This window comes from Escherichia sp. E13S3 (assembly GCF_004212325.1).
In the GTDB taxonomy this organism is placed as follows: Bacteria; Pseudomonadota; Gammaproteobacteria; order Enterobacterales; family Enterobacteriaceae; genus Escherichia.
In genome coordinates this window covers 174,234-231,904 of record NZ_RHJR01000002.1, presented here as the reverse complement: position 1 = coordinate 231,904, position 57,671 = coordinate 174,234, and the positions used below count along the sequence as shown (strand labels likewise).

The 57,671-nt window shown below is 49.8% G+C and carries 49 protein-coding genes and 1 pseudogene (1 of these 50 only partly in view); 23 read left to right on the top strand and 27 right to left on the bottom strand.

Annotation, left to right across the window (positions count from 1 at the left end; genetic code table 11):
* The 7 genes from D9597_RS02230 to D9597_RS02200 all read left to right on the top strand — a co-directional run.
* A protein-coding gene (locus tag D9597_RS02230; RefSeq protein WP_130221520.1) for an MFS transporter crosses the window boundary here: on the top strand, positions 1 to 823 show its 3' portion. 455 nt of this gene lie to the left of the window's left edge; only the last 823 of its 1,278 coding nucleotides appear in the window; its start codon lies off the left edge, out of view; its stop codon occupies positions 821 to 823.
* A 26-nt stretch (positions 824 to 849) separates the two neighbouring features.
* Positions 850 to 2,328, top strand: coding sequence for an FGGY-family carbohydrate kinase (locus D9597_RS02225; RefSeq protein ID WP_130221519.1), 1,479 nt, complete (start codon positions 850 to 852; stop codon positions 2,326 to 2,328).
* Between the two features lie 164 nt (positions 2,329 to 2,492).
* Complete coding sequence (locus D9597_RS02220) at positions 2,493 to 3,410, top strand: aminoimidazole riboside kinase (protein ID WP_130221518.1); 918 nt, start codon at positions 2,493 to 2,495, stop codon at positions 3,408 to 3,410.
* A gap of 170 nt (positions 3,411 to 3,580) precedes the next feature.
* On the top strand, positions 3,581 to 5,098 hold the full coding sequence (locus D9597_RS02215; RefSeq protein WP_130221517.1) for a carbohydrate porin: 1,518 nt from the start codon (positions 3,581 to 3,583) through the stop codon (positions 5,096 to 5,098).
* 60 nt (positions 5,099 to 5,158) lie between these two features.
* Positions 5,159 to 6,529 (top strand): sucrose-specific PTS transporter subunit IIBC, encoded by a 1,371-nt coding sequence (locus D9597_RS02210; RefSeq protein ID WP_130214525.1) that lies wholly within the window; start codon positions 5,159 to 5,161, stop codon positions 6,527 to 6,529.
* Positions 6,529 to 7,938: a sucrose-6-phosphate hydrolase gene (locus D9597_RS02205; RefSeq protein WP_130221516.1), complete on the top strand. Its 1,410-nt coding sequence runs from the start codon at positions 6,529 to 6,531 to the stop codon at positions 7,936 to 7,938. Before D9597_RS02210 ends, D9597_RS02205 begins: the two co-directional genes overlap by 1 nt.
* A gap of 25 nt (positions 7,939 to 7,963) precedes the next feature.
* A complete protein-coding gene (locus tag D9597_RS02200; protein ID WP_001232702.1) occupies positions 7,964 to 8,971 on the top strand; it encodes a LacI family DNA-binding transcriptional regulator in 1,008 nt (335 codons plus the stop codon).
* A gap of 85 nt (positions 8,972 to 9,056) precedes the next feature.
* On the opposite strand, the gene queE is transcribed toward D9597_RS02200, so the two are convergent.
* On the bottom strand, positions 9,057 to 9,728 hold the full coding sequence (gene queE / locus D9597_RS02195) for a 7-carboxy-7-deazaguanine synthase QueE (protein ID WP_065227519.1): 672 nt from the start codon (positions 9,726 to 9,728) through the stop codon (positions 9,057 to 9,059).
* A gap of 173 nt (positions 9,729 to 9,901) precedes the next feature.
* On the opposite strand from queE, the gene D9597_RS02190 reads away from it, so the two are divergent.
* The 4 genes and pseudogenes from D9597_RS02190 (at position 9,902) to D9597_RS02180 (ending at position 12,342) form a co-directional block, all read left to right on the top strand.
* Positions 9,902 to 10,504 (top strand): LemA family protein, encoded by a 603-nt coding sequence (locus D9597_RS02190; RefSeq protein ID WP_130221515.1) that lies wholly within the window; start codon positions 9,902 to 9,904, stop codon positions 10,502 to 10,504.
* A gap of 13 nt (positions 10,505 to 10,517) precedes the next feature.
* Positions 10,518 to 11,188 (top strand): annotated as a pseudogene (locus tag D9597_RS02185) (YgcG family protein); the annotation flags it as partial.
* 67 nt (positions 11,189 to 11,255) lie between these two features.
* The gene (locus D9597_RS23250) at positions 11,256 to 11,549 is read left to right on the top strand and encodes a hypothetical protein (protein WP_240780423.1); all 294 of its coding nucleotides are present in this window, start codon (positions 11,256 to 11,258) and stop codon (positions 11,547 to 11,549) included.
* Positions 11,431 to 12,342, top strand: a complete 912-nt coding sequence (locus D9597_RS02180) for a YgcG family protein (RefSeq protein WP_240780421.1) — start codon at positions 11,431 to 11,433, stop codon at positions 12,340 to 12,342. Before D9597_RS23250 ends, D9597_RS02180 begins: the two co-directional genes overlap by 119 nt.
* 59 nt (positions 12,343 to 12,401) lie before the next feature.
* Here D9597_RS02180 and eno read toward each other — a convergent pair whose 3' ends face one another.
* From eno to rlmD, 5 genes are all read right to left on the bottom strand, one after another.
* Complete coding sequence (eno, locus tag D9597_RS02175) at positions 12,402 to 13,700, bottom strand: phosphopyruvate hydratase (protein WP_064528183.1); 1,299 nt, start codon at positions 13,698 to 13,700, stop codon at positions 12,402 to 12,404.
* 87 nt (positions 13,701 to 13,787) lie between these two features.
* Complete coding sequence (pyrG, locus tag D9597_RS02170) at positions 13,788 to 15,425, bottom strand: CTP synthase (glutamine hydrolyzing) (protein WP_130207680.1); 1,638 nt, start codon at positions 15,423 to 15,425, stop codon at positions 13,788 to 13,790.
* A gap of 227 nt (positions 15,426 to 15,652) precedes the next feature.
* Positions 15,653 to 16,444 carry a nucleoside triphosphate pyrophosphohydrolase gene (mazG, locus tag D9597_RS02165; RefSeq protein ID WP_112912024.1) on the bottom strand — a complete coding sequence of 264 codons (792 nt, stop codon included), beginning with the start codon at positions 16,442 to 16,444 and terminating at the stop codon, positions 15,653 to 15,655.
* 95 nt (positions 16,445 to 16,539) lie between these two features.
* Positions 16,540 to 18,774, bottom strand: coding sequence for a GTP diphosphokinase (gene relA, locus D9597_RS02160; protein WP_130221513.1), 2,235 nt, complete (start codon positions 18,772 to 18,774; stop codon positions 16,540 to 16,542).
* A gap of 47 nt (positions 18,775 to 18,821) precedes the next feature.
* The gene (gene rlmD / locus D9597_RS02155; protein WP_130221512.1) at positions 18,822 to 20,123 is read right to left on the bottom strand and encodes a 23S rRNA (uracil(1939)-C(5))-methyltransferase RlmD; all 1,302 of its coding nucleotides are present in this window, start codon (positions 20,121 to 20,123) and stop codon (positions 18,822 to 18,824) included.
* A gap of 56 nt (positions 20,124 to 20,179) precedes the next feature.
* On the opposite strand from rlmD, the gene barA reads away from it, so the two are divergent.
* Complete coding sequence (barA, locus tag D9597_RS02150) at positions 20,180 to 22,936, top strand: two-component sensor histidine kinase BarA (protein ID WP_130207684.1); 2,757 nt, start codon at positions 20,180 to 20,182, stop codon at positions 22,934 to 22,936.
* 231 nt (positions 22,937 to 23,167) lie between these two features.
* Here barA and gudD read toward each other — a convergent pair whose 3' ends face one another.
* From gudD to syd, 7 genes are all read right to left on the bottom strand, one after another.
* Complete coding sequence (gudD, locus tag D9597_RS02145; protein ID WP_130214541.1) at positions 23,168 to 24,508, bottom strand: glucarate dehydratase; 1,341 nt, start codon at positions 24,506 to 24,508, stop codon at positions 23,168 to 23,170.
* Positions 24,509 to 24,528: 20 nt separating this feature from the next.
* The gene (locus tag D9597_RS02140; RefSeq protein WP_130221511.1) at positions 24,529 to 25,869 is read right to left on the bottom strand and encodes an enolase C-terminal domain-like protein; all 1,341 of its coding nucleotides are present in this window, start codon (positions 25,867 to 25,869) and stop codon (positions 24,529 to 24,531) included.
* A gap of 1 nt (position 25,870) precedes the next feature.
* Positions 25,871 to 27,223: a galactarate/glucarate/glycerate transporter GudP gene (gene gudP, locus D9597_RS02135; RefSeq protein WP_042096643.1), complete on the bottom strand. Its 1,353-nt coding sequence runs from the start codon at positions 27,221 to 27,223 to the stop codon at positions 25,871 to 25,873.
* A gap of 434 nt (positions 27,224 to 27,657) precedes the next feature.
* Positions 27,658 to 28,107 (bottom strand): flavodoxin, encoded by a 450-nt coding sequence (locus D9597_RS02130; RefSeq protein ID WP_130221510.1) that lies wholly within the window; start codon positions 28,105 to 28,107, stop codon positions 27,658 to 27,660.
* Between the two features lie 17 nt (positions 28,108 to 28,124).
* Positions 28,125 to 28,907, bottom strand: a complete 783-nt coding sequence (gene truC / locus D9597_RS02125) for a tRNA pseudouridine(65) synthase TruC (RefSeq protein ID WP_130221509.1) — start codon at positions 28,905 to 28,907, stop codon at positions 28,125 to 28,127.
* Complete coding sequence (locus D9597_RS02120; RefSeq protein ID WP_130207692.1) at positions 28,907 to 29,236, bottom strand: YqcC family protein; 330 nt, start codon at positions 29,234 to 29,236, stop codon at positions 28,907 to 28,909. Before D9597_RS02120 ends, truC begins: the two co-directional genes overlap by 1 nt.
* Before the next feature lie 621 nt (positions 29,237 to 29,857).
* Entirely contained in the window at positions 29,858 to 30,403 is a 546-nt protein-coding gene (gene syd / locus D9597_RS02115; RefSeq protein ID WP_130221508.1) for a SecY-interacting protein, read from the bottom strand.
* Positions 30,404 to 30,470: 67 nt separating this feature from the next.
* Between syd and queF the strand changes: the two genes are divergently transcribed.
* The 5 genes from queF (at position 30,471) to xni (ending at position 37,107) form a co-directional block, all read left to right on the top strand.
* Positions 30,471 to 31,319: an NADPH-dependent 7-cyano-7-deazaguanine reductase QueF gene (gene queF, locus D9597_RS02110; protein WP_130221507.1), complete on the top strand. Its 849-nt coding sequence runs from the start codon at positions 30,471 to 30,473 to the stop codon at positions 31,317 to 31,319.
* Positions 31,320 to 31,430: 111 nt separating this feature from the next.
* Positions 31,431 to 32,795, top strand: coding sequence for a nucleotide 5'-monophosphate nucleosidase PpnN (gene ppnN, locus D9597_RS02105; protein WP_130214553.1), 1,365 nt, complete (start codon positions 31,431 to 31,433; stop codon positions 32,793 to 32,795).
* A gap of 557 nt (positions 32,796 to 33,352) precedes the next feature.
* Positions 33,353 to 34,642, top strand: coding sequence for an HAAAP family serine/threonine permease SdaC (sdaC, locus tag D9597_RS02100; RefSeq protein ID WP_064528228.1), 1,290 nt, complete (start codon positions 33,353 to 33,355; stop codon positions 34,640 to 34,642).
* Positions 34,643 to 34,699: 57 nt separating this feature from the next.
* Entirely contained in the window at positions 34,700 to 36,067 is a 1,368-nt protein-coding gene (gene sdaB / locus D9597_RS02095) for an L-serine ammonia-lyase II (protein WP_130207700.1), read from the top strand.
* Positions 36,068 to 36,351: 284 nt separating this feature from the next.
* Positions 36,352 to 37,107, top strand: a complete 756-nt coding sequence (gene xni, locus D9597_RS02090) for a flap endonuclease Xni (RefSeq protein WP_130221506.1) — start codon at positions 36,352 to 36,354, stop codon at positions 37,105 to 37,107.
* Positions 37,108 to 37,211: 104 nt separating this feature from the next.
* Here xni and fucO read toward each other — a convergent pair whose 3' ends face one another.
* The 7 genes from fucO to D9597_RS02055 form a co-directional block, all read right to left on the bottom strand.
* Positions 37,212 to 38,360, bottom strand: a complete 1,149-nt coding sequence (gene fucO, locus D9597_RS02085; protein WP_000013588.1) for a lactaldehyde reductase — start codon at positions 38,358 to 38,360, stop codon at positions 37,212 to 37,214.
* Between the two features lie 27 nt (positions 38,361 to 38,387).
* Entirely contained in the window at positions 38,388 to 39,035 is a 648-nt protein-coding gene (gene fucA, locus D9597_RS02080; RefSeq protein WP_130221505.1) for an L-fuculose-phosphate aldolase, read from the bottom strand.
* A 133-nt stretch (positions 39,036 to 39,168) separates the two neighbouring features.
* On the bottom strand, positions 39,169 to 40,167 hold the full coding sequence (locus D9597_RS02075) for a LacI family DNA-binding transcriptional regulator (RefSeq protein WP_130221504.1): 999 nt from the start codon (positions 40,165 to 40,167) through the stop codon (positions 39,169 to 39,171).
* Between the two features lie 64 nt (positions 40,168 to 40,231).
* Complete coding sequence (locus tag D9597_RS02070) at positions 40,232 to 41,812, bottom strand: FGGY-family carbohydrate kinase (RefSeq protein ID WP_130221585.1); 1,581 nt, start codon at positions 41,810 to 41,812, stop codon at positions 40,232 to 40,234.
* A gap of 53 nt (positions 41,813 to 41,865) precedes the next feature.
* Positions 41,866 to 42,816, bottom strand: coding sequence for an ABC transporter substrate-binding protein (locus D9597_RS02065; RefSeq protein ID WP_130221503.1), 951 nt, complete (start codon positions 42,814 to 42,816; stop codon positions 41,866 to 41,868).
* 73 nt (positions 42,817 to 42,889) lie between these two features.
* A complete protein-coding gene (locus D9597_RS02060; protein WP_001352556.1) occupies positions 42,890 to 43,873 on the bottom strand; it encodes an ABC transporter permease in 984 nt (327 codons plus the stop codon).
* 3 nt (positions 43,874 to 43,876) lie between these two features.
* Positions 43,877 to 45,376, bottom strand: coding sequence for a sugar ABC transporter ATP-binding protein (locus D9597_RS02055; protein WP_130221502.1), 1,500 nt, complete (start codon positions 45,374 to 45,376; stop codon positions 43,877 to 43,879).
* 468 nt (positions 45,377 to 45,844) lie between these two features.
* Between D9597_RS02055 and fucI the strand changes: the two genes are divergently transcribed.
* The 4 genes from fucI (at position 45,845) to fucR (ending at position 50,371) form a co-directional block, all read left to right on the top strand.
* Positions 45,845 to 47,620, top strand: a complete 1,776-nt coding sequence (gene fucI / locus D9597_RS02050; RefSeq protein WP_130221501.1) for an L-fucose isomerase — start codon at positions 45,845 to 45,847, stop codon at positions 47,618 to 47,620.
* Positions 47,621 to 47,727: 107 nt separating this feature from the next.
* Positions 47,728 to 49,146: an L-fuculokinase gene (gene fucK, locus D9597_RS02045; RefSeq protein WP_130221500.1), complete on the top strand. Its 1,419-nt coding sequence runs from the start codon at positions 47,728 to 47,730 to the stop codon at positions 49,144 to 49,146.
* A 1-nt stretch (position 49,147) separates the two neighbouring features.
* Complete coding sequence (gene fucU, locus D9597_RS02040) at positions 49,148 to 49,570, top strand: L-fucose mutarotase (protein ID WP_130221499.1); 423 nt, start codon at positions 49,148 to 49,150, stop codon at positions 49,568 to 49,570.
* 57 nt (positions 49,571 to 49,627) lie between these two features.
* Positions 49,628 to 50,371 (top strand): L-fucose operon activator, encoded by a 744-nt coding sequence (gene fucR, locus D9597_RS02035; protein ID WP_130221498.1) that lies wholly within the window; start codon positions 49,628 to 49,630, stop codon positions 50,369 to 50,371.
* A 31-nt stretch (positions 50,372 to 50,402) separates the two neighbouring features.
* Here fucR and rlmM read toward each other — a convergent pair whose 3' ends face one another.
* The 4 genes from rlmM to D9597_RS02015 all read right to left on the bottom strand — a co-directional run bounded on the left by rlmM (position 50,403) and on the right by D9597_RS02015 (position 53,405).
* Positions 50,403 to 51,503 carry a 23S rRNA (cytidine(2498)-2'-O)-methyltransferase RlmM gene (gene rlmM / locus D9597_RS02030; RefSeq protein WP_130214557.1) on the bottom strand — a complete coding sequence of 367 codons (1,101 nt, stop codon included), beginning with the start codon at positions 51,501 to 51,503 and terminating at the stop codon, positions 50,403 to 50,405.
* Complete coding sequence (locus tag D9597_RS02025; RefSeq protein WP_000203905.1) at positions 51,496 to 51,891, bottom strand: DUF423 domain-containing protein; 396 nt, start codon at positions 51,889 to 51,891, stop codon at positions 51,496 to 51,498. The genes rlmM and D9597_RS02025 overlap by 8 nt, the downstream gene beginning before the upstream one ends.
* A gap of 18 nt (positions 51,892 to 51,909) precedes the next feature.
* Complete coding sequence (gene gcvA, locus D9597_RS02020) at positions 51,910 to 52,827, bottom strand: glycine cleavage system transcriptional regulator GcvA (RefSeq protein ID WP_130207706.1); 918 nt, start codon at positions 52,825 to 52,827, stop codon at positions 51,910 to 51,912.
* Between the two features lie 350 nt (positions 52,828 to 53,177).
* Positions 53,178 to 53,405: a YgdI/YgdR family lipoprotein gene (locus D9597_RS02015; protein ID WP_130207708.1), complete on the bottom strand. Its 228-nt coding sequence runs from the start codon at positions 53,403 to 53,405 to the stop codon at positions 53,178 to 53,180.
* Between the two features lie 191 nt (positions 53,406 to 53,596).
* Here D9597_RS02015 and csdA point away from each other — a divergent pair, with 191 nt between their 5' ends.
* Both csdA and csdE read left to right on the top strand, forming a co-directional pair.
* Positions 53,597 to 54,802 (top strand): cysteine desulfurase CsdA, encoded by a 1,206-nt coding sequence (gene csdA / locus D9597_RS02010; RefSeq protein ID WP_130214559.1) that lies wholly within the window; start codon positions 53,597 to 53,599, stop codon positions 54,800 to 54,802.
* Entirely contained in the window at positions 54,802 to 55,245 is a 444-nt protein-coding gene (csdE, locus tag D9597_RS02005; protein ID WP_130221497.1) for a cysteine desulfurase sulfur acceptor subunit CsdE, read from the top strand. The genes csdA and csdE overlap by 1 nt, the downstream gene beginning before the upstream one ends.
* Before the next feature lie 56 nt (positions 55,246 to 55,301).
* Here the strand turns inward: csdE and tcdA are convergent, their stop codons facing one another.
* The 3 genes from tcdA to D9597_RS23170 form a co-directional block, all read right to left on the bottom strand.
* A complete protein-coding gene (gene tcdA, locus D9597_RS02000; RefSeq protein ID WP_000117724.1) occupies positions 55,302 to 56,108 on the bottom strand; it encodes a tRNA cyclic N6-threonylcarbamoyladenosine(37) synthase TcdA in 807 nt (268 codons plus the stop codon).
* Positions 56,109 to 56,346: 238 nt separating this feature from the next.
* Entirely contained in the window at positions 56,347 to 57,444 is a 1,098-nt protein-coding gene (gene mltA / locus D9597_RS01995) for a murein transglycosylase A (RefSeq protein ID WP_130214565.1), read from the bottom strand.
* Between the two features lie 11 nt (positions 57,445 to 57,455).
* Positions 57,456 to 57,671: hypothetical protein (locus tag D9597_RS23170; RefSeq protein WP_205712902.1), on the bottom strand; the 216-nt coding region annotated here is incomplete at its 5' end.

The following is a 57,671-nucleotide window of genomic DNA, read 5'->3' as shown; positions in this document are numbered from 1 at the left end:
GGTGTTTACCATGTGGGTCTTTTCTCGCTTTGCACCGGATGACAGCGCCAGCCTGAAAACGGTCATTATCATCTACAGTGTGGTTTACATCTTGTTGGGGGTTCTGTGCTGGTTTTTTGTTAGCGATAACAACAACCTGCGCAGTGCCAATAACGAAGAAAAACAATCATTCCAGCTTAGCGACATCCTGGCTGTTTTGCGCATCAGCACCACCTGGTATTGCAGCATGGTGATTTTTGGCGTCTTCACCATCTACGCCATTCTGAGTTACTCCACCAACTATCTGACCGAAATGTATGGCATGTCGCTGGTGGCGGCAAGCTACATGGGGATTGTGATCAACAAAATATTCCGCGCGCTGTGTGGTCCACTTGGCGGCATTATCACCACCTACAGTAAAGTGAAATCCCCTACCCGCGTGATTCAAATCCTTTCCATCATCGGCCTGCTGGCACTGACTGCCCTGCTTGTTACCAACTCTAACCCGCAATCGGTCGCGATGGGGATTGGCCTGATTTTACTGCTGGGATTCACCTGCTACGCCTCACGTGGACTGTACTGGGCCTGCCCCGGCGAAGCGAGAACACCGTCTTACATTATGGGTACCACGGTAGGTATTTGTTCGGTGATTGGATTCCTGCCGGATGTCTTCGTTTACCCGATTATCGGCCACTGGCAGGACACCCTGCCCGCAGCAGAAGCCTACCGCAATATGTGGCTGATGGGCATGGCGGCGCTTGCCATGGTGATTGTCTTTACCTTTTTGCTGTTCCAAAAAATTCGTACTGCTGATAGCGCCCCCGCAATGGCTAGCAGCAAGTAAGCCAGGAAAATTACAGGAGAAAAATCATGTCGAAAAAATACATCATAGGGATTGATGGCGGAAGTCAGAGCACAAAAGTGGTGATGTACGATCTGGAAGGTAACGTGGTGTGCGAAGGCAAAGGCTTATTGCAGCCGATGCACACGCCGGATGCCGATACCGCAGAACATCCTGACGACGATTTATGGGCATCATTATGTTTTGCCGGTCACGATTTAATGAGCCAGTTTGCCGGGAATAAAGAAGATATTGTTGGCATCGGCCTGGGCTCCATCCGTTGCTGTCGTGCGTTGTTGAAAGCCGATGGCACGCCTGCTGCGCCGTTGATTAGCTGGCAAGATGCACGCGTTACACGCCCTTACGAACATACGAATCCTGACGTGGCGTATGTCACCTCTTTTTCGGGTTATCTGACGCATCGCTTAACGGGCGAATTTAAAGATAATATCGCCAACTATTTTGGTCAGTGGCCAGTGGATTATAAGAGCTGGGCATGGAGTGAAGATGCCGCAGTCATGGAGAAGTTTAATATCCCCCGTCATATGCTGTTTGATGTGCAAATGCCTGGCACTGTTCTTGGGCATATCACACCACAAGCCGCGCTGGCGACACATTTCCCGGCAGGACTGCCTGTTGTTTGTACCACCAGTGATAAACCGGTAGAAGCTCTGGGAGCCGGGTTACTGGATGATGAAACTGCGGTAATTTCTCTTGGCACTTACATCGCATTGATGATGAACGGCAAAGCACTGCCGAAAGCTCCGGTAGCGTACTGGCCGATTATGTCTTCTATTCCGGAAACATTGCTGTATGAAGGTTACGGTATCCGAAAAGGCATGTGGACAGTGAGCTGGCTGCGCGACATGTTAGGCGAGTCGTTAATTCAGGATGCCAAAGCACAAGATCTTTCACCGGAAGATTTGCTCAACAAAAAAGCTTCTTGTGTGCCACCTGGCTGTAATGGTCTGATGACAGTGCTGGACTGGCTGACCAATCCGTGGGAACCCTACAAGCGTGGGATTATGATCGGCTTTGATTCCAGCATGGATTACGCATGGATATATCGCTCGATACTGGAAAGCGTGGCGCTAACGCTGAAGAACAATTACGACAATATGTGTAATGAAATGAATCACTTTGCGAAGCATGTGATCATTACTGGCGGTGGTTCGAACAGCGATCTGTTTATGCAGATTTTTGCCGATGTATTCAATCTTCCGGCGCGCCGTAATGCCATTAACGGTTGTGCAAGCCTGGGGGCGGCGATCAACACGGCTGTAGGGCTTGGTCTGTATCCAGATTACGCAACGGCTGTCGAAAAAATGGTTCGCGTGAAAGATATCTTTATGCCTGTTGAGGGCAATGCCAAACGCTACGACGCGATGAATAAAGGCATTTTCAAAGATTTAACCAAACACACTGATGTGATTCTGAAAAAATCGTATGAAGTGATGCATGGTGAGCTGGGAAATGCGGATTCTATCCAGAGCTGGTCGAATGCGTAAGTGAGATAAACAGTGCCGGGTAAATGATTAATCCCGGCATATTCACGTTCCCACCACAAAATACCGGGTAACCATTGATGAATATTGTTCTCTCCTGAGCAGCGTTTATGCTTTAATTGCTAAACCGATTTAATTGATTTAGCAATTAGTGTAATGGAGCCTTTATGAGCGCAAGAGTATGGGTACTCGGTGATGCGGTTGTTGATTTATTACCCGAAAGCCAGGGGAGGCTACTACAGTGTCCTGGTGGGGCGCCGGCTAATGTTGCAGTCGGTATCGCAAGGCTGGGGGGAAAAAGTGCCTTTATTGGCAAAGTTGGCGATGATCCTTTCGGTCGTTTTATGTATCAGACTCTGAGTGCAGAAAATGTTGATACACGTTATATGTCACTTGATCCCCAACATCGCACCTCAATTGTGGCTGTAGGACTTGATGAGCAAGGAGAAAGAAACTTTACCTTTATGGTACGTCCAAGTGCCGATCTTTTTTTACAACCTGATGACCTTCCTGCATTCGGACCGGGTGAATGGCTCCATCTTTGTTCCATCGCGCTTAGTGCAGAACCTTCCCGAAGTACCGCATTTCTGGCTATGGAGAAAATACGCCAGGCTGGCGGAAACATCAGTTTTGATCCCAATATTCGCAGCGATCTCTGGCAGAGTGAAGCGCTATTAAGAAAATACCTTGATCGCGCACTTTCGCTGGCGAATATCGCTAAATTGTCCGAAGAAGAGTTGCTATTCATCAGTGGCAAAAGCCAGGTTCAGCAAGGCGCGCATTCATTAGTGCAGCGTTATTCGTTGACTTTATTGCTTATTACACAAGGAAAAAATGGCGTACTTGTGTATTTTCAGGGGCAGTTTATCCACTATCCAGCCAGGCCTGTTTCTGTCGTCGATACGACCGGGGCAGGAGATGCTTTTGTCGCAGGATTACTTGCTGGCCTGGCCGACTCCGGAATCCCAACAAATACCAGATTGCTTGAACGGATCATCGCACAAGCTCAGACTTGTGGTGCTCTGGCAACCACGGCTAAGGGCGCCATGACAGCCTTACCCCGACAACACGATCTCCCTTCATAATAGTGATCCTGCTGCTGTATCTGTAACCCGATTTGTCGTGCTTGTCACATTTACTAAACCGGTTTAGCGAAAATGATTGCTCTGGCTAAAAAGTCAGCTTTATCATCAAAACCTAAACCGGTTTAGCATTTTAGCAAAATTTATAATTCTCTGATGGGACGCGACAAATTATGTATAAAAAAACAACCTTGGCAGTGTTAATTGCTTTGCTGACCGGTGCAACAACGGTACATGCACAAACGGATATTAGCAGTATCGAATCTCGACTGGCTGCGTTGGAACAACGTTTAAAAAATGCGGAATCCCGCGCCCAGGCGGCAGAAACAAGGGCAAAAACGGCTGAATTGCAGGTGCAGAAACTGGCTGAAACACAACAACAAAATCAGGTAACAACTCAGGAAGTAGCACAGAGAACAGTCCAACTCGAACAGAAATCCGCAGAGAACAGTGGCTTTGAGTTTCATGGCTATGCCCGTTCCGGGTTACTGATGAATGATGCCGCTTCCAGCAGCAAAAGTGGGCCGTATCTGACTCCCGCAGGTGAAACCGGTGGAGCTGTTGGCCGTCTGGGAAATGAAGCCGATACCTACGTCGAATTAAATGTAGAACATAAACAAACACTGGATAACGGTGCGACCACGCGCTTTAAAGCGATGCTGGCTGACGGACAAAGAGATTACAACGACTGGACTGGCGGTTCCAGTAACCTGAATATCCGACAGGCTTTTGCCGAACTGGGCACATTGCCAAGTTTTACCGGAGCATTCAAAGACAGTACTGTCTGGGCTGGTAAACGCTTTGATCGCGACAATTTTGATATTCACTGGTTAGATTCCGATGTCGTATTTTTGGCGGGAACGGGCGGTGGTATCTATGACGTAAAATGGAACGATACATTCCGCAGTAACTTTTCTCTCTACGGACGCAATTTCGGCGATCTCGATGATATCGACAATAACGTTCAGAACTACATCCTCACCATGAATCATTATGCTGGCCCCTTCCAGTTGATGGTTAGCGGATTACGGGCAAAAGATAATGATGATCGAAAAGATGCCAATGGTGATCTCATTCAGACTGATGCTGCAAATACTGGCGTACATGCGTTGGTTGGTCTGCACAATGACACTTTCTATGGCCTGCGTGAAGGGACGGCAAAAACAGCACTGCTATATGGTCATGGCCTGGGTGCGGAAGTCAAAGGTATTGGCTCCGATGGCGCCCTGCTGTCTGAGGCGAATACCTGGCGCTTCGCATCTTATGGCACAACACCTCTGGGAAGCGGTTGGTATGTTGCACCGGCCATTCTCGCGCAAAGCAGTAAAGATCGTTACGTCAAAGGCGATAGCTATGAATGGGTTACCTTCAATACACGCCTGATCAAAGAAGTAACACAGAATTTTGCTCTGGCCTTTGAGGGTAGCTATCAATATATGGATCTGAAGCCGAAGGGGTATCAGAACCATAACGCCGTGAACGGCAGCTTCTATAAACTCACCTTTGCACCAACTCTAAAAGCTAACGATATCAATAATTTCTTTAGCCGTCCGGAGCTTCGCCTGTTTGCCACCTGGATGGACTGGAGCAGCAAACTTGATGATTTTGCCAGCAATGACGCTTTCGGCAGCAGTGGGTTCAACACTGGCGGAGAGTGGAATTTTGGTGTCCAAATGGAAACCTGGTTTTAATACCAGACAGCCTCACGAATGTGAGGCTTTTACTGAAATAACAATGAATTAGAGGGTTATATGGATTTCGATAAAATCGCCCAATCGTTGCTTCCTTTATTAGGTGGTAAGGAGAACATCGCCAGTGCAGCACATTGTGCTACTCGCCTACGACTGGTACTGGTTGACGACACACTTGCCGATCAAGATGCCATTGGCCAGATTGATGGAGTGAAAGGTTGTTTTCGTAATTCAGGGCAAATGCAGATCATCTTTGGCACCGGCGTGGTTAATAAAGTCTATGCTGCCTTTATTCAGGCCGCGGGCATTAGCGAATCCAGTAAATCAGATACCGCGCGTATTGCCGCTCAAAAACTCAATCCTTTTCAGCGAATTGCACGCTTACTGTCGAATATTTTTGTACCCATCATTCCTGCCATTGTTGCTTCTGGTTTATTAATGGGACTTCTGGGAATGGTAAAAACGTATGGCTGGGTGAATGCCGATAATGCGATTTATATCATGCTGGATATGTGCAGTTCAGCCGCATTTATTATTCTTCCCATCCTGATAGGCTTTACTGCTGCTCGTGAATTTGGTGGTAATCCTTATCTTGGCGCGACCTTAGGAGGTATCCTGACTCACCCAGCACTCACGAATGCCTGGGGCGTTGCTGCGGGATTTCAGACAATGGACTTCTTCGGTTTTGAAATCGCTATGATTGGTTACCAGGGAACGGTTTTCCCCGTGCTTTTAGCCGTGTGGTTTATGAGCATAGTGGAAAAACAGTTACGCAGGTTTATCCCTGATGCCCTGGATCTCATTCTGACGCCATTTCTGACAGTCGTCATTTCTGGCTTTATCGCTCTTTTAATCATTGGTCCAGCAGGACGAGCGTTAGGCGATGGTATCTCTTTCGTTCTCAGCACGCTGATTGCACACGCTGGCTGGTTAGCAGGGTTGTTATTCGGTGGGCTATATTCAGCCATTGTAATTACTGGCATCCATCATAGTTTTCACGCAATTGAAGCCGGGCTTTTAGGAAATCCTGCAATTGGTGTCAATTTCCTGCTGCCTATTTGGGCAATGGCAAACGTTGCGCAAGGCGGTGCATGTCTGGCGGTATGGTTTAAAACCAAAGATACAAAAATTAAAGCAATCACCCTGCCCTCGGCCTTTTCCGCAATGTTAGGTATAACTGAAGCCGCTATTTTTGGTATCAATCTTCGTTTTGTTAAACCTTTTATTGCTGCCTTAATTGGTGGCGCTGCCGGCGGTGCCTGGGTTGTCTCTGTTCACGTTTATATGACTGCCGTTGGTCTGACAGCAATACCCGGCATGGCAATAGTTCAGCCAACATCGTTGGTTAATTATATTATTGGAATGGCGATTGCTTTCGCTGTCGCTTTTAGTCTCTCTTTATTACTCAAATACAAAACGGACGAGGAATAATGTCGATGCCTTCACAAATGCCCGCGATTTTACAGGCAGTTATGAAAGGTCAGCCCAAAGTACAGGCAGATGCCCACTATCCTTGTTGGCATCTCGCTCCAGTCACCGGACTAATGAACGATCCAAATGGCTTTTGCTGGTCAGGAGGCCGCTATCATCTGTTTTATCAGTGGAATCCACTGGCTTGTGATCATAAGTACAAATGTTGGGGGCACTGGAGTTCGACGGATTTATTGCACTGGCAGCATGAACCATTAGCGCTAATGCCTGATAAAGAGTACGACCGTAATGGTTGTTACTCAGGAAGCGCGGTTAATAATCAGGGAGTTCTCACACTTTGCTATACCGGTAATGTTAAGTTTGATGATGGTAGCAGAACAGCATGGCAATGTCTGGCCACCGAAAATAACCAGGGTGGGTTTGATAAATTAGGCCCGGTAATACCGTTACCTGATGGTTACACCGGGCATGTTCGTGATCCAAAAGTCTGGAAGCACAACAGCCGATGGTACATGGTGCTTGGCGCACAAGATAAAGAGAAACGGGGGAAAGTGCTGCTGTATTCCTCTGTCGATCTGAATACCTGGTCTTTTCATGGAGAAATTGCTGGTAACGGTCTGAATGAAATAGATAATGCAGGATACATGTGGGAATGTCCTGATCTTTTCGCTCTTGATGGTGAATACATTCTCCTCTGCTGCCCCCAGGGAATAGCGCGCGAACATGAGCGCTATCTGAATACTTATCCCTGCGCCTGGCTACATGGACAGTTTGATCACGAGACAGGCAAATTTACGCATGGCGCTTTCTCAGAGCTGGATGCGGGGTTTGAATTCTATGCGCCACAGACGATGGAAGCCCCGGACGGGCGACGATTGCTGGTTGGTTGGATGGGGGTTCCTGATGGTGAAGAGATGTTGCAACCAACCAGAAAACATCATTGGCAGCATCAAATGACCTGTTTGCGCGAACTCTCATTCCAGAAGGGAAAATTGTTGCAGATGCCAATCAGGGAACTCACGCAACTGCGTGAAGCTGAACACTTCTGGCAAGGAAAAGCGGATCATGCACCGCATGTCGAAATTGAACGCCTGGAAATGGACATCATTCCATCAGGTGAGCTGTATATGAATTTTGGCAACGCTCTGGCACTTCATCTAAATGCCGATGGTATTCAACTACAGAGGAAAAGCCTTGCAGGGCAAGAGAAACTAACTCGTTACTGGCGAGGAAGCGTAACGTCACTGAAGATTCTCTGTGACAGTTCCAGCGTAGAAATATTCATCAATAATGGCGAAGGTGTAATGAGCAATCGTTATTTTCCCCATCATCCAGCTTCGCTGATATTACAGGGTGAGTCTGACGTCACGTTACACTACTGGTCGCTACGCGCCTGCATGGTAGAATGAGGGTTTTGAATTACGGATCCTCGTCGTGAGAAAAACCAAACGCGTTACTATTAAAGACATTGCTGAACTGGCGGGAGTGTCTAAAGCAACCGCCAGTCTGGTTCTCAATGGTCGTGGCAAAGAGTTACGTGTTGCGCAGGAAACGCGTGAGCGTGTGCTGAGTATTGCCCAACAGCAGCATTATCAGCCCAGTATTCATGCCCGCTCATTACGGGACAACCGCAGTCATACCATTGGTCTTGTCGTTCCTGAAATCACTAACTACGGATTTGCAGTATTTTCCCATGAACTGGAAACATTGTGTCGGGAAGCGGGCGTCCAGCTCCTCATATCCTGTACTGATGAAAATCCTTCACAGGAAACAATGGTGGTGAACAATATGATTGCCCGCCAGGTTGATGGGTTAATCGTCGCATCCAGTATGCTGCATGATAATGACTATCAAAAACTTAGCGAGCAATTACCTGTTGTGTTGTTCGATCGCCACATGAACGGCAGCACATTGCCATTGGTAATTACTGACTCTGTTTCTCCCACCGCCGCCCTGGTGGCAGATATTGCACGGAGTCACCCGGATGAATTCTATTTTCTGGGCGGACAACCCCGTTTGTCACCGACACGCGATCGACTGGAAGGATTTACACAAGGCTTGCAGCAAGCCGGAGTAACGCTACAACCTGAATGGATTATTCACGGTAATTATCATCCGAGCTCAGGATATGAAATGTTTGCCGCACTATGCGCTCGTTTAGGACGTCCCCCTAAAGCATTATTCACCGCCGCTTGTGGGTTACTGGAGGGCGTTCTGCGCTATATGAGCCAATATAATTTACTCGACAGTAAAATCCACCTGGCAAGTTTTGATGATCATTACTTGTATGATTCACTTTCGGTAAGAATCGACACGATACAACAGGATAATCGCCAACTTGCTTTTCACTGCTTTGAGCTTATTTCGCAACTGATTGAAGGTGAAACACCATCCCCGTTACAGCGTTATCTTCCTGCCAGTTTACAAAAACGCTATCGATAATCCCGTCACTATCTTGCATCGCCCCTGTAAAACGGGGCGATTGTTTTTCAACCTGAACGTTAAATATTAATGATGCATAATCAAATCAGGCAATATTTAAATATTTATGTGTTTGCATCGACAAACGCCAGTTACGCGCAATGCAAGTTTCAATGCACAAACGTGTGGCATCATCCTTTTGGCTAATCGGCTGCAGTGCAATGACTCGCGGTTTATCATCGGTCAGCGTCGCAAGCAATTCATCCAGTGCTTCGATATCACGTACGCGTCCAACTGGGTGTTTGATTTCGTTGGCTCGCTCCAGTGCCTGTGACAACACTTCATAGCCGCCGCGCATATTCAGCTTTGGCGACACGGTGACCCAAGTATTCGGCGTACAACGCACTTCATGAGTACCGCTGGTTTCTATCTGGCAACTGAAACCGTTCTTTTCGAGCAGGTCAGTTAGTGGCATCAAGTCATGAATACAAGGTTCACCACCCGTAATCACCACGTGACGCGCGGTATATCCCTGACGACCGATGACTGCGAGCAAGTCTTCACTGCTTGCTGCTCCCCACTTATCACTCTCTTTCGTTTTACCCAGAATGCTGAAAAGGGAAACTTCCCGATCCTCAAGCTTTTCCCATGTGTGTTTGGTGTCGCACCAGGCACAGCCGACCGGGCATCCCTGTAAACGAATAAAAATAGCGGGGACGCCGGTAAAGTAACCCTCACCTTGCAGGGTCTGGAACATCTCGTTAATCGGGTACTGCATAGCATTCTCTGTAAAGTGGATAATTGTTAATTATTGCAGATCTCGCCGCAATATTCATGCTTTATTAACATTCTGTTACAGGCAGGTTTGACGCAAAAAGTGGTTCAGATCATTAAGAAATAAAATGAAGCGGCGTATTATGTTTTAAAGGATTAAATAAAAGGAATTTAAACATGTTTAGAATATTCATCGTATTTATATTTATTTTCAATTTATCAGGTTGCGGTTATAACGATATTCAAACCTATGATGAGCAGGTTAATGCCTCCTGGTCAGAAGTACTGAATCAGTATCAACGTCGCGCCGATCTTATTCCTAATCTTGTCGCAAGTATTAAAGGTTATTCCAGCCATGAAAAAGAGGTACTGGAGGCCGTTACGTTAGCCCGTAGTCAAGCTAATCGTGCCAGCAGCGATCTTCAGCAAGCTTCGGGAGATGAGCAAAAATTACAAGCCTGGCAACAAGCTCAGGCGCAGGTGACTCGCGCTCTCGGGCAGTTAACGATTATTAGTGAACGTTATCCAGAATTAAAGGCTCAGGAACTCTATCAAAATTTAATGGTACAACTCGAAGGAAGCGAAAATCGAATTGCTGTCGCGCGAGGAAGATATATTAAAGCCATTGAACAATATAATGTCACTATCCGCAAATTTCCCGCAGTGTTAACCGCAAAGGTCATGGATTACACACCAAAGAAAAATTATTTGCCGGATGATGTCGCCGCAGTAAGCAAAGCCCCAACAATAGATTTTAGCCAGAATGCGAGTGCTCATTAGGCGAGTTAATTATATGAAAAATTTTATCTTACTTCTTGTTCTGGTCTGTTCATCTGCGTTTGCAGTACAAGTTCCAGTACCTGAATTACCTAAATATATAAATGATTTAACAGGGACATTAACCAGAGGGGAAGTAAGTACGCTGACCAGCCAGATTAAAGCCCTGACGCAAAAAGAACAGACGCAGCTTGTGGTATTGGTGGTTGAAACCACAGGCGAAGAAACCATCGAGCAATATGCAACACGTGTGTTCGAAAGTTGGCAGCCCGGCCATAAAGGTCGTGATGACGGTATTTTACTGTTAGTTGCCTGGCAAGATCATACAGTTCATATTGAAATCGGTTACGGGCTTGAGGGTATTCTTACTGATGCACAGTCCGGGCAAATTATTCGCAACAGTATTATTCCGCGTTTAAAAAAGGCGACCTTGCTGGCGGCTTGCAACAGGGTATCAGTGATATTGAAACCCGACTATCAGGAAATGATTTAGTCAATAACACATCGCCCGATCACCCTTTGCCCTTTAGCGGTTGGTGGGCTTTGTTAGTCTGGGCGATAGTACTGACGTTTATTTCTGCCAGAGGATATGTCAAAACGCTGGGAGTAATTTGCTTTGCTGCCATAATATTGGCCTTTGTACTTCCCATCGCTGGATATAGCGGGAGCTGGGGAGTTCTTGCCACATTATTATGTTTCGCCACACCGTTCCTGGTCGTAGCTATCGCTTTCACACCTTTCGGCAGAAAGGTGCGTGATTCAATGCGTAGTGCCAACCGACCGTCACGTTACGAAAGAAGCAACTCGGCCTCCAGGCATTCTTCATCATCGTCGTCATCTTCCTCTTCATCGTCTTTCGACAATGACAATTTCAGCGGTGGCGGCGGTTCATCTGGTGGCGGTGGCGCTTCCGGGCGTTGGTGATCGTAATGCGCTTAATCTTTATTTTACTCGCTTTGTGGTGCCTTCCGGTGCTTGCCCAGCAAATTGCTGTGCCGGAGCTGCGCCAACAGGTGACCGATATTACTGGTACGTTAAGCTCGTCTGAACAACAATCACTGACACAGCAGCTGCAGGATATTACACAAAAAACACGAGCCCAGGTCGCCGTATTAATTGTGCCATCCACCGGGGACGATACCATTGAACAATATGCAACTCGCGTTTTTGATAGCTGGAAACTGGGGGATGAGCGGCGTGACGATGGTATTCTGATCCTGGTCGTCTGGGAAGATCGTAAAGTTCGCATTGAAGTGGGCTACGGGCTGGAAGGGGTGGTTACCGACCTGCAAGCGGCGAAGATTATCCGTGATATATTAATCCCTGCTTTTAAAAGTGATGACCTTATGGGTGGGTTAACACTGGCAAGCGAAAATATTGGCGCGCTTCTGTTGAATGGTGAATTACCGGAAAACAGGGGGAATTACTACAGTATCAATCCCCCTATTCCATTATCGCTTGCTGTAATTATATTACTGGCGGTGCTTTCATATTTTATTGTTTTTACCGATCCGTCAAATCTCCCCTGGATAGCACTCACTGGCGCAATTTACGGGATGGTATTCCTTTATGTTGCAGAGCCAGGACCATGGACGAATTTAATCGTTGCCTGCGGTATGTTAACGCCTTTCGCGATCGTAGCGCTGCTTATCTTTTGGCTTATAGTTAGTAAAAAACTACGCGCCAAATATAAGAAACTCGGTAAAGAAAGGGCTTCAAGAAAAGGTTCTTCTTCATCCTCTTCCGGTGGAGGCTCAAGTGGTGGTGGGTTTAGCGGCGGTGGCGGGTTTAGCGGTGGCGGTGGTTCATCTGGAGGCGGTGGTTCCTCAGGCCGCTGGTAACTCAACCATAAAAAACGCCAGCCCGAAGGCTGGCATTTTTAAATCAGATAAAGTCAGACTTATGCCTGGCCTTTGATCTCTTTACGACCGTTGTACGGTGCTTTTTCGCCCAGAGCTTCTTCGATACGAATCAGCTGGTTGTATTTAGCAACACGGTCAGAACGGCTCATAGAACCAGTTTTGATCTGGCCTGCAGCAGTACCAACAGCCAGGTCAGCGATGGTAGCGTCTTCAGTTTCGCCAGAACGGTGAGAGATAACTGCAGTGTAGCCAGCGTCTTTCGCCATCTTGATTGCAGCCAGAGTTTCGGTCAGAGAACCGATCTGGTTGAATTTGATCAGGATGGAGTTAGCGATACCTTTTTCGATACCTTCTTTCAGGATCTTGGTGTTGGTTACGAACAGGTCGTCACCAACCAGCTGGATTTTGTCGCCCAGTACTTTGGTCTGGTATGCGAAACCGTCCCAGTCAGATTCGTCCAGACCGTCTTCGATAGAAACGATCGGGTACTGTTTGGTCAGTTCTTCCAGGAAGTGAGTGAATTCTTCAGAGGTGAAAGCTTTGTTGCCTTCGCCAGCCAGAACGTATTTACCGTCTTTGTAGAATTCAGAAGCTGCACAGTCCATCGCCAGAGTGATGTCTTTGCCCAGTTCATAGCCAGCAGCTTTAACAGCTTCAGCGATAACAGCCAGAGCTTCAGCGTTGGAACCCAGGTTCGGCGCATAGCCACCTTCGTCACCAACTGCAGTGTTCATGCCTTTCGCTTTCAGAACTTTTGCCAGGTGATGGAAAACTTCAGAACCCATGCGGATGGCTTCTTTCACAGTTTTCGCGCCAACCGGCTGAATCATGAATTCCTGGATATCAACGTTGTTGTCAGCGTGCTCACCACCGTTGATGATGTTCATCATCGGAACCGGCATAGAGTATTTGCCCGGAGTGCCGTTCAGTTCAGCGATGTGCTCATACAGAGGCATCCCTTTAGCGGCAGCAGCAGCTTTGGCGTTTGCCAGAGATACAGCCAGGATTGCGTTCGCGCCGAAGTTAGATTTGTTTTCGGTGCCGTCCAGGTCGATCATGATCTTGTCAATGCCAGCCTGATCTTTGGCATCTTTGCCAATCAGCGCCTGAGCGATCGGGCCATTAACCGCAGCAACAGCTTTGGTTACGCCTTTGCCCAGGAAACGGGATTTGTCGCCATCGCGCAGTTCCAGTGCTTCACGGGAACCAGTAGAAGCACCTGATGGAGCAGCTGCCATACCGACGAAACCACCCTCCAGATGTACTTCGGCTTCAACAGTCGGGTTACCACGGGAGTCGATGATTTCACGACCGATGATTTTTACGATTTTGGACATTAGGTTTTCCTCAAGTCACTAGTTAAACTGAAACTCCAGACAAACAACGCGTACCCAGGGTACGCGTTGCCGTTCTAACTTTTTTACTTACTTCGCCTGACGTTTCTGGAACTCGCTGGCGGCTTTTACAAAGCCAGCAAACAGCGGGTGTCCATCACGTGGAGTAGAAGTAAACTCCGGATGGAACTGACAAGCCACGAACCACGGGTGATTCGGAACTTCGATGATCTCGACCAACTGATCATCCCCGGAACGGCCCGCAACGCGCAGACCTGCATCTTCAATCTGTTTCAGCAGCATGTTGTTGACTTCGTAGCGGTGACGATGACGCTCAACAATTGTCGGCGCATTGTACAGCTGGCGAACCAGGCTATTGTCAACCAGCTGGCACTGTTGTGCGCCGAGACGCATGGTGCCGCCGAGATCGCTCTTCTCGCTACGAACTTCAACGTTGCCGTTTTCATCGCGCCACTCGGTAATCAGCGCCACAACCGGGTACTTACAGTCTGGCACAAATTCCGTAGAGTTGGCGTTCTCCATGTTGGCAACATGGCGAGCGTAATCAATTAACGCCACCTGCATACCCAGGCAAATGCCCAGATAAGGAATATTGTTCTCACGCGCAAAGCGCGCGGTAGTAATCATGCCTTCTACGCCACGATAGCCGAAACCGCCAGGTACGAGGATCGCGTCCAGACCTTTAAGGATTTCAACACCGCGCGTTTCAACATCTTGTGAATCGATCAGTTTGATGTTGACGCTGACACGATTCTTCAGCCCACCGTGTTTCAGTGCTTCGATCACGGATTTGTAAGCGTCCGGCAGTTCAATGTACTTGCCGACCATACCGATAGTGACTTCACTCACCGGATTCGCTTCTTCGAAGATAACCTGTTCCCATTCGGACAGATTCGCTTCCGGGCAGTTTAAGCTGAATCGTTTACAAATATAATCGTCCAGCCCCTGAGATTTCAACAGGCCCGGAATTTTATAGATGGAATCGACGTCTTTCAGAGAAATAACCGCTTTTTCCGGAACATTACAGAACAATGCAATCTTCGCACGTTCGTTAGCCGGAACGGCGCGATCTGAACGACAAATCAGGATGTCAGGCTGGATACCGATGGAGAGCAGCTCTTTTACAGAGTGCTGGGTCGGTTTGGTTTTGACTTCACCAGACGCTGCCATGTACGGCACCAGCGTCAGGTGCATAAACAGAGTGTGCTCACGGCCAATTTCAACAGCCAACTGGCGAATCGCTTCGAGGAACGGCAGGGATTCGATGTCACCTACGGTACCGCCGATTTCGACCAGAACCACGTCGTGGCCTTCACCACCTGCAAGAACGCGTTCTTTGATAGCGTTAGTGATGTGTGGAATAACCTGTACGGTTGCGCCAAGGTAGTCACCGCGGCGTTCTTTACGCAGAACGTCTGAGTAGATACGACCCGTGGTGAAGTTGTTGCGGCGGCTCATTTTGGTACGAATGAAACGCTCGTAGTGACCCAGGTCCAGGTCGGTTTCAGCGCCGTCTTCAGTAACGAACACTTCCCCGTGTTGGATTGGGCTCATAGTACCTGGATCGACGTTAATGTACGGATCCAGTTTCATGATGGTCACATTGAGGCCACGGGCTTCAAGAATGGCTGCGAGGGAGGCTGCGGCAATGCCTTTACCCAGAGAGGATACGACCCCGCCGGTCACAAAAATATAGTTCGTTGTCATGCTGAACCTGAGAAGTTAGGTTGAAAAGACGATGGAATAACCAGGACGGGAAAGCAGTATACCCGAACATGACCTGTGCCACAAACTTTCATTATCCCTCCTCTTCGCCAGCGCACTATTGAAATCAGGAGTGAGAAAATAGCCCCTTTGGGGTAAATGTTTTTGACGCAAATCAAGCGCTTGTCATTTAAAAAATGACACAAATGGCGCTTGACCGCGTAATTCCCTTAGAGATCAATTTCCTGCCGTTTTACCTGTTGCCAGACTTCTTCCATTGTTTCGAGGTCAACACCTGTCATTTCCAGTCCACGCGCGGCAACAATACGCTCCACTTCGCGAAAACGACGCTCGAATTTTTCATTCGCTTTTTGCAATGCGATTTCTGCTTTCGTCCCTAAATGGCGAGCCAGATTAACCGTTGCAAACAGCAGGTCGCCCATTTCCTCCTCCAGTTTAGCCTGGTCGACAACAGCCTGCCGCGCCTCGTACATCACCTCGTCGATCTCTTCGTAGACTTTATCGACCACCGGGCCAAGCGTCGTCCAGTCAAAACCAACGTTGGCGCAACGTTTCTGGATTTTTTGCGCACGCATTAAAGCCGGTAAACTACGAGGAATATCATCCAGCGCCGAATGCTGTGCTTTCTGCGCGCGCTCTTCAGTTTTGATTTGCTCCCAACGGGCGAGCACTTCACTACTGTTTTCGGCAGAACTGTCAGCAAAAACATGCGGATGGCGACGCTCTAATTTATCGCTGATCGCAGCACAAATATCATTAAAGTCAAAGCGCCCTTCTTCCTGGGCCATTTGCGCGTAAAACACCACCTGGAACAACAGATCGCCGAGCTCACCGCGCAGATCGTCAAAGTCTTCGCGGGCAATGGCGTCCAGCACTTCGTAGGTTTCTTCAAGTGTGTAAGGTGCTATAGAAGCAAATGTCTGCTCTTTATCCCACGGGCAGCCGTTTTCCGGATCGCGCAGGCGCTGCATGATAGTGAGCAAACGGTCGATTTGATTCATTAGAATGTCCTGAAAATTGCGGGTCTGTCAGGTGTAATACCTTCGAGTAAAAGATATCGCTGGATACGGCTGACGCCATATCCAGCTATGTAAGACTAACTCCCGTGCAGTCGACGCGCGTCGATAACATCCGGCACCTGGTTGAGTTTACCCAGCACGCGGCCCAGCACCTGCAGGTTATAAATCTCAATGGTCATGTCGATGGTTGCCAGTTGCTGTTTGGTGTCGCTACGGCTGGCAACGCCAAGCACGTTCACTTTCTCATTGGCGAGAATGGTCGTGATATCACGTAACAACCCACTACGATCATTAGCCAGCACGCGGACCACCAGCGAATATCCGGCGGAGTAGCTCTCGCCCCATACAGCATCAACAATGCGTTCTGGCGCATGGGAGCGCAGTTCCGCCAGTTGTTCGCAATCGGCGCGATGTACTGAAATACCGCGCCCCTGGGTTATGAAGCCGACAATCTCATCTCCAGGAATCGGCTGGCAGCAGCGTGCGATGTGGTGCATCAGGTTACCGACACCCTCAACCACCACGCGACCGTTATCTTTACTGCGGTTTTGCGGCGTGTAGCTTTTTTGCTGAAGTTGCTTCAGCGCGGCGGCGTCCTGCTCTTCGGCACTCGGCTTATTAAATTGCGATTGCAGGAAGTTCACCATCTGATTGAGACGGATATCCCCGCCACCAATCGCCGCCAGCAACTCGTCGACATCATTGAAGTTGTAACGCGGCAGCAGGTGTTTTTCTGCTTCTTTCAGGCTGATCCCAAGATGTTCCAGCTCGTCATCAAGGATTTGTCGTCCAGCCAGAATGTTTTTGTCACGATCCTGTTTACGGAACCAGGCATGAATTTTCGAACGCCCACGGCTGGTTGTGACGTAACCGAGGTTTGGGTTTAACCAGTCACGGCTGGGATTGGGCTGTTTCTGGGTGATAATTTCAATCTGGTCACCCATCTGTAACTGGTAGGTGAATGGCACAATCCGCCCGCCAATTTTTGCCCCGATGCAGCGGTGTCCGACATCGCTGTGGATGTGATAAGCGAAGTCCAGTGGCGTTGATCCCGCAGGTAAATCAACGACATCACCTTTCGGCGTAAAGACGTATACCCGGTCGTCAAACACCTGACTGCGTACTTCGTCGAGCATTTCACCGGAGTCGGCCATCTCTTCCTGCCACGCAATCAGTTTACGCAGCCAGGCAATCCGGTCTTCATGTCCCGAACGTGCGCCGCCAGCTGCCGCGCCTTCTTTGTATTTCCAGTGCGCAGCAACGCCCAGTTCTGCATCTTCATGCATCTGTTTAGTGCGGATTTGGATCTCAACGGTTTTGCCACCCGGCCCCAGTACCACAGTATGAATAGACTGATAGCCGTTTGGTTTCGGATTTGCGACGTAATCATCAAATTCATCCGGCAAGTGGCGATAGTGAGTGTGCACTATCCCCAGCGCGGCGTAGCAGTCTTGTAAACGCTCGGCAACAATACGTACTGCACGGACATCAAACAGCTCATCGAAGGCGAGGTTCTTTTTCTGCATTTTGCGCCAGATGCTGTAGATGTGTTTCGGACGACCATACACTTCAGCTTTAACGCCTTCAGCTTTCATCTCAGCGCGCAGATGACCGACAAACTCTTCGATATAGTGTTCGCGGTCGAGACGGCGTTCATGCAGCAGTTTTGCGATGCGCTTGTATTCGGTCGGGTGGAGATAACGGAAGCAGTAATCTTCCAGTTCCCATTTCAGTTGCCCGATCCCGAGACGGTTCGCCAGCGGCGCGTAGATATTGGTGCACTCTTTTGCTGCAAGTACGCGTTCATCTTCTGGCGCGTCTTTCACTTCGCGCAGATGGGCAATTCGCTCCGCCAGTTTGATGACCACGCAACGGAAGTCATCGACCATCGCCAATAACATCCGGCGAACGTTATCGACCTGTTCGGAGGAAACCGAATCAGTGTGCGTCGCTTTCAGCTGGCGGATTGCCGCCATATCGCGCACACCGTGAATAAGATTAACGACCGACTTACCGACGCTCTCGCGCAGTACGTCTTCGCTGACTACGTTGGCATCGGCCAGAGGGAACAGTAGCGCCGCCCGCAGCGTGTCAATGTCCATACTTAATGTCGAGAGGATCTCCACCATCTCGACACCACGCCACAACAGCAAACTGGCATCCGGATGCCCCTGCGTCTGCTGCAGACAATACGCCCAGGTTTCGGCTAAGCACTCACACGACTTCTGGCTGGCAATCCCCAGACTTGCGATCCATTTGTCCGGATCAAATTCACCAGCCTTATTGATATGTGCACTTCTTACCGCAACCATTGTCCTCTCCTTTAGGGACCTGACCTGCCGAAATCTGCAAATCGTAACTATTTAACGCGCGAAAAAAGCACCATCGATTCCAGATGCCCCGTGTGTGGGAACATATCCAGCATCGCCAGTCGCGCAATGGTATATCCTGCTTTTAATAACGCCTCGCTATCCCGAGCCAGCGTCGCAGGGTTACAGGATACATAAACTATACGAATGGGTTCCAGTTTTATAATTTGCTGCATGACGCCAGCAGCACCTGCTCGCGCCGGGTCCAGCAACACTTTGTCAAAGCCGTTTTTAGCCCACGGCTGCTTTGTGACATCATCTTCAAGATTTTCATGATAAAACGTCACATTTTGTAAACCATTAAGTCGCGCATTTTCCTGACCTTTCTCCACCAGCGCAGCAACACCTTCTACCCCTACCACGCTAGCCGCTCGTGTCGCTAATGGCAGTGTGAAATTGCCCATACCGCAGAACAGATCAAGCACGCTGTCTTCAGCCTGCACATCCAACCACTCCAGCGCGCGCGCCACCATTTTCTGGTTCACACCCGCGTTGACCTGAATAAAATCACGCGGGCTAAAAGTTAAACGTAACCCGTTTGAGTCATACCAGGGCATCTCGCCAGAGACGGTTTCGAGTATCTCACTATCGGGGGCGAGAAACAGATCCAGGCCTTCAGAATGCGAAAAGCGTTCCAGTTTTTCACGATCAGCCGAACTTAGCGGTGCGGTATGGCGTAAAATCATCAGCGTGCCGCTGGTTGCCTGCACCAGTTCAACGTGCCCAAGATGACGCATGGCTTGTAAGCTGCCCAGGCATGCCCTGACTTTGGGCAGCAATGCTTCAAGTTGGGGCGCTAAAATGGGGCATTGCTTAACATCGACTATGTCACTGGAACCCGCTTTGCGAAATCCCATCTGTAATTGTTGTGTTTTCGGCTGATAGTTCAGGCTTAAGCGCGCGCGGCGACGGTATCCCCAGGGAACATCGGCGATCACTTCAGAGACGTCATGCTTCATTAACCGGGCGAGCGCCGCACTTTTGCTTCGCTGCTGTAGTTCGATGCTGGCGTGTTGTTGCTGACAGCCGCCGCATACGCCAAAATGAGGGCAGCGTGGCGTTTCGCGTTCCGGGCTGTCGCTTAGCCTGCGCACGACTTTAGCGCGGGAATACTGTTTTTTATCTTCAGTAACAGTAACTTCCGCATCTTCCTGCGGCAATAGCCCGGGGATAAATAACGCTTTTCCGTTATGTCGTGCCACGCCCTGACCAAAAGAGTCGAGGTCGTTGACTGAAACGGTTATGATCTGACGCGTCGTCACGCGTCGTTTTGCAGAGTAGAATTGCGCCATTGGCGAGACTTTCTCAATTTAACAGTGTGACCTTAATTGTCCCATAACGGAACTCCATGACCAACTACAGCCTGCGCGCACGCATGATGATTCTGATCCTGGCGCCGACCGTCCTTATTGGTTTATTGCTCAGTATCTTTTTCGTCGTGCATCGCTATAACGACTTGCAGCGTCAACTGGAAGATGCCGGTGCCAGCATTATTGAGCCGCTTGCAGTTTCTACTGAATATGGCATGAGCCTGCAAAATCGCGAATCTATCGGTCAGTTGATAAGCGTTTTGCATCGTCGCCATTCTGATATTGTTCGCGCCATTTCAGTTTACGATGAAAATAACCGACTCTTTGTCACCTCCAATTTTCATCTCGACCCTTCAGCAATGCAGCTCGGTAGTAACGTGCCATTTCCGCGCCAGCTCACTGTCACACGTGATGGCGATATTATGATTTTGCGTACGCCGATTATCTCCGAGAGTTATTCTCCCGACGAATCGCCCATTAGCGATGCCAAAAATAGTCAGAATATGCTGGGGTATATTGCCCTTGAGCTGGACCTTAAATCGGTGCGCTTACAGCAATATAAAGAGATTTTTATTTCCAGCGTGATGATGCTGTTTTGTATTGGTATTGCGCTTATTTTTGGCTGGCGACTCATGCGCGATGTAACCGGCCCGATTCGCAACATGGTGAATACTGTCGACCGCATCCGCCGAGGACAACTCGACAGCCGGGTGGAAGGATTTATGCTCGGCGAGTTGGATATGCTGAAAAACGGCATTAACTCGATGGCAATGTCTCTGGCGGCTTATCACGAAGAGATGCAGCACAATATCGACCAGGCGACGTCTGATCTGCGTGAAACGCTGGAGCAGATGGAAATTCAGAACGTTGAGTTGGACCTGGCGAAAAAGCGCGCCCAGGAAGCGGCGCGTATTAAGTCTGAGTTTCTGGCGAATATGTCACATGAGCTGCGTACACCGCTGAATGGAGTTATTGGCTTTACCCGCCTGACGCTGAAAACAGAATTAACGCCAACGCAGCGCGATCACCTGAACACGATTGAACGCTCGGCAAATAATTTGCTGGCAATTATTAATGATGTTCTCGACTTCTCGAAACTGGAAGCGGGCAAGCTGATCCTGGAAAGTATTCCGTTCCCGCTGCGCAGCACGCTGGATGAAGTGGTTACTCTTCTGGCGCATTCTTCTCACGATAAAGGGCTGGAATTGACGCTCAATATTAAGAGCGACGTGCCAGATAACGTGATAGGCGATCCACTGCGTTTACAGCAAATTATCACTAACCTGGTGGGGAATGCGATTAAATTCACCGAGAATGGCAACATCGATATTCTGGTGGAAAAACGAGCGCTGAGTAATACCAAAGTTCAGATTGAAGTGCAGATCCGCGATACCGGTATTGGTATTCCTGAACGCGATCAATCGCGCCTGTTCCAGGCCTTCAGGCAGGCAGATGCCAGTATTTCACGCCGTCATGGCGGCACCGGGCTGGGGCTGGTAATTACGCAAAAACTGGTTAATGAGATGGGCGGAGATATCTCGTTCCATAGCCAGCCGAATCGTGGCTCAACCTTCTGGTTCCATATTAATCTCGATCTGAACCCGAATATTATTATTGAAGGACCATCCACCCAGTGCCTCACCGGCAAACGCCTGGCTTATGTCGAACCGAACTCGGCAGCCGCGCAGTGCACGCTGGATATTTTAAGCGAAACACCGCTTGAGGTGGTCTACAGCCCAAGCTTCTCGGCCCTCCCTCCCGCGCATTACGACATGATGTTGTTAGGGATTGCGGTGACTTTCCGCGAACCGCTAACGATGCAACATGAGCGGTTAGCGAAAGCGGTGTCGATGACCGATTTTCTGATGCTCGCCCTTCCGTGCCATGCACAGGTCAATGCCGAAAAGCTCAAGCAAGATGGTATCGGCGCGTGTCTGCTGAAACCCCTGACGCCTACACGTCTGTTGCCTGTACTGACCGAGTTTTGTCATCAAACACAAAATACGCTGTTGCCTGTCACCGACGAAAGTAAGCTGGTAATGACGGTTATGGCTGTTGATGATAACCCAGCAAACCTGAAACTTATCGGCGCATTGCTGGAAGACATGGTTCAGCATGTGGAGTTGTGCGATAGCGGACATCAGGCGGTTGAACGAGCAAAACAGATGCCGTTCGATTTAATCTTAATGGATATTCAAATGCCGGATATGGACGGCATTCGTGCATGCGAACTTATCCACCAGCTTCCGCACCAGCAACAAACGCCAGTCATCGCGGTGACTGCACATGCGATGGCTGGGCAAAAAGAGAAATTACTTGGCGCGGGGATGAGCGATTATCTGGCGAAACCGATTGAAGAAGAGCGATTGCATAATTTGCTGCTGCGCTACAAACCCGGCAGCGGCATTTCTTCCCGCGTTGTGACGCCAGAAGTGAACGAAATTGTGGTGAACCAGAATGCGACTCTGGACTGGCAACTGGCGCTACGCCAGGCCGCTGGCAAAACCGATCTGGCGCGCGATATGCTGCAAATGTTGCTCGATTTCCTGCCTGAAGTTCGCAACAAAGTTGAGGAACAACTGGTTGGGGAAAATCCGGAAGGCCTGGTTGATTTGATTCATAAACTGCATGGCAGTTGCGGCTATAGCGGTGTGCCGCGTATGAAGAATCTCTGTCAACTTATTGAACAACAGCTACGAAGCGGTACTAAAGAAGAAGATTTGGAGCCGGAGCTACTGGAATTGTTGGACGAGATGGATAATGTGGCACGCGAAGCCAGTAAAATTCTTGGGTAATGGACGTCTTGTCGAGTAGCAATCGGCTTTTTATGAAGCTGGTTTCAGATTGGTGACAAAGTGCCTGTGTTTATGCCGGATGCGGCGTGAACGCCTTATCCGGCCTACAAAACCAATTAAATTCAATGAATTAAAAAATGATGTGGACCTGATACGTAGCGCAACAGGCAATTTTGCGTTTGGCATCAGTCTCAAACCGGCTCCAGATAGAGCCGGTTTTGGTTTTCTGTCTTAACGCACCATGCACGGACGCTTGTTATCGAACGTCCAGCCAGGAATCAGGTACTGCATCCCCATCGCATCATCACGCGCGCCAAGCCCGTATTTCTGATACAGCTCATGGGCTTTCATCACTTGATCCATATCGATTTCTACACCCAGCCCCGGTTTTTCTGGCACTTGTACCAGACCGCCTTTGATCTCAAAAGGCTCTTTGGTCAGGCGCTGATTACCTTCCTGCCAGATCCAGTGCGTATCAATAGCAGTAATTTTACCCGGTGCAGCAGCGGCAACATGGGTAAACATCGCCAGGGAAATATCGAAGTGGTTGTTAGAGTGTGAACCCCAGGTCAGGCCAAATTCATGGCACATTTGCGCCACACGTACCGAACCCTGCATCGTCCAGAAATGCGGATCCGCCAGCGGGATATCAACGGATTGTAACGAGAGCGTATGGCCCATCTGCCGCCAGTCGGTGGCTATCATATTGGTTGCAGTCGGCAGGCCAGTTGCGCGACGGAACTCTGCCATCACTTCACGCCCGGAGAAACCTTGCTCCGCACCACACGGATCTTCTGCATAAGCCAGCGAACCTTTCAGGTATTTACCAATTTTAATCGCTTCGTTCAGCGACCAGGCACCGTTAGGATCGAGCGTAATACGCGCCTGCGGGAAGCGTTGCGCCAGTGCCACAATAGATTCGGCTTCTTCTTCCCCGGCCAGTACACCGCCCTTCAGTTTGAAATCGTTGAAGCCATATTTTTCATACGCCGCTTCCGCCAGGCGCACCACCGCATCCGGCGTCATCGCTTCTTCGTGACGAAGACGATACCAGTCGCATTTGTCATCCGGCTGGCTTTGATACGGTAACGGTGTGGCTTTGCGATTGCCGACAAAGAACAGATAACCGAGCATTTCGACTTCGCTACGCTGTTGACCATCGCCCAGCAGGGATGCCACGTTAACCCCAAGGTGTTGCCCAAGCAGATCCAGCATTGCCGCTTCGATCCCGGTTACCACGTGGATAGTGGTACGCAGATCAAAAGTCTGTAAACCACGCCCGCCAGAATCACGATCGGCAAAAGTATTACGCACCAGCGTCAGAACGTTTTTGTATTCACCCAGCGTTTTACCTACCACCAGCGGAATCGCATCTTCCAGCGTTTTACGGATTTTCTCGCCGCCGGGAATTTCCCCTACGCCGGTGTGACCAGAATTATCTTTGATGATCACAATATTACGCGTGAAGAACGGTGCGTGTGCGCCACTCAGATTCATCAGCATACTGTCATGACCCGCCACCGGGATGACCTGCATTTCAGTAACAACAGGCGTCGTAAATTGAGAATTCATATTTATGTCCTTTTTCAGAATCAATGACGGCCGAAAACGGGACGTTTACGGTCAAAGGTCCAGCCGGGGATCAGGCACTGCATCGGGCCTGCGTCGTTACGCGCACCGCCAGGCAGACGTTTATAGGCCTCATGTGCCTTTTGTACCTGTTCCCAGTCCAGTTCCACGCCCAGGCCGGGCGCATCAGGAACGGCAATTTTTCCGTTTTTAATCTCCAGCGGATTTTTGGTCAGGCGACAATCGCCCTCCTGCCAAATCCAGTGGGTATCGATAGCGGTGGGATTACCTGGTGCCGCCGCGCCCACATGGGTAAACATCGCCAGAGAGATATCGAAGTGGTTGTTGGAATGACAGCCCCAGGTCAGCCCCCAGTCGTCGCAAAGCTGCGCCACGCGGACTGCACCGGAAAGCGTCCAGAAGTGCGGATCGGCAAGTGGAATATCTACTGCATTGAGCATCACCGCATGACCCATTTCACGCCAGTTGGTGGCGATCATATTGGTCGCGACGGGCAAGCCGGTCGCCCGCCGAAACTCCGCCATCACTTCGCGACCGGAGAAACCCTGTTCTGCGCCGCATGGATCTTCGGCATAGGTAAGAACATCATTCAGCCCTTTGCATAGAGAAATGGCTTCATCAAGTAGCCAGGCACCGTTGGGATCAACGGTAATCCGCGCATCAGGGAAGCGTTTCTTCAATGCACGAACGGTGTCGATTTCTTGCTCGCCAGGTAATACGCCACCTTTGAGTTTGAAATCTTTAAAGCCATAGCGATCCTGTGAGGCTTCCGCCAGACGCACAACGGCTTCGCTGTTCATCGCTTTCTGGTGGCGCAACTGATACCACTCATGGTTGCCTGGCGTACTGTCCAGATAAGGAAGATCGGTTTTAGTCCGATCGCCGATATAAAACAGATAACCGAGGACGGTAATAGCATCGCGTTGCTTGCCTGGGCCAAGCAGTTCACAGACCGGAACATTCAGCGCCTTACCTAACAGGTCAAGCAAAGCGGCTTCCAGCGCCGCCACGGCGTTAACGCGCAATTCAAAGGTCCAGGCACCTTTGCCGAAGGTATCAAAATCGGCGGCCTGATTACCTTTATGCACCTGCTGGACCACTTTATTCAGTCGCGCGACTTCCTGGTCCAGCACCATCGGAATAGCATCGACAAGCGTTTGATAAATCACCTCTCCGCCCGGCGCTTCACCAATGCCGGTATGCCCGGCATTATCGGTGAGTACCACAATATTGCGGGTGAAATATGCGTTATGTGCACCACCAATATTGAGCAACATGCTGTCATGTCCGGCGACCGGAATGACTTTCATATCAGTAATGACTGGACTGGATTGTGTCGTCATCTTATTGCCCCGCGACAGGTTTCAGCTCGATACGCTTAATATCGCCCACCAGCACCAGGTAGCTCAGCACCGCGATTAAGGCATGAACCCCAACATAAATCAGCGCCCCATTAAAGGAGCCAGTCGTGCCAACGATATAACCAATTGCGATTGGCGTGACGATACCGGAAATGTTACCGAACATATTGAACAGGCCGCCGGAAAGACCGCTAATCTCTTTCGGCGCAGTATCTGCCATTACCGCCCAACCCAGCGCCCCGATGCCTTTACCGAAGAAGGCCAACGCCATGAAACCGATGATCATCCACTCAACATCGACGTAGTTACAGAACACCATCACCATCGACAGCAACATGCCCATCACGATCGGTGTTTTACGCGCAATGTTCAGCGAGCCCGTGCGGCGCATTAGCCAGTCGGAAATAATCCCCCCCAGCACGCCGCCGATAAAACCACAAACAGCAGGAACGGAAGCCACAAAGCCCGCTTTCAGAATCGACATCCCGCGCGCCTGCACCAGATAAACCGGGAACCAGGTAATAAAGAAGTAAGTCAGGGCGTTGATACAATACTGACCGATATAAACACCGATCATCATCCGCGAACCGAGCAGCTGTTTGATCTGCCCCCACTTCACGCTGAACGGCACTTTAACTTTGGTGTTTTGCTGATCCATATTGATCAGCGCGCCGCCAGCGGCGATGTACTCCAGCTCTTTCTGATTTACACCCGGATGCTGGTTTGGCTCGTGGATGACTTTCAGCCAGATAAAGCTGATGACAATGCCCAGACCGCCCATAAAGAAGAAGACGTGTGACCAGCCCACTTCATGAGTCAGCCAGCCCATAATCGGCGCGAAGATCACCGTTGCGAAGTATTGGGCGGAGTTAAAAATCGACACCGCCGTTCCCCTTTCCTGCGCCGGGAACCAGGCTGCCACGATTCGGCTGTTGCCGGGAAAAGAAGGTGCTTCGGCAAGCCCTACCAGGAAGCGCAGCGTAAACAGGGCAACGATAATGCCGAATCCACTAAAGATATCGACGAAACCTTGCAGCAAGGTAAACATCGACCAGATAAAGATTGACCAGAAGTAGACGCGTTTTGAACCAAAGCGATCCAGCAACCAGCCGCCAGGGATCTGCCCAATAACATAAGCCCATGAGAAAGCAGAGAACACATAGCCCATACCCACTGGGTCAAGGCCGATATCTTTGGCCATTTCCGAACCGGCGATCGAGAGCGTAGCGCGATCGCCGTAGTTGAAAGATGTGACGATAAACAGCATCACCACTATCCAGTAACGAGCATTCGTGCGTTTTTCCACACTGCTCGCAGCCTGACTTAAAGAACTCATTGTTGCACTCCTGAAAATTCGCGTTAGCCACGCTCACTCTGGACTGCGACATCGCCAGGAAATCAGAGGTGACGTAGGGTGTTTTTGCCGTTTTTATAGGTCGTTCGCCGAATGCGGCGCGTGTTTATATCTGGCAATAGCAGTATAAAAAGCGCGCCATAGCGGCTCACCGTGCAACAACACAACATTAATGCGTTCAATGAGGCTCGATTTTGGCATTAGCCCTGGACGGTGGAATCCACTTCACGGAAATGAAAACAAGAACAAGAAAGGAAGGGTTAAATCGGAGAAATAAAGAAGAGTATGAAATAGATCGCTTGACTCCAGGCAAACGCCAGTAAAAATCCGCGCTAAGAAGCAGTTTTTACAGGCATTTGCCTGAAAAGATTCGATTCAGCACCGCTAAAACGGTATTTTGCCGATCGCTGAACAAATCAGGGCAACAGCGTCCCCCACTGTTCAACCCACGGATTGGATTCCGTTTCTGGTTCCGGGGTTTCACTGGCATCAATCAGCAGCATTTCCCCTATTCGCTGCGCGCTCTGTTCCTGTAACAAGGCATCGAACTGTTTGCCGCCGTTGCAGAAATTCACATAACTGCTGTCGCCGAGCGCAATCACGCCGTAACGCAGGTTCGGCTGGAAACCAAGGTTATCCTTTATGCCCAGAAAGAGTGGCACAATGCTATCAGGAAGGTCGCCCTGCCCGGTGGTGGACGTAACTACCAGAACATACTTGTCCTGATAAGGTAGCCAGTCGCTTAATTCTGGGTCTTCAAACACCGTTGCTTTGTGGCCCTGCGCGGTCAGAATCGCTTCCGCTTCTTCGGCGACTAACAGCGCATTACCGTACATAGTGCCCACAAAAATACCAATTTCCGCCATACCGTTTTCTCCCTGGATTAGGAAATTATCTCATCATCCTGACCCGATGGCGCGCTGAACTCAACCCTTTCATTTTCAGGAAGCAGACCGCGCCAGCCAAATTGTGATAATGCCTGCATCCAGGTGTCGTCCAGACCAGCGTGGATAGTCAGCGGCTCGCCAGTAAAAGGATGCGTCAATGACAACTGACTGGCGTGCAACATTAACCGCTGGAGGCCAAAATGTTCAGCCGCGCTGCGATTCTGGCGCAAATCGCCATGTTTGCTGTCGCCAATAATCGGATGGCGCAAATGGGCGAGATGGCGACGAAGCTGATGTTTGCGTCCGGTTTTCGGCTCCAGTTCCACCAGACCGTAGCGTGTCGTCGGGTAACGCCCGGTCGCGACTGGCATTTCAACCGTTGCCAGACCGCGATAATGCGTCACTGCTGGCTGCGGGCCTTTATCTTCGCGGGCATACTTATCGGCGATTTTATCCAGTTCTTCCACCAGCGGATAATCCAGCACCGCTTCTTCCATCAGCCAGCCACGCACAATCGCATGGTAACGTTTCTGGATTTGGTGCTGTTCAAACTGTTGCGCTAACAGCCGTCCGGCCTCGCTGGATAATCCCATCAGCAATACGCCGGAAGTCGGTCGGTCCAGCCGATGCGCGGTAAACACGTGCTGACCAATCTGGTCACGTACGGTTTGCATGACCACCACTTTTTCGTCGCGATCCAGCCAGCTGCGGTGAACCAGCCAGCCAGACGGTTTGTTAACCGCAACCAGCCATTCATCCTGGTAGAGTATTTCCAGCATCAGTTTGTATCATCCGCAAAAAGCGCATCCAGTTTTTCCAGCTCCGCCAGAATAAGCGCGCGCTGGGGGTGGTCCGTCGCCAGCGCCATTTCATAATACGGCGCCACGGCGAAAGCCCCAGGCAATGGCTGATTATTATCTAAGAGATCGTGCATTCGTGGGATCAGTACCCATTGCAACCACTCCAGTGGCTCCATCGTATCCATAAAGAAAGGTTGGGTACTGTTAAATTGATGCGGCTGCGGTTCATCGCTCCGCCAGTGCTGATGTTCACGCAGTAATGTTTCAAGTGCCTGCAACTGAAGACGAACGCGGTCATGAGTGGTCATAAAACAACCTCAAGAAGAAAAAACTGCCACGAAGGATAGCAGGAATAAAAAAAGGGAGCACTGTATTAACAGTGCTCCCGGTTCGTTTCGCAGCATTCCAGCTACTTTTGTTGCTCCCTGCTCATCCTTGACAACTTTTCCTGTGGCCTTGCGACCAATCGTTCATCCTGAACTAATGCTTCCTGCTCACACCACCCCGATGTGATACTTCATCCTGAAGTGTCCCTGGCCTTCCTGACCCACCGAATCATCCTGACCGGTTCTCATTCTCCGTCCTGGAGGTGTCCTTTAACGCATCCAGCGTTTTCCTCTTCGCTTCATCCAGAAGCCTTTCCCTGAAACACCATCCTGGCGTGTCCTTTAGAAGTGTCATCATCCTGATGTTCACTTCGTTGTCTGACTCCCTGTCGACGAAGATAGAATCGTCTTTTTCACTGAGTCTTACAAGGCGCTTACAGACAATGCCTTAAGGAAAATTTCATACGAAAGTTAAGGATGCTCAGTCAACTCATTGATTTAAAATAGAAATATGATTCTTATCTTTTTAAGTATTCACTTACTTTCTGGCGATCTCCTACAGGGTCTGTAAGAGATCTCTCACAACCAGACGGGGTAATTGGATTACAGAAGAGGCTTAAGCTGCGTAAGGAATTCCGCAAGATTTGAGGCTAAATGGGTACGGTTCCGCGTACCCAGCGTCTCTTTGCATACTTCGCCAGAGAGATTACACACCGAAATCACTTCCAGCTCTTCTTCCAGTGTGGCGATAAATAACGTGGGGGGCAGTTTCAGACGTTTCTGGGTAACCAGATGTCCAATCAGGTTTTCCTGCACCCGGCGGAAGTCGTCTTCGCTCCAGGTTTGCAGTAATGTCAGTTTGATATCGCCAAACTGCGCATGCATATCCCCGGCAAGCTGGGTCGTATAGAAGGTATGAATTGCGGGTTGTATCACAATATCAAACGCACGCTCAACCGCGTTTACATTTTGCTCACCGCTAAACGGCTGCGGTTGCCAGAACACAGCATCATTAGTGGTTGAAATAATGCACGGTGAAGGAACGCCATACAGCTCCTCGCTTAACGGCCAACTATTGTGCTGTTTGTGCCAGGCATCGCAGTAACGCGTGGTAAAATCTCTCAAGGCTTGTGCGGTCAATTCGTCCACTAATTTCTCTCTTCACATAAACCAGATACACTTGTCGTTTAGTTTATCTGGTTTATGACGGTGAAACATGTCTTCTTATGCAAACCATCAGGCACTTGCGGGCCTGACTCTTGGAAAATCAACCGATTACCGGGATACCTATGACGCCAGCCTGCTACAAGGCGTTCCACGTAGTTTGAATCGCGATCCGCTGGGCCTGAAAGCAGATAATCTGCCTTTTCACGGTACGGATATCTGGACGCTATATGAACTCTCCTGGCTGAATGCGAAAGGTTTGCCGCAGGTTGCCGTGGGTCATGTTGAACTTGATTACACCAGCGTAAATCTCATTGAGTCGAAGAGTTTTAAGCTCTATCTCAACAGCTTTAACCAGACACGCTTTAACAATTGGGAGGAAGTGCGCCAGACGCTGGAGCGCGACTTAAGCACTTGCGCCCAGGGTAACGTTAGCGTGGCGTTATATCGTCTTGATGAACTGGAAGGCCAGCCGGTGGGGCATTTCAATGGCACTTGCATTGATGACCAGGATATCGCTATCGATAACTATGAATTCACCACTGACTATCTTGAGAATGCCACCAGCGGCGAGAAAGTGGTGGAAGAAACACTCGTGAGCCACCTGCTGAAATCAAACTGCCTGATTACTCATCAACCAGACTGGGGATCTATCCAGATTCAGTATCGTGGACGCAAGATTGACAGGGAAAAACTGCTGCGTTATCTGGTTTCTTTCCGTCATCATAACGAGTTCCATGAACAGTGCGTAGAGCGCATTTTTAATGACCTGTTACGCTTCTGCCAGCCAGAGAAATTAAGCGTTTACGCACGTTATACCCGTCGTGGCGGTCTGGACATTAACCCATGGCGTAGTAACTGTGATTTTGTCCCATCGACAACCCGTCTGGCACGGCAATAAAATTTTTCTCAATTTTGCGTGCTGGATTCACGCATAAGGTTGTGAAAGGTCATCAGGCAGGGCTATTGTAATCAAAGGGAATGACGATAATCGTCCCATAAGGAGTTTTTCTTGATTACACATATTAGCCCGCTTGGCTCCATGGATATGTTGTCGCAGCTGGAAGTGGATATGCTTAAACGCACCGCCAGCAGCGACCTCTATCAACTATTTCGCAACTGTTCACTCGCTGTTCTGAACTCCGGTAGCCTCACCGATAACAGCAAAGAATTGCTGTCCCGTTTTGAGAATTTCGACATTAACGTGCTACGCCGTGAACGCGGCGTTAAGCTAGAACTGATCAATCCCCCGGAAGAAGCTTTTGTCGATGGGCGTATAATTCGCGCCTTGCAGGCCAACTTGTTCGCTGTCCTGCGCGACATTCTCTTCGTCTATGGGCAAATCCATAACACCGTTCGTTTTCCAAATCTGAATCTCGACAACTCTGTTCATATTACCAACCTGGTCTTTTCTATCTTGCGCAATGCTCGCGCGCTGCACGTGGGCGAAGCGCCCAATATGGTGGTGTGCTGGGGTGGTCACTCCATCAACGAAAACGAGTATTTGTATGCCCGTCGCGTTGGTAATCAGTTGGGGCTGCGTGAGTTAAATATCTGCACTGGCTGTGGTCCAGGCGCGATGGAAGCGCCGATGAAAGGCGCGGCGGTCGGACACGCCCAACAGCGTTACAAAGACAGCCGTTTTATTGGTATGACTGAACCATCGATTATCGCTGCTGAACCGCCTAACCCGCTGGTTAACGAACTGATCATCATGCCGGATATCGAAAAACGTCTGGAAGCGTTTGTCCGTATCGCCCACGGCATCATTATCTTCCCTGGCGGTGTGGGTACAGCGGAAGAGCTACTGTATTTGCTGGGAATTTTAATGAATCCGGCCAACAAAGATCAGGTCTTGCCATTGATCCTCACCGGCCCGAAAGAGAGTGCTGATTACTTCCGCGTACTGGACGAGTTTGTCGTGCATACGTTGGGAGAAAACGCGCGCCGCCATTATCGCATCATCATTGATGACGCTGCAGAAGTAGCCCGTCAGATGAAAAAAGCGATGGCGCAGGTGAAAGAAAACCGTCGCGATACGGGCGATGCCTACAGCTTTAACTGGTCAATGCGTATTACGCCAGATTTGCAAATGCCGTTTGAGCCGTCTCACGAGAATATGGCTAATCTGAAGCTTTACCCGGATCAGCCCGTTGAAGTGCTGGCTGCCGACCTGCGTCGTGCATTTTCTGGCATTGTGGCGGGGAACGTAAAAGAAGTCGGCATTCGCGCCATTGAAGAGTTTGGGCCATACAAAATCAACGGTGATAAAGAGATCATGCGCCGTATGGACGACCTGCTTCAGGGGTTTGTTGCCCAACATCGTATGAAGTTACCAGGCTCTGCCTACATCCCTTGCTACGAAATCTGCACCTAATCCTCCCTTCCCCGGTAACGTTTGTTGCCGGGTTTTTCTCTTTTTTGGTCGCTCACTAATCAATCCATTTCATTTGTTATATGAATGTTTCAGCGCGTCATCATGTCATTAATATCACCACCTGCAATATGTCATACAATTTATGTTGTAGCGCAAACGTTTCCCTTCGTTTGAAGACCGCATTTTATCTCCGCAAAAAAGAAAATCTTGCAATCATTAACTAAAAGTATTGATTTTTTCAGTTCAACCTACATATATTGCGCGCCCCGGAAGAGGCCAGATGTCGTTAATCTGCCAAATATTGCCCTTAAATTCTCTTTTACTTTTGATTTACAGAGTAAAGCGTTGGGATTATCTATCTTCCAAGTAGATTATTGTATTTGAGATCAAGATCACTGATAGATACATAACTTGTGTGTATCTTTCCGCCCTCAAATTATTACGGCGGAAAATGATTAAGCCATCGCCGATAGACAGATTTCATTTTTACGGCCAGGCACCTTCCCGGGCTGAACTGGCTAAAAGCTGAATTATTTGCATTCCTCCAGGAGAAATAGATGGAAACGACTCAAACCAGCACGATTGCGTCGAAAGACTCTCGCAGTGCCTGGCGCAAGACAGATACCATGTGGATGCTGGGCCTTTACGGCACGGCAATCGGCGCGGGCGTGCTGTTCCTGCCAATCAACGCCGGTGTTGGCGGTATGATCCCGCTGATCATCATGGCTATCCTTGCGTTCCCGATGACGTACTTTGCGCATCGTGGCCTGACTCGCTTCGTGCTGTCTGGTAAAAACCCAGGCGAAGACATCACCGAGGTAGTAGAAGAACACTTTGGTATTGGCGCAGGTAAACTGATTACCCTGCTTTACTTCTTCGCTATCTACCCGATTCTGCTGGTTTACAGCGTGGCAATCACCAACACGGTTGAAAGCTTCATGTCTCACCAGCTGGGTATGACGCCGCCGCCGCGTGCGATTCTGTCACTGATCCTGATCGTGGGTATGATGACCATCGTTCGCTTCGGTGAGCAGATGATCGTTAAGGCGATGAGTATTCTGGTATTCCCGTTTGTTGGCGTACTGATGCTGCTGGCTCTGTACCTGATCCCGCAGTGGAACGGCGCAGCACTGGAAACGCTGTCTCTGGACACTGCATCTGCAACCGGAAACGGTCTGTGGATGACCCTGTGGCTGGCAATTCCGGTAATGGTGTTCTCGTTCAACCACTCTCCGATCATCTCTTCTTTCGCCGTTGCGAAGCGTGAAGAGTACGGCGATATGGCAGAACAGAAATGCTCGAAGATCCTGGCATTCGCTCACATCATGATGGTGCTGACCGTAATGTTCTTCGTATTCAGCTGCGTACTGAGCCTGACTCCGGCAGACCTGGCTGCGGCTAAAGAGCAGAACATCTCGATTCTGTCTTACCTGGCTAACCACTTTAACGCGCCGATCATCGCGTGGATGGCTCCGATTATCGCGATTATCGCTATCACCAAATCCTTCCTGGGCCACTACCTGGGCGCACGTGAAGGCTTCAACGGTATGGTGATCAAATCACTGCGTGGTAAAGGTAAGTCTATCGAAATCAACAAGCTGAACCGTATCACTGCGCTGTTCATGCTGGTAACGACCTGGATTGTTGCCACCCTGAACCCGAGCATCCTGGGTATGATTGAAACCCTGGGCGGCCCAATCATCGCGATGATCCTGTTCCTGATGCCGATGTACGCCATTCAGAAAGTACCGGCAATGCGTAAATACAGCGGTCACATCAGCAACGTATTCGTTGTCGTGATGGGTCTGATTGCAATCTCCGCAATCTTCTACTCTCTGTTCAGCTAAGTCCTTTCGCGCCGCTTTCGGGCGGCGCTTCCTCCGTTTTAACGCGATGTATTTCCTATGATTAGCGTATTCGATATTTTCAAAATCGGCATTGGCCCTTCCAGTTCTCATACCGTTGGACCAATGAAAGCGGGTAAACAATTTACCGACGATCTGATTGCCCGTAACCTGCTTAAAGACGTGACCCGCGTGGTGGTTGACGTGTACGGCTCGCTCTCTCTGACCGGCAAAGGGCACCACACTGATATCGCCATTATTATGGGCCTGGCAGGGAATCTGCCGGATACCGTGGATATCGATTCCATCCCTGGTTTTATTCAGGATGTGAATACTCACGGTCGCCTGATGCTGGCAAACGGTCAGCACGAAGTCGAGTTTCCGGTTGATGAATGCATGAACTTCCATGCCGATAACCTTTCTCTGCATGAGAACGGCATGCGCATTACCGCGCTGGCGGGCGATAAAGTTGTTTACAGCCAGACGTATTACTCCATCGGCGGTGGCTTTATCGTTGATGAAGAGCATTTTGGCCAGCAGGATAGTGCACCGGTTGAAGTTCCATATCCGTACAGTTCTGCTGCCGATCTGCAAAAACATTGTCAGGAAACCGGGCTGTCACTCTCTGGTCTGATGATGAAAAACGAGCTGGCGCTGCACAGCAAAGAAGAGCTGGAACAGCACCTGGCGAACGTCTGGGAAGTCATGCGTGGCGGTATTGAGCGCGGTATTTCCACCGAAGGCGTGTTGCCAGGCAAATTGCGCGTTCCTCGCCGTGCCGCGGCACTGCGCCGGATGCTGGTCAGCCAGGATAAAACCACCACTGATCCGATGGCGGTTGTTGACTGGATCAACATGTTCGCACTGGCAGTGAACGAAGAGAACGCTGCGGGCGGTCGTGTGGTGACTGCGCCGACTAACGGTGCGTGCGGGATTATCCCGGCAGTGCTGGCGTACTACGACAAGTTTATCCGCGAAGTGAACGCTAACTCACTGGCTCGTTACCTGCTGGTAGCCAGCGCCATTGGTTCTCTTTATAAGATGAACGCGTCGATTTCTGGTGCCGAAGTGGGTTGCCAGGGTGAAGTTGGCGTGGCGTGCTCAATGGCGGCGGCGGGTCTGGCAGAACTGTTAGGCGCAAGCCCGGCGCAGGTGTGCATCGCGGCGGAAATCGCTATGGAGCACAACCTCGGCCTGACGTGTGACCCGGTTGCTGGACAGGTACAGGTACCGTGCATCGAGCGTAACGCCATTGCGGCAGTAAAAGCGGTGAACGCCGCGCGTATGGCACTGCGCCGTACCAGCGAACCGCGCGTCTGCCTCGATAAAGTTATCGAAACCATGTACGAAACAGGTAAAGACATGAACGCCAAGTACCGCGAAACCTCTCGCGGCGGCCTGGCGATGAAGATCGTTGCCTGCGATTAATCGCTCTCCAGAGGCCTCGTTTTGCGAGGCCTCACATTGTTGAGAATGTGCCTGTTGTTTATGTCGGATGCGGCGTAAATGCCTCATCCGACCTACAAAACAGCGCAAATTCAATAGATTGCGATTCTTTTGTAGGCATGATAAGCGTAGCGCATCAGGCAATTTGGCGTTGTCATCAATATCAGATCTCGTTTTGCGAGCCCTCTTCCTGTTTTCTCATCCAGTCGTAGCCTGTTCCGGTGACCAATGTTACCCTTATCGCCTGATCTTTAAGGGGGAATATTGTGGCTGTTCATTTGCTTATCGTCGATGCACTGAATCTTATTCGTCGCATTCATGCCGTGCAGGGTTCACCCTGCGTCGAAACCTGCCAGCACGCCCTTGATCAACTTATTATGCACAGCCAGCCGACCCACGCCGTCGCCGTTTTTGATGATGAAAACCGCAGTAGCGGCTGGCGTCATCAGCGCCTGCCAGATTACAAAGCGGGTCGCCCGCCAATGCCGGAAGAGTTGCACAACGAGATGCCTGCATTACGCGCCGCCTTTGAGCAACGCGGTGTCCCGTGCTGGTCAGCCAGCGGCAACGAAGCCGATGACTTAGCCGCCACGCTGGCGGTCAAAGTGACCCAGGCCGGGCATCAGGCAACCATCGTTTCGACAGATAAAGGCTACTGTCAGCTACTTTCACCTACATTACGTATTCGCGATTACTTCCAGAAACGTTGGCTGGATGCACCGTTTATCGATAAAGAATTTGGCGTTCAACCGCAGCAGTTACCCGATTACTGGGGGCTAGCGGGGATCAGCAGTTCAAAGGTACCGGGTGTTGCGGGGATCGGACCAAAAAGCGCCACGCAGCTGCTGGTCGAGTTTCAGAGTCTGGAAGGGATATATGAGAATCTGGATACGGTTGCCGAAAAGTGGCGCAAGAAATTAGAAGCCCATAAAGAGATGGCGTTTCTGTGCCGTGATATCGCCCGCTTACAGACTGATTTGCATATCGACGGCAATTTACAGCAATTGCGGTTGGTACGGTAACGGCGAGCCGGATGCAAACGATTATCAACACATTGAATTTAATGCACTTATATACCGGATAAGACGCGGCTAGCGTCGTATCCGGCATTATCACATCAGCGCATTTACCAGGCGGTATGGTAAAGCTCTACAATATCCTCAAGCGTTGCTTCACGCGGGTTGCCACCGGTACAAACATCATCCAGTGCCGCCTGCGCCAGTGCCGGAATGTCTTCCTTGCGTACACCAACATCACGCAAATGTGGCGGAATACCGACATCACGGTTGAGAGCAAACACCGCTTCAACAGCGGCATTACGCGCCTCTTCCAGGCTCATACCTTCCACTTTCACGCCCATAACGCGCGCGATATCGCGGTACTTCTCACCGGTAAAGTCAGCGTTATAGCGCATGACATGCGGTAACAGGATGGCGTTCGCAACACCGTGTGGAGTGTTGTAAAACGCGCCCAGTGGATGCGCCATACCATGCACCAACCCTAACCCAACATTCGAGAAGCCCATACCCGCAACATACTGCCCGAGCGCCATTTCTTCTCCGGCATCCTTATCACCAGCAACCGATCCTCGCAGCGCCCCAGCAATGATTTCAATCGCTTTAATGTGCAGCGCATCGGTTAACGCCCACGCGCCACGGGTAATATACCCCTCAATAGCATGAGTGAGCGCATCGACACCCGTCGCAGCTTTCAGCGCTGGAGGCATACCATCCATCATGTCAGCATCAATAAACGCCACCTGCGGGATATCATGCGGATCAACGCAAACAAACTTGCGCCGTTTTTCTTCGTCAGTGATCACGTAGTTAATGGTCACTTCTGCCGCAGTGCCTGCTGTGGTGGGGATTGCCAGAATCGGTACGCTGGGTTTATTGGTCGGGGAAAGCCCTTCCAGGCTACGCACATCGGCAAACTCCGGGTTGTTGCTGATAATGCCAATCGCTTTACAAGTATCCTGTGGAGAACCACCACCAATAGCGATCAGGTAATCCGCGCCGCTATTCTGGAATACACCGAGCCCTTCTTTGACGACAGTAATTGTTGGGTTGGGCACTACACCGTCGTAAATCGCCCATGCCAGCCCTGCAGCATCCATCTTATCGGTCACTTTCGCCACCACGCCGCATTGCACCAGCGTTTTATCGGTGACGATCAGCGCCTTCTGATAACCACGGCGTTTCACCTCATCGGTTAAAGCCCCAACAGCACCCCGACCAAACCATGCCGTTTCGTTCAGAATCATTCTGTTAGCCATCATCCTTCTCCTTGTTGCTTTACGAAATTACTCTTCAATCCGTAACCCATAGGTTTTGAATTTCTCCAGCACTACGGCAATCTCTTCATCGCTCAGCGCTGGCACCGGGTCCGTAATCGCCAGGGTCGTCAGGTAAAGTTGCGCCAGCACTTCAACTTCATGCGCCAGCCATAACGCTTTTTCCAGATTCACCTCACAAGCGATAAGCCCATGATGTTGTAACAAAGTTGCCTTACGATTTTTGAGAGCCAGCGCAACATGTTCAGAAAGTTCGCGTGTTCCAAAGGTCGCATAAGGCGCGCAAGGAATAGAATTACCGCCAGCCGCCGCAATCATGTAGTGAATAGCGGGGATCGGTCGGTTAAGAATGGAAACTGCCGTGCAGTGAACGGCATGATTGTGAACAACCGCGTTGGCATCTGGTCTGCTTTGATAGGCCGCCATATGGAAACGCCATTCGCTGGAAGGAATCTTACCTTCTTCGTATTTGCCGTTGCCATCAACATAGACAATCATATTCTCCGTCATTCTTTCATAAGGAATACCGCTGGGAGTAATCAACATGCCGTTTTCAAAACGTGTGCTGACATTCCCCGCAGTCCCCTGATTTAACCCAAGGCGCGTCATTTCCAGACAGGTTTCAATTATTTCACGGGATAAACGTGTTCTTTCCATCTTTATTCTCCAGATACAGTTCCAGCTCGCCTTGTTGCGTAAAACAGCACCGCAAATGAAGACGGGGTTATTTTTAGTAAGGGGAGGCCACTGAATATCATTGTTCAATAGCCTGATTATCTTTTGACGATTATTATTTTTTTCTTATGCGCTTAATTAATTTCATTTCTACTTTGACTGTTTTTTTGACTGGTCTTTCTTCGATCGCGCTTAACATCATTTCGAACGCTTTTTCTGCCCAGGCATTTTCATCCTGCTGCATTGACCAGACATTGTTGGCGAGAAATCCCAGCATGGGATGTTCATCGAAAGTGCCAATATTGATTTCTGGCGGTACAGCGCCAAGACGGTCGCGAATCGCGCGGACAGCGCCTTCAAGTACAGGTAAAGACGAGGCGATAAATGCCTGCGGGCATCCCTGCTCTTCAATGAGTTTTTCCATAATGACATAGCCGCCTTCCGGAGTATTTACCGGGCCTTCCCGCACCCAATCGCGATGGGTAATCCCTTTTTTTGCCAACGCATTCAAATAACCTGCCAGACGATCGCTGATACTCGGCAAACCGGCATCTCCCAGCAAAAACCATACTGGAGCCTGCCCGGCCTCAAGAATATTTTGCGTCAGCTTTTCTCCGCCAGAAATATTATTACTCTCTACCAATGCGTTATCGGTATATTTAAAATCACGATCGAGTAAAACCATTGGCTTACGAATTTTGCGTAAATGATGCTGCTGATTTTCCAGCGTCGAAGGAACAATAAAAAGACCATCTACATTTCGTGCGATAAATGCTTTCGTCAATTTATTTTCATAGTCAACATCATCATAAGTACAACTGATCGTAAGTTGATATCCGGAACGTCGACAGCGTTGTTCGAGTTTTTCTGCCAGCGTAGCAAAAAAGACGTTGGATATGTTGGGAACAATCAACCCTAATGTATCAGTTTTGTTAAGCTTAAGGCTGCGAGCGGAATGATTAATGATATAACCATAGCGTTCAACATATTCATTGATACGCGTTTGGGTTTTGACGCTGATTCGATATTGTTCCGCTTTTCCATTTAGCACCAGTCGCACGGTCGTAACCGATAAATTCAGGTCGCTGGCTATCTGCTCTACTGTTTTAGCCATAGGTATTTCCCAGTTAACATCCAGACGTCAAATCACAATCATAAAAGTATTTTCAACTTTTGTCTTATTGCATCAGTTGGTTAACCGCCTGTTGTTGCTCCCAAAGCGTCAGGTAAACCCGGTATTTACGCTCTAAAAATTCACGGCGTTGTGGATTTACCTGAATAACCTCTCCGGCTTCAACCATTGCTTTACACGCAGATGTAAAATCCCCCCATGCGCCGCTGGCAACAGCGCCGCTAATTGCTGCGCCCAACGTAACGGCATCTTCTTCTTGCATCAGGTGGATATCGCAGCCTGTCACGTCTGCATATTCGCGTAGCCATAAAGGGTTGTGCGTTGCACCACCACATAATGTTAATCGGGTAATGGTATGCCCATTTTCCCTGAGAGTTTCAATAATATGTCTGGTGCCAAAGGCTATTGCCTGTAAAGTCGCAAGATAAAGCCGCGCGAGCTGATTTTCACCACGCTCCAGTGTTAAACCATAAACACTGCCTCTGGCATCGGGCCGCGCTCGTGGCGAACGGTTGCCGTGATGATCGGCAAGCACATGTAAATTTCGTGTGGGTTCTGACTCGTTAGCTTCCAGGGCGGCTACCCATTCATTAATCAGTTGAATTGGATGACACCCGCGTTGCTGCGCCTTGTTAAAAAGATTTGCGCTTGCCCCGGACTCCTGAAGCGTCCACTCCACCAGCGCCCCTGCGGCGCTTTGCCCGCCTTCAGTTAGCCAGTAATTTGGCAACATGGCCGACCAGTATGGCCCCCAGACGCCAGGGGTGAATATTTCTTTTTCACTGCACAACATATGGCAATTCGACGTTCCGCTTATCAATGCCAGCGTTCCTGATGGCTGCGCGCCAGCCAGCGCCATGCCACCGGCATGGGCATCAATCAAACCACTGGCCACGATAACATTGGTCGTTAATCCTAATTCTTCAGCAGCTGTGGCAGTTAAAGTTCCCACGGCAGCGCCAGGCGGAAGAATTTCGGCGGGAATTCTTTCGAGCATGTCGGTCAGGTCTACCGATTCCAGTAAGCTATGGCTAAAGCGTTGTTCATGGGCCAGATAATTCCATTTACACGTTATCGTGCACAATCCCGCGACGTCTCGCCCTGTTGCTTTCCAGACCAGAAAATCCGCCAGATCGAAAAAGCGATGAGCGGCCTGCCAGGTTTGCGGTAGATGCGTCTTCAACCAACGTAACTTTGGTAACTCCATCTCGACGCTCACTTCGCCGCCAACGTAGCGCAATGCGGGATCCTTCGTTGCGTTAATCTGTGCCGTCTCGACAGTTGCACGATGATCCATCCACATAATAATGTCGTGATTCGCAGATCCACCGGGCGAAACCGCTAAACCCTGGCCTTGTTCATCAAGAACAACCAGCGAGCAGGTAGCGTCAAAACCCAGTGAGCGAATTGCGGAAATGGGGATGCCTGCCAAAGCTGTCGCCTCTTTCACCGTTTTACAAACTTGTTGCCAGATCTCCGCCGAAGACTGTTCGACACGCTCGCCGCCAGGGCGAAACTGGGAGACGGGCGCAGTAGCGAATGCCAGCCTGTGGCCACTGGCACTGTAAACGCCTGCCCTGACACTGGCCGATCCGACATCGACACCGAGAAAATAACCGTTGTGCATAAAGCCTCCCTGACGCTGGAGATAACGGGGATGAAAATTCATCCCCAATTTTTTTATTTCTTACCGAATGGGTGCAGGAGTTTGTCGATTTCTGGCGTGTTAATATTCTCGGCATTAACAAATTTCACGGGAATATCGATCTCTTTTTCAACGGCTTGCCCCGAAAGGGCCGCGTTCAACGTTTTGATCCCTTGATAGCCAATCTGGTATGCATCCTGAACAACAAAGCCCTGAATGACGCCGTTCTTCAGGAAGTTAATAATCGCTTCCGTACTATCAAAACCAATGACTTTCACCTTACCTTTCAGATTCTGGCTATCAATGGCATTCGCCACCCCGAGCGTTGAACCTTCATTGGTGCCATAGATCCCAGCAAGATCGGGATTGGCCTGAATCATATCGATAGTTTTATCCATCGCTTTTTGCGGGTCACCATCGCTGTACTGAACGGATAATACTTTGATGTCAGGATATTTTTCTTTCATACGCTCCATGAAGCCTTCCGAGCGTTCAATAGCGGAAGATGTTCCTGCAACGTGCGCGATAATCCCAACTTTCCCTTTATTATTTACCTGCGCGGCTAAGGCATCAGCTGCCTGAGCGCCTGCTTTACGGTTATTGGTGGCGACAAAACTCACCGGAATGTCTGAATTGATGCCTGAATCAAAGGTCACCACTTTGATACCGCGTGAATTTGCCGTTTCTACCAGTGGGGCGAGCGCATTCGCGTCGAGGGCTGCCAGAAGCAAGCCATTCGGTTTCTGCGCCATCGCATTTTCGACTAACTGAATTTGCTCGGCTATTTGCGTTTCATCAGCCGGGCCAACATAGCTGGTTTTATCCCCCAACTCTTTAGCCGCAGCTTCAGTTCCCATTTTTACGGTTTGCCAGAATTCATGTTGGAAACCTTTACTAACAACCGGAAGATTTAAATCCTTAGCCAGTGCGCTGGAACTTACGCAAGCCAGCAGAGATAACGCATAGATAAAATGCCTGGTTTTCATTGTTGTACTCCGTTCTGAGTGAATCACCCTTAACGTCAGGGCAGTTGTTTCCCGATAAAACAGGGAGCCTAAGTCAACGAATCTTTTTGCGTAATGTATCGAGGTAAACGGCAGCGACCACAACTACGCCCATCGCGACCATTTGCCAGAACTGGGAGACGCCCATTAAATTGAGGCCATTTTTCAGTACACTCATAATGAAAGCGCCAATGATTGTGCCGCCAATAGTGCCAATACCGCCCATTAAGCTGGTTCCGCCGATCACTACCGCGGCAATAGCTTCCAGTTCATAACCCACACCTACCGTCGGTTGTCCGGAGTTGAGACGAGATGCCAGAATGACACCTGCAATCCCCGTTAATAATCCACAGAAGGCATAGACGAAAATTTTCACACGCTGAACTTTAATACCAGAAAGATGAGCAGCAACTTCATTACTGCCTACGGCATAGACATAGCGACCAATGACGGTTTTCTTCAGGATGTAAGCGCCGACAAGCGCTACAATGACAAGGTAGAAAACAGGATAAGGCAGCACATCAAATAAGCGTCCCTGAGCGAGCGTTTTGAACATCGGGTAATCGGCAAAATAGATGGCGCGCCCGTCAGTCATCACCATATTGATACCTCTGACGGACATCATCAGGCCCAACGTAGCGATAAACGGTGGAATGGTCATTTTAGTGACCAACAAACCATTCACATAGCCGCACAATCCACCGGCCAAAACACCAGCAATAATACACACAGGCAGCGGCAGGCCCAGCGTGGCGCAAATACCTACGGCGACACCAGAAAAAGCCACCACGGAGCCCAATGAAAGATCGATGCCAGCGGTAATAATGACGAAAGTTACCCCAATGGCCATAATGCCGATTACCGACGTTTGTAGAGCAATCGTCATGATATTTTCGGTATTAAAGAAAAAGGGAGAGCTGAAACTAAAAAACAGCACTAATATAATTAAACTAAAAAGAGGCGCAAGGCGCATCAAAAGTTCTTTATTTATCTTTATTTTCTTATTATTACTGTCTGGAGAGGTTACAGAGATAGTCATAATTTAATCCTCTAACGTCGCGTATTGCATGATTTTTTCTTGTGTCGCTTCTTTTGCGCTAATTTCGCCGGTAATTCGACCACTGCGCATCACTAAAATACGGTCGCACATTCCTAACACCTCTGGCAATTCAGAAGAGATCATGATGATTGATTTCCCTTTTGCCACCAGGCGATTCATTAACTCATAGATTTCCAGTTTGGCGCCAACATCAATGCCGCGAGTGGGTTCATCGAAGATTAAAATATCAGTATCTTTACACACCCAACGTGCAATTATAATTTTTTGCTGGTTTCCTCCACTTAGATTTAATGCGGCCTGTTCAAGATTTGGCGTTTTAATCCTTAACGCTTTTACCTGTTCCTCACTGGTTTGTTGGCAACGACGCGAATCGACATTTCCCAAACGATCGGAATACTCAGGGTAGTTTCCTAACATAATATTTCGTTCAACAGATAAATTCAGCGCCAGCCCTTCTTTTTTTCGGTCTTCCGTTAAATAGCTTATCCCTTGCTGAATAGCATCCGAAATATCTTTAATAACGGTTTCCTTACCATTTAATTTTAGCGTTCCGCTGTCAATGGAGTCCGCACCAAAAATCGCACGCGCAAGTTCAGTACGCCCCGCCCCCATCAGTCCGGCAAAGCCGAGGATCTCGCCACGATAAAGCGTAAAATTAATATCGTTCAGTACGCCTTTGCGCGTCAGTCCGTTGACCTCCAGGACCGGCATCCGCTGCTGTAAGGCCTCGCGGCGGGGATAGATATTCCCTAAATCGCGACCAACCATCATGGCAATTAGATCGCTGATTTTTACGCACTCATAATCCACCGTGCTGATGTACTGACCATCTCGCATGACTGTCGCGCGGTCGGCAATTAGCGCCAACTCCTCCAGACGGTGGGAGATATACACAATGCCGGTCCCCTGCTCTTTCAATAACCGGGTGACGCGAAACAAGCTTTCAATTTCAGTTTCTGTTAACGCCGCAGTAGGTTCATCCATAATGAGAATCCTGGCGTTAACCGAAATGGCCTTGGCAATTTCTACCATCTGCTGTTGAGCTACCGTCAGGTCAGCAACCAGAGTATCTGGTTTGATCGCCAAATTTAATTTTTGCAAAATTTCAATCGTCGCCTGGCGTTGCTGTTTTTCATCCAGACGCCAGCGATTTTTTTTACAAAACTCCCTGCCGATAAAAATATTTTCTTCTACTGTAAGCTCGGGGAATAAATTAAATTCCTGGTGAATAATAGTAATACCTACGTTTTGCGCACTTAACGGATCAGAAAATGAGACTGTTTTATCTTCAAAAATTATTTCACCTTCATCAGGTTGATAAACCCCCGACAAAATTTTCATTAAGGTGGATTTTCCTGCACCATTTTCACCTAATAATGCATGAACCTCGCCCCGGCGTAGGGTAAATTGCACGTCATTAAGCGCCAACACTCCAGGAAAGCGTTTGGTGATATGCTTCATTTGCAAAAATGTTTCAGACATTGCAGCTTTCCTCAATAATCAGAAACTGAAAATGTGAAGTACGGCATAAACGTCGCTACTAAGCCATCTCCACTATGATACGAATAACGCTCGAATAGACATTCATCGCATCAATTTATTCTTCGCATTTTGCTAACTCGAGTTAGCGATCGCCTTTTAAAGCTATTTTAGGTATACAAATTAGCCAAATCATTTGAGCTAAAACTGTGATGCATAACCATTAAAATCTTATAACTTAATGATTAATAAAAATATTATTTTTCACACTGACAAATAACAATTTGACAGAGATCGAATTTTAACCACTTCTCGTGAACCCCCTCACATTTCAACAACAAAAAAGTTGTGTATAAAAAGCCTATAAACCTAAGCTAACTCGAGTTAGCAAATAATGACCAATACTACTGCTTCGGTGGTTTCCTTTCTCCGCCTTAGCAGAGCGCCAATAAAGCGAGATGAGGAATCCTGATGAAAATTAATACGTTACCGAAAATTGGTATCCGCCCGGTTATTGACGGTCGTCGCATGGGTGTTCGTGAGTCGCTTGAAGAACAAACAATGAATATGGCGAAAGCCACGGCCGCACTGCTGACCGAGAAACTGCGCCATGCCTGCGGAGCTGGCGTCGAGTGTGTCATTTCCGATACCTGTATCGCGGGTATGGCTGAAGCCGCTGCTTGCGAAGAAAAATTCAGCAGTCAGAATGTAGGCCTCACCATTACGGTAACGCCTTGCTGGTGCTATGGCAGTGAAACCATCGACATGGATCCAACCCGCCCGAAAGCCATTTGGGGCTTTAACGGCACTGAACGCCCCGGCGCTGTTTACCTGGCAGCGGCTCTGGCAGCTCACAGCCAGAAAGGCATCCCGGCATTCTCCATTTACGGTCATGACGTTCAGGATGCCGATGACACATCGATTCCTGCCGATGTTGAAGAAAAACTGCTGCGCTTTGCCCGCGCCGGTTTGGCAGTCGCCAGCATGGAAGGTAAAAGCTATCTGTCGCTGGGCGGCGTTTCGATGGGTATCGCCGGTTCCATTGTTGATCACAACTTCTTTGAATCCTGGCTGGGAATGAAAGTCCAGGCGGTGGATATGACCGAACTGCGTCGCCGTATCGATCAGAAGATTTACGACGAAGCCGAACTGGAAATGGCGCTGGCCTGGGCTGATAAAAACTTCCGCTATGGCGAAGATGAAAATAACAAACAGTATCAACGCAATGCCGAGCAAAGCCGCGCTGTTTTGCGCGAAAGTTTACTGATGGCGATGTGTATCCGCGACATGATGCAAGGCAACAGCAAACTGGCCGATATCGGTCGCGTGGAAGAATCACTTGGCTACAACGCCATCGCTGCGGGCTTCCAGGGGCAACGTCACTGGACCGATCAATATCCCAATGGCGACACCGCCGAAGCGCTCCTCAACAGTTCATTTGACTGGAATGGCGTACGCGAACCCTTTGTCGTGGCGACCGAAAACGACAGTCTTAACGGCGTGGCAATGCTGATGGGCCACCAGCTCACCGGCACCGCTCAGGTATTTGCCGATGTGCGTACCTACTGGTCACCAGAAGCAATTGAGCGTGTAACAGGGCATAAACTGGACGGACTGGCAGAACACGGCATCATCCATTTGATCAACTCCGGTTCTGCTGCGCTGGACGGTTCCTGTAAACAACGCGACAGCGAAGGTAACCCGACGATGAAGCCACACTGGGAAATCTCTCAGCAAGAGGCTGACGCTTGCCTCGCCGCTACCGAATGGTGCCCGGCGATCCACGAATACTTCCGTGGCGGCGGTTACTCTTCCCGCTTCCTTACCGAAGGCGGCGTCCCGTTCACCATGACTCGTGTCAACATCATCAAAGGCCTGGGACCGGTACTGCAAATCGCGGAAGGCTGGAGCGTGGAGCTACCGAAGGATGTGCATGACATCCTCAACAAACGCACCAACTCAACCTGGCCAACCACCTGGTTTGCACCGCGCCTCACCGGTAAAGGGCCGTTTACGGATGTGTACTCGGTAATGGCGAACTGGGGCGCTAACCACGGCGTTCTGACCATCGGCCACGTCGGCGCAGACTTTATCACTCTCGCCTCAATGCTGCGTATCCCGGTATGTATGCACAACGTTGAAGAGACTAAAGTGTATCGTCCTTCTGCCTGGGCCGCGCACGGCATGGATATTGAAGGCCAGGATTACCGCGCTTGCCAAAACTACGGTCCGCTGTACAAACGTTAATACGTTACTCCCTAATGCTATGCCCGGCCGCTCCGGCTACCGGCATGAACAAGCAAGAGTGGATAGCCGGATAAGTGATGTTATCCGGCTATATTTCAGGAGCGATTATGAAACAAGAAGTTATCCTGGTACTCGACTGTGGCGCGACCAATGTCAGGGCCATCGCGGTTAATCGGCAGGGAAAAATTGTTGCCCGTGCCTCAACACCTAATGCCAGCGATATCGCCATGGAAAACAGCACCTGGCACCAGTGGTCTTTAGACGCCATTTTGCAACGCTTTGCTGATTGCTGTCGGCAAATCAACAGTGAACTGACTGAATGCCACATCCGCGGTATCGCCGTAACGACCTTTGGCGTGGACGGCGCTCTGGTTGATAAGCAAGGCAATCTGATCTATCCGGTCATTAGCTGGAAATGTCCGCGAACAGCAGCAGTAATGGACAATATTGAACGGTTGATCTCCGCACAGCAGTTGCAGGTTATTTCTGGCATCGGAGCCTTTAGTTTCAATACGTTATACAAATTTGTGTGGTTGAAAGAAAATCATCCACAACTGCTGGAACACGCGCACGCCTGGCTCTTTATTTCGTCGCTGATTAACCACCGTTTAACCGGTGAATTGACTACTGATATCACGATGGCCGGAACCAGCCAGATGCTGGATATTCAGCAACGCGATTTCAGTCCGCAAATTTTACAAGCCACCAGTATTCCACGCCGACTCTTCCCTCGTCTGGTGGAAGCGGGTGAACAGATTGGTACGCTACAGAACAGCGCCGCAGCAATGCTCGGCTTACCCGTTGGCATACCGGTGATTTCCGCAGGTCACGATACCCAGTTCGCCCTTTTTGGCGCTGGCGCCGAACAAAATGAACCCGTGCTCTCTTCCGGTACATGGGAAATTTTAATGGTCCGCAGCGCCCAGGTTGATACTTCGCTGTTAAGTCAGTACGCCGGTTCCACCTGCGAACTGGATAGCCAGGCAGGGTTGTATAACCCAGGTATGCAATGGCTGGCATCCGGCGTGCTGGAATGGGTGAGAAAACTGTTCTGGACGGCTGAAACTCCCTGGCAAATGTTGATTGAAGAGGCTCGTCTGATCGCGCCTGGCGCGGATGGCGTGAAAATGCAGTGTGATTTATTGTCGTGTCAGAACGCTGGCTGGCAAGGAGTGACGCTTAATACCACGCGGGGGCATTTCTATCGCGCGGCGCTGGAAGGGTTAACCGCGCAATTACAGCGCAATCTACAGATGCTGGAAAAAATCGGGCACTTTAAAGCCTCTGAATTATTGTTAGTCGGCGGAGGAAGTCGCAACACATTGTGGAATCAGATTAAAGCCAATATGCTTGATATTCCGGTAAAAGTTCTCGACGACGCCGAAACGACCGTCGCAGGAGCTGCGCTGTTCGGTTGGTATGGCGTAGGGGAATTTAACAGCCCGGAAGAAGCCCGCGCGCAGATTCATTATCAGTACCGTTATTTCTACCCGCAAACTGAACCTGAATTTATAGAGGAAGTGTGAAATGCTGAAAACAATTTCGCCGTTAATTTCTCCCGAACTATTGAAAGTGCTGGCAGAGATGGGACATGGAGATGAAATTATTTTTTCCGATGCTCATTTTCCCGCCCATGCGATGGGACCGCAGGTGATCCGCGCTGATGGCCTGCTGGTGAGCGACTTGCTCCAGGCGATTATCCCGTTATTTGAACTGGACAGTTATGCACCACCGCTGGTGATGATGGCGGCGGTAGAAGGTGACACTCTCGATCCTGAAGTAGAACGACGTTACCGTAATGCGCTTTCACTACAAGCCCCATGTCCTGACATCATCCGCATCAATCGTTTTGCGTTTTATGAACGGGCGCAAAAAGCCTTTGCGATCGTTATCACAGGCGAACGAGCGAAGTACGGGAATATTCTTTTAAAAAAAGGGGTAACACCGTAATCTCATACCGGTACGCCCGCATGACGTGGGCGGTTATCGAATGATGGGGTGAAAAATATGAAAGCAGCACGCCAGCAAGCGATAGTCGACCTGCTGCTGAACCATACCAGCCTGACCACGGAAGCTCTCTCTGAACAGCTAAAGGTCAGTAAAGAAACCATTCGTCGCGATCTCAATGAATTACAGACGCAGGGTAAAATTCTGCGCAATCATGGACGCGCTAAATATATCAACCGTCAAAATCAAGACAGTGGCGATCCCTTTCACATCCGGCTGAAAAGCCATTATGCGCATAAAACAGATATCGCGCGCGAGGCGCTCGCGTGGATTGAAGAAGGGATGGTGATAGCCTTAGACGCCAGTTCAACTTGCTGGTATCTGGCACGCCAGTTGCCTGACATCAACATCCAGGTCTTCACCAATAGCCATCCGATTTGCCATGAACTCGGTAAACGCGAACGCATTCAACTGATCAGTTCCGGCGGCACACTTGAGCGCAAATATGGCTGTTACGTCAATCCCTCGCTGATTTCCCAACTTAAATCGCTGGAAATCGATCTATTTATTTTTTCTTGTGAAGGGATCGATAGCAGCGGTGCACTGTGGGACTCCAATGCCATCAACGCTGATTACAAATCGATGCTATTAAAACGTGCCGCGCAATCGTTGTTATTGATTGATAAAAGTAAATTTAATCGTTCAGGGGAAGCCCGCATCGGGCATCTGGATGAGGTAACGCACATTATTTCTGATGAGCGCCAGGTTGCAACTTCTTTGGTAACAGCCTGCCGGAAAGGGTAGCAGGCCGGAGACGACGCCCCGGCCTTGCCTGTTATCGTTCGTCGCGACGACCACCCACCGCAGCCCAGATACGACGGACATGCACCGTCACTTCTTCGCGATCGTGATACAACTGACGCGCCTGAATCTGGGCGTTAATGCCATGTTCATCAAGCTGTGCCTGAATGTACGCCAGATTGTGTGATACTTCTTCGTAGCGTTTTTTCATCGGCAATTTAAGGTTGAAGATAGTTTCACGACACCAGCCATTAACCAGCCACTGCGCCATCAAAGCCGCGACCTTCGCCGGTTTTTCCACCATGTCACACACCATCCACGAGATATTGCTACGTGTCGGGCGGAATTTAAAACCATCTTCCCGCAGCCACGTTACTTGTCCAGTATCCATCAGACTTTGCGCCATCGGGCCGTTATCAACGGAGTAAACCCACATGTTGCGCTTCACCAGTTGGTAGGTCCAGCCGCCCGGGCAAGCGCCCAAATCCACCGCCCACATCCCGTTCGCCAGGCGTTCATCCCATTCATCCGCAGGAATGAACACATGAAATGCCTCTTCCAGTTTGAGTGTGGAACGACTTGGTGCATCTGCCGGAAACTTCAGGCGTGGAATGCCCATATAGAACGGCGAGTTATTATTGCTGTAGGAGTAGCCGGTATAACAGCAGCCTGGCGCGATAAAGAACACATGCACCACTGGACGCTTCGGCGTTTCATAGCTCGCCAGGACGCCCGCATCACGCAAGGCAGCCCGTAACGGTACTGTAAACTTGCGACAGAATTTCAGTAACTCTTTACTTTCGTTGGTGTCCGCGACTTCAACGCGAAGTTCGCCGCCCTTCTCTACCACACCCTGCAACATGCCAACTATTGGCGTGATGCGGTCTTCCTGCGGCAAATGCTGGAGCAGTTCTCCCACCACAAACCACTGGCGGGCAAAAATTAATGAACTAAATGGCAGTTCACGGATTAACTTATCGCCATCTTCCGCTTGATAACATTCATAAATCACATAACCCGCATTCTCTTTTACACGGGCAAAACCGAATATTTCCCGCTGCCCGGCTTTATCGGTAATTTCTGCGGCGCACTCTTTTTCAAAGCCCGGACGGCACAACAATACAACTTTATTCATGACTTACGCCCTTGCGCTTTAAACGGATAGCACCAACTAACATTAACGCCCAGCCAGCGAGAAAACTCACACCGCCGACCGGAGTGACAAACGCCCACAAACGCAGATGAGACAGCGCCAGGCAATAAAGGCTGCCGCTGAACAGCACCGTACCTAGCGCCAGAAAGACGCTACTCCAGTAAAACCAGATACTGATGCGACGCTGCATTGCCACCGCCAGACCTAAAATTGCCAGCGTATGAAATGCCTGGTATTCGAGGCCGGTCTGGATCCAGCCCATTTCAACGGCGCCCATGGTTTTACTTAAAACATGCGCACCAAAAGCACCCAGAGCGACAAAAATGAAGCCGCTAATGGCGGCGAAAATCAGCATAAAACGGCTGGTCATGGTCGTACCCTACATAAATTATTGTTCATAACGAAAGCGGAATTTTTCTTGTTCAGCGGCGGCTTTCGCCAGGATCCATTGGCGAAAGGCGGCTATTTTACCCAGTTCTGCCTGGCTGTCATGACATACCAGATAAAAAGCATTTTTACTGACCAATACGTCATTAAACGGGCAAACAAGGCGTCCGGCCTCGATTTCAGATTGCGCCATCACGTTATTTGCCAGCGCCACACCCTGCCCGTGAATGGCTGCTTGTAGCACCATGGCGCTATGGCTGAAGATAGGCCCTTGCTGAACGTTAATATGAGTCAGCCCCAACTGGCGGGTATATGTCTGCCAGTCTCGCCGGGATGCATCGTGTAATAACGTATGTTTAGCCAGATCTTCCGGCGTCTTCAAGGATTTCTCACCGGTTAATAGTAAAGGCGAACACACTGGCAACAGGTATTCGGCGTAAAGCTTTTCCACCCGCAGCCCCGGCCAGTTGCCTCGACCATAAAATATCGCCACATCGACATCATCCGCCAGTTTATCTTCCTGTCGGTCGACCGCCTGGATTCGAACGTCGATTCCCGGATAAGCTGAATTAAAGCTGGAAAGTCGCGGTACCAGCCAGTGGATGGCAAAACTGGGGAGTAAGCTGACCGTCAATGCCCCTTTGGCGCTACGGGCCTGGAGTTTACGCGTCGCTTCGGTTAATTGCGAAAATATCTCTTTGATATCGAGAAAATAGCTTTGCCCTTCCTCGGTCAATAGAAGTGAACGATTACGGCGGCGGAACAGTTTTAGCCCCAAAAAATCCTCAAGGGACTTGATTTGATGACTTACTGCGGCCTGGGTCACAAAAAGCTCTTCTGCTGCACGCGTGAAGCTTAAATGGCGGGCTGCGGCATCAAAAACTCGTAAGGCATTTAGCGGTGGTAATCGTTTAGACATGGCTTTTAAACTTTGATGTTAAATGAATTTAACAATTAGGTCACACCGTGTAACCTATTAGTTTTTTTAATCTGAGCCATTATAAATTGTCCGTTGAGCTTCTACCAGCAAATACCTATAGTGGCGGCACTTCCTGAGCCGGAACGAAAAGTTTTATCGGAATGCGTGTTCTGGTGAACTTTTGGCTTACGGTTGTGATGTTGTGTTGTTGTGTTTGCAATTGGTCTGCGATTCAGACCATGGTAGCAAAGCTACCTTTTTTCACTTCCTGTACATTTACCCTGTCTGTCCATAGTGATTAATGTAGCACCGCCTAATTGCGGTGCTTTTTTTTACCTTGCGATCGCGAATTACTGATCCAGTTCGACCATCTCTTTCACGTCGGTACGGTTGATCTGCTGTTTGTTGCCATTAGCGTCTTTATAAGAAATCATACCGGTTTCATCATCCGTCATCGGCTTACCATCAGATACAATGGTACGTCCGTCGTTGGTGTGCATCACATAGTTCGAACCGGAGCAGGCGCTAAGGGCAAAAGTCAGCATACAGGCAGAGATAATGGCGGCAGTCTTTTTCATTTTCTTCTCCTTAAAGCGATTACTAAATCTTAATAATATTGATTAACAGGCTAAAATTAACGCCTAACACTATTCAGCATATGTTACTGACGCGGCTTCGACAGGATATCCAGACAATTCCGATGGTTAGCACTCACCTTGTATCAAAGTGAATTTTGCGTCACGATCGGCGAATCAAGCCGAGGAGTCTCATGAACGTTTTTAATCCCGCGCAATTTCGCGCCCAGTTTCCCGCGCTACAGGATGCGGGCGTTTATCTCGATAGTGCAGCGACCGCACTCAAACCCGAAGCTGTGGTTGAAGCAACCCGGCAGTTCTATAGCCTGAGCGCCGGAAACGTCCATCGCAGCCAGTTTGCCGAAGCCCAACGTCTGACCGCACGTTATGAAGCTGCTCGGGAAAAAGTAGCGCAATTGCTAAATGCACCGGATGATAAAACTATCGTCTGGACGCGCGGCACCACCGAATCCATCAACATGGTGGCACAATGCTATGCCCGTCCGCGTCTGCAACCGGGCGATGAGATTATTGTCAGCGTGGCAGAGCATCACGCTAACCTCGTTCCCTGGCTAATGGTTGCCCAACAAACCGGAGCCAAAGTGGTGAAACTGCCGCTTAATGCGCAGCGGTTGCCGGATGTCGATTTATTGCCGGAGTTAATTACTCCCCGTAGTCGAATTCTGGCGTTGGGCCAGATGTCGAACGTCACTGGCGGTTGCCCGGATCTGGCGCGAGCGATTACCTTTGCTCATTCAGCCGGGATGGTGGTGATGGTTGATGGTGCTCAGGGCGCAGTGCATTTCCCTGCCGATGTTCAGCAACTGGATATCGATTTCTATGCTTTCTCTGGTCACAAACTGTATGGCCCGACGGGTATCGGCGTGCTTTACGGCAAACCAGAACTGCTGGAAGCGATGTCGCCCTGGCTGGGTGGCGGCAAAATGATTCACGAAGTGAGTTTTGACGGCTTCACTACTCAATCCGCGCCGTGGAAACTGGAAGCCGGAACGCCAAATGTCGCTGGTGTCATAGGATTAAGCGCAGCGCTGGAATGGCTGGCAGATTACGATATCGACCAGGCAGAAAGCTGGAGCCGTAGCCTGGCGACGCTTGCAGAAGACGCTCTGGCAAAACGTCCAGGCTTTCGTTCATTCCGCTGTCAGGACTCCAGCCTGCTGGCCTTTGATTTCGCGGGTGTTCATCACAGCGATATGGTGACGCTACTGGCGGAATATGGTATTGCACTGCGCGCCGGGCAGCACTGTGCTCAACCGCTGTTGGCAGAATTAGGCGTAACCGGCACTCTGCGCGCCTCTTTTGCGCCATATAATACAAAGAGTGATGTGGATGCGCTGGTGAATGCCGTTGACCGCGCGCTGGAATTATTGGTGGATTAATGACGAACCCGCAATTCGCCGGACATCCGTTCGGCACAACCGTTACCGTAGAGACGTTACGCGATACTTTCGCGCCATTGACGCAATGGGAAGACAAATATCGCCAGCTGATTATGTTGGGGAAACAGCTTCCTGCGTTGCCAGACGAATTAAAAGCACAGGCCAAAGAAATTGCCGGATGTGAAAACCGCGTCTGGCTTGGATATAACGTCGCAGAAAACGGCAGGATGCATTTCTTTGGTGATAGTGAAGGACGCATTGTGCGCGGTCTGCTGGCCGTATTGCTGACTGCCGTTGAGGGCAAAACTGCCGCCGAGTTAAAAGCACTGTCGCCGCTGGCATTGTTTGATGAGCTGGGATTGCGTGCGCAACTTAGCGCCTCTCGCAGTCAGGGATTGAATGCGTTAAGCGAGGCAATTCTCGCCGCGGCGAAGCAAGCTTGATGTTACACAGATACTGGTCGGATAAGACACACCAGACGTCGCATCCGACCTAATGTTTACCCCTGACGCGCCGCTTTCGCCATCATCTTCTTCAGCGCATGAGAAACCGCAACAAACCCAAAGGTGGCGGTTACCATTGTCGCGGCGCCAAATCCAGATGCGCAATCCATCCGCTTTGGCCCTTCCGCCGTGGCTTTCATTGCACAGACCGTGCCGTCTGACTGCGGGTACACCAGTGCTTCGGTAGAGAACACGCAATCCACGCCGAGCTTACCTTTACTGTTTTTCACCACGCCGAAATCGCTTTTCAGGCGCTCGCGCAGCTTCGCCGCCAGCGGATCCTGAATCGTTTTCGCCAGATCGGTAACCTGAATCTGCGTCGGATCAATCTGCCCACCAGCGCCACCGGTCGTGACTAGCGGGATTTTATTGCGCCGACAATAAGCTATCAGCGCCGCTTTGGGTCGCACGCTATCAATGGCATCAATTACATACGAATAACCTGCACTCATGTATTGCGCTACGTTATCCGGCGTCACGAAGTCATCTACTACTGTTACACGGCACTCAGGGTTAATCTGGCGAATGCGCTCCGCCATCACTTCCGCTTTTGCCAGCCCGACGTTATCGCGCAGCGCGTGAATTTGCCGATTGGTATTAGTGACACACACATCATCCATATCGATAAGCGTGATTGCGCCAATCCCCGTGCGCGCCAGCGCTTCCGCCGCCCAGGAACCGACACCACCGATACCCACCACACAAATATGCGCATCAGCGAACAGTTGCAACGCTTTTTCACCATACAGACGCGCAGTGCCACCAAAACGCTGACGCCATGCATCACTAATTACAACAGACATAGCACCTCAGAATTAAAAAGGGCGAGGTTATCCCTCACCCTAAACGCATAAATGCCTGATGCGCTACGCTTATCAGGCCTACATAACTCCTACAATATATTGAATTTGCATGATTTGTAGGCCGGATAAGGTGTTCACGCCGCCTCCGGCATGAACAACGCGCACTTAGTTAATAATCAGGATGTGAGGTTATCCCTCACCCTGCCTTATCCGTAAAAACGGCATAAAGAATAACACATCAACCACTAAAGACGTTACCTGCGCCCGGGGCCGTTTTCAGCACCCAAACACGTCCATAGTGATTATACCAACCTGCGCGGTGTCCGGCTTCCGGCCCGATTCCTTGATAGATATCGAAGTGTTGGCCTTTGATTGCACCACCAACATCTAACGCCACCATCAGACGCAGTTCGTACTGACCATTAAATTTGCCGTTATTATCCAGCAGCGGCACTTCTGCCAGCAAGGTTGTACCTGGCGGGATAATGGAACGATCAGAGGCAACTGAAGCGCGACCAACCAGCGGCACCGCACTTGCCCCTTTCACCGGTGCAAAAGACTGCGGTTTAAAGAAGACGAAAGACGGGTTCTGTTCCAGCAGCTCGCGAACTTCGGCTTCACTGTGTGTTTCGCCCCAGTGACGAATCGCCTGCATCGACATATCTTCTTTTTTCACTTCGCCACGGTCGATCAACACCTTGCCAATACTGCGATAGGCATGACCGTTTTTCCCTGCATAGCTGAAAAAGTTAAGCGGACTGCCATCACCAAAATCAATATACCCGCTACCCTGCACATCCATAATGAAGTTATCCATCAGAGAGTTGCTGTAAGCGAGGATATATTTATCACTCAATGCTCCCGCGTAGATCTCCGCGCGAGACGGCAAACGCCCACGTTTTGGCGGCATTCGATAAATAGGATACTGGAACTCGCCCTGACGAGTATGGCGCGCCTGAATCACCGGCGTGTAATAGCCCGTAAACTGCACGTTACCGTAATTATCCGCACCTTCCATCTGCCAGGCGTCAATGCCGAACTGGCGCATATTGCGGGTATCACCGCCTGCACGCAGCCACTCCTGCACGGCGTTATAAACGCTACTCTGATTGCCATACAGACGCGGCGACGCGTTGCGGATATGGTTAATTTGTTCGGCAAAATCACCGGCGTTAATCGGCGCGCCAACAGCATCTGGTTGGTTCACCAGAGAGAAAGGCTGGGTAAATTTCCCGTCTTTATATTGCTGTCCGCGATCGGTTGGTTTGGAGGAGCAGGCGGCCAGTATCGTCACAACCGCGCCCATAAGAAGGTACTTTACCCAACGTCCTTTCATTGTTCTCTTCTTCAGGTTAAAAAATAAGGCGTTAATGAAGATAACAAACCGTCGCCTTTAATGAAATCCGTAGTGTTCCCCGATGCAAATTTTGTACAAAAAATAGACTTCAATGCTTTGTTTTTGTTCAAAATCATACCAAATCCGTGATCAGAGTAAAAAAAAGGTTGCATGAAAACGCGAGCGGAGTATAGTGCGCATCCACGGACGCGGGGTGGAGCAGCCTG

What these genes read in the sequence shown, in the direction of transcription:
- mltA (WP_130214565.1), bottom strand. Translation starts at nt 57,444, where the DNA reads ATGAAAGGACGTTGGGTAAAGTACCTTCTTATGGGCGCGGTTGTGACG.
- rlmM (WP_130214557.1), bottom strand. Translation starts at nt 51,503, where the DNA reads ATGAATAAAGTTGTATTGTTGTGCCGTCCGGGCTTTGAAAAAGAGTGC.
- pyrG (WP_130207680.1), bottom strand. Translation starts at nt 15,425, where the DNA reads ATGACAACGAACTATATTTTTGTGACCGGCGGGGTCGTATCCTCTCTG.
- D9597_RS02075 (WP_130221504.1), bottom strand. Translation starts at nt 40,167, where the DNA reads ATGGCTAAAACAGTAGAGCAGATAGCCAGCGACCTGAATTTATCGGTT.
- D9597_RS02120 (WP_130207692.1), bottom strand. Translation starts at nt 29,236, where the DNA reads ATGACCACTCATGACCGCGTTCGTCTTCAGTTGCAGGCACTTGAAACA.
- gcvA (WP_130207706.1), bottom strand. Translation starts at nt 52,827, where the DNA reads ATGTCTAAACGATTACCACCGCTAAATGCCTTACGAGTTTTTGATGCC.
- D9597_RS02215 (WP_130221517.1), top strand. Translation starts at nt 3,581, where the DNA reads ATGTATAAAAAAACAACCTTGGCAGTGTTAATTGCTTTGCTGACCGGT.
- fucR (WP_130221498.1), top strand. Translation starts at nt 49,628, where the DNA reads ATGAAAGCAGCACGCCAGCAAGCGATAGTCGACCTGCTGCTGAACCAT.
- D9597_RS02060 (WP_001352556.1), bottom strand. Translation starts at nt 43,873, where the DNA reads ATGACTATCTCTGTAACCTCTCCAGACAGTAATAATAAGAAAATAAAG.
- sdaB (WP_130207700.1), top strand. Translation starts at nt 34,700, where the DNA reads ATGATTAGCGTATTCGATATTTTCAAAATCGGCATTGGCCCTTCCAGT.
- D9597_RS02140 (WP_130221511.1), bottom strand. Translation starts at nt 25,869, where the DNA reads ATGACGACACAATCCAGTCCAGTCATTACTGATATGAAAGTCATTCCG.
- barA (WP_130207684.1), top strand. Translation starts at nt 20,180, where the DNA reads ATGACCAACTACAGCCTGCGCGCACGCATGATGATTCTGATCCTGGCG.
- csdE (WP_130221497.1), top strand. Translation starts at nt 54,802, where the DNA reads ATGACGAACCCGCAATTCGCCGGACATCCGTTCGGCACAACCGTTACC.
- queF (WP_130221507.1), top strand. Translation starts at nt 30,471, where the DNA reads ATGTCTTCTTATGCAAACCATCAGGCACTTGCGGGCCTGACTCTTGGA.
- fucA (WP_130221505.1), bottom strand. Translation starts at nt 39,035, where the DNA reads ATGGAAAGAACACGTTTATCCCGTGAAATAATTGAAACCTGTCTGGAA.
- D9597_RS02225 (WP_130221519.1), top strand. Translation starts at nt 850, where the DNA reads ATGTCGAAAAAATACATCATAGGGATTGATGGCGGAAGTCAGAGCACA.
- D9597_RS02015 (WP_130207708.1), bottom strand. Translation starts at nt 53,405, where the DNA reads ATGAAAAAGACTGCCGCCATTATCTCTGCCTGTATGCTGACTTTTGCC.
- D9597_RS02180 (WP_240780421.1), top strand. Translation starts at nt 11,431, where the DNA reads ATGCGCTTAATCTTTATTTTACTCGCTTTGTGGTGCCTTCCGGTGCTT.
- D9597_RS02070 (WP_130221585.1), bottom strand. Translation starts at nt 41,812, where the DNA reads ATGCACAACGGTTATTTTCTCGGTGTCGATGTCGGATCGGCCAGTGTC.
- sdaC (WP_064528228.1), top strand. Translation starts at nt 33,353, where the DNA reads ATGGAAACGACTCAAACCAGCACGATTGCGTCGAAAGACTCTCGCAGT.
- fucO (WP_000013588.1), bottom strand. Translation starts at nt 38,360, where the DNA reads ATGGCTAACAGAATGATTCTGAACGAAACGGCATGGTTTGGTCGGGGT.
- queE (WP_065227519.1), bottom strand. Translation starts at nt 9,728, where the DNA reads ATGCAGTACCCGATTAACGAGATGTTCCAGACCCTGCAAGGTGAGGGT.
- relA (WP_130221513.1), bottom strand. Translation starts at nt 18,774, where the DNA reads ATGGTTGCGGTAAGAAGTGCACATATCAATAAGGCTGGTGAATTTGAT.
- D9597_RS02190 (WP_130221515.1), top strand. Translation starts at nt 9,902, where the DNA reads ATGTTTAGAATATTCATCGTATTTATATTTATTTTCAATTTATCAGGT.
- D9597_RS02055 (WP_130221502.1), bottom strand. Translation starts at nt 45,376, where the DNA reads ATGTCTGAAACATTTTTGCAAATGAAGCATATCACCAAACGCTTTCCT.
- D9597_RS02210 (WP_130214525.1), top strand. Translation starts at nt 5,159, where the DNA reads ATGGATTTCGATAAAATCGCCCAATCGTTGCTTCCTTTATTAGGTGGT.
- D9597_RS02205 (WP_130221516.1), top strand. Translation starts at nt 6,529, where the DNA reads ATGTCGATGCCTTCACAAATGCCCGCGATTTTACAGGCAGTTATGAAA.
- mazG (WP_112912024.1), bottom strand. Translation starts at nt 16,444, where the DNA reads ATGAATCAAATCGACCGTTTGCTCACTATCATGCAGCGCCTGCGCGAT.
- csdA (WP_130214559.1), top strand. Translation starts at nt 53,597, where the DNA reads ATGAACGTTTTTAATCCCGCGCAATTTCGCGCCCAGTTTCCCGCGCTA.
- gudP (WP_042096643.1), bottom strand. Translation starts at nt 27,223, where the DNA reads ATGAGTTCTTTAAGTCAGGCTGCGAGCAGTGTGGAAAAACGCACGAAT.
- gudD (WP_130214541.1), bottom strand. Translation starts at nt 24,508, where the DNA reads ATGAATTCTCAATTTACGACGCCTGTTGTTACTGAAATGCAGGTCATC.
- tcdA (WP_000117724.1), bottom strand. Translation starts at nt 56,108, where the DNA reads ATGTCTGTTGTAATTAGTGATGCATGGCGTCAGCGTTTTGGTGGCACT.
- D9597_RS02025 (WP_000203905.1), bottom strand. Translation starts at nt 51,891, where the DNA reads ATGACCAGCCGTTTTATGCTGATTTTCGCCGCCATTAGCGGCTTCATT.
- D9597_RS02065 (WP_130221503.1), bottom strand. Translation starts at nt 42,816, where the DNA reads ATGAAAACCAGGCATTTTATCTATGCGTTATCTCTGCTGGCTTGCGTA.
- eno (WP_064528183.1), bottom strand. Translation starts at nt 13,700, where the DNA reads ATGTCCAAAATCGTAAAAATCATCGGTCGTGAAATCATCGACTCCCGT.
- truC (WP_130221509.1), bottom strand. Translation starts at nt 28,907, where the DNA reads ATGCTGGAAATACTCTACCAGGATGAATGGCTGGTTGCGGTTAACAAA.
- fucU (WP_130221499.1), top strand. Translation starts at nt 49,148, where the DNA reads ATGCTGAAAACAATTTCGCCGTTAATTTCTCCCGAACTATTGAAAGTG.
- fucI (WP_130221501.1), top strand. Translation starts at nt 45,845, where the DNA reads ATGAAAATTAATACGTTACCGAAAATTGGTATCCGCCCGGTTATTGAC.
- D9597_RS02220 (WP_130221518.1), top strand. Translation starts at nt 2,493, where the DNA reads ATGAGCGCAAGAGTATGGGTACTCGGTGATGCGGTTGTTGATTTATTA.
- fucK (WP_130221500.1), top strand. Translation starts at nt 47,728, where the DNA reads ATGAAACAAGAAGTTATCCTGGTACTCGACTGTGGCGCGACCAATGTC.
- D9597_RS02130 (WP_130221510.1), bottom strand. Translation starts at nt 28,107, where the DNA reads ATGGCGGAAATTGGTATTTTTGTGGGCACTATGTACGGTAATGCGCTG.
- rlmD (WP_130221512.1), bottom strand. Translation starts at nt 20,123, where the DNA reads ATGGCGCAATTCTACTCTGCAAAACGACGCGTGACGACGCGTCAGATC.